Source organism: Algoriphagus yeomjeoni (assembly GCF_049821175.1).
Classification (GTDB): domain Bacteria; phylum Bacteroidota; class Bacteroidia; order Cytophagales; family Cyclobacteriaceae; genus Algoriphagus; species Algoriphagus yeomjeoni_A.
On sequence record NZ_CP187512.1, the window covers coordinates 4,335,879 to 4,393,549 of the forward strand.

General features: G+C 40.1%; 42 protein-coding genes and 4 tRNA genes (2 of these 46 cut by a window edge). 37 read left to right on the top strand and 9 right to left on the bottom strand.

Annotated elements, in window-relative coordinates; all coding sequences use genetic code 11:
• On the bottom strand, positions 1–377 hold the beginning of the coding sequence (locus ACPUEN_RS17805; protein ID WP_425637313.1) for an ATP-dependent helicase. 1,894 nt of this gene lie to the left of the window's left edge; only the first 377 of its 2,271 coding nucleotides appear in the window; it begins with the start codon at positions 375–377; its stop codon lies beyond the left edge, outside the window.
• A 149-nt stretch (positions 378–526) separates the two neighbouring features.
• On the bottom strand, positions 527–1,366 hold the full coding sequence (locus tag ACPUEN_RS17810) for a lysophospholipid acyltransferase family protein (RefSeq protein WP_425637314.1): 840 nt from the start codon (positions 1,364–1,366) through the stop codon (positions 527–529).
• 278 nt (positions 1,367–1,644) lie between these two features.
• On the opposite strand from ACPUEN_RS17810, the gene ACPUEN_RS17815 reads away from it, so the two are divergent.
• The 8 genes from ACPUEN_RS17815 to ACPUEN_RS17850 all read left to right on the top strand — a co-directional run bounded on the left by ACPUEN_RS17815 (position 1,645) and on the right by ACPUEN_RS17850 (position 8,949).
• Complete coding sequence (locus tag ACPUEN_RS17815) at positions 1,645–2,238, top strand: sigma-70 family RNA polymerase sigma factor (RefSeq protein ID WP_111611419.1); 594 nt, start codon at positions 1,645–1,647, stop codon at positions 2,236–2,238.
• Between the two features lie 12 nt (positions 2,239–2,250).
• Positions 2,251–2,523: a mycothiol system anti-sigma-R factor gene (locus ACPUEN_RS17820; protein ID WP_111611420.1), complete on the top strand. Its 273-nt coding sequence runs from the start codon at positions 2,251–2,253 to the stop codon at positions 2,521–2,523.
• Between the two features lie 2 nt (positions 2,524–2,525).
• On the top strand, positions 2,526–3,098 hold the full coding sequence (gene gmk, locus ACPUEN_RS17825; RefSeq protein WP_111611421.1) for a guanylate kinase: 573 nt from the start codon (positions 2,526–2,528) through the stop codon (positions 3,096–3,098).
• Between the two features lie 3 nt (positions 3,099–3,101).
• Complete coding sequence (gene nadD / locus ACPUEN_RS17830) at positions 3,102–3,668, top strand: nicotinate (nicotinamide) nucleotide adenylyltransferase (protein WP_425637315.1); 567 nt, start codon at positions 3,102–3,104, stop codon at positions 3,666–3,668.
• 457 nt (positions 3,669–4,125) lie between these two features.
• A complete protein-coding gene (locus ACPUEN_RS17835; protein ID WP_425637316.1) occupies positions 4,126–5,256 on the top strand; it encodes a 6-bladed beta-propeller in 1,131 nt (376 codons plus the stop codon).
• Between the two features lie 197 nt (positions 5,257–5,453).
• Positions 5,454–5,717: a hypothetical protein gene (locus ACPUEN_RS17840; protein ID WP_425637317.1), complete on the top strand. Its 264-nt coding sequence runs from the start codon at positions 5,454–5,456 to the stop codon at positions 5,715–5,717.
• Between the two features lie 109 nt (positions 5,718–5,826).
• Positions 5,827–7,608, top strand: coding sequence for a glycoside hydrolase family 15 protein (locus ACPUEN_RS17845; protein ID WP_425637318.1), 1,782 nt, complete (start codon positions 5,827–5,829; stop codon positions 7,606–7,608).
• Between the two features lie 447 nt (positions 7,609–8,055).
• Positions 8,056–8,949 (top strand): N-acetylmuramoyl-L-alanine amidase, encoded by an 894-nt coding sequence (locus ACPUEN_RS17850; protein WP_425637319.1) that lies wholly within the window; start codon positions 8,056–8,058, stop codon positions 8,947–8,949.
• Positions 8,950–9,066: 117 nt separating this feature from the next.
• Here the strand turns inward: ACPUEN_RS17850 and ACPUEN_RS17855 are convergent, their stop codons facing one another.
• The 4 genes from ACPUEN_RS17855 to ACPUEN_RS17870 form a co-directional block, all read right to left on the bottom strand.
• Positions 9,067–11,241 carry a bifunctional alpha,alpha-trehalose-phosphate synthase (UDP-forming)/trehalose-phosphatase gene (locus ACPUEN_RS17855; protein ID WP_425637320.1) on the bottom strand — a complete coding sequence of 725 codons (2,175 nt, stop codon included), beginning with the start codon at positions 11,239–11,241 and terminating at the stop codon, positions 9,067–9,069.
• A 174-nt stretch (positions 11,242–11,415) separates the two neighbouring features.
• Entirely contained in the window at positions 11,416–12,756 is a 1,341-nt protein-coding gene (locus ACPUEN_RS17860) for a vanadium-dependent haloperoxidase (RefSeq protein WP_425637321.1), read from the bottom strand.
• Positions 12,757–12,935: 179 nt separating this feature from the next.
• Entirely contained in the window at positions 12,936–16,238 is a 3,303-nt protein-coding gene (locus ACPUEN_RS17865; protein WP_425637322.1) for a VCBS repeat-containing protein, read from the bottom strand.
• Positions 16,239–16,628: 390 nt separating this feature from the next.
• Complete coding sequence (locus ACPUEN_RS17870) at positions 16,629–19,919, bottom strand: VCBS repeat-containing protein (RefSeq protein WP_425637323.1); 3,291 nt, start codon at positions 19,917–19,919, stop codon at positions 16,629–16,631.
• Positions 19,920–20,944: 1,025 nt separating this feature from the next.
• Between ACPUEN_RS17870 and ACPUEN_RS17875 the strand changes: the two genes are divergently transcribed.
• The 5 genes from ACPUEN_RS17875 (at position 20,945) to ACPUEN_RS17895 (ending at position 32,923) form a co-directional block, all read left to right on the top strand.
• Positions 20,945–23,911 (top strand): SusC/RagA family TonB-linked outer membrane protein, encoded by a 2,967-nt coding sequence (locus ACPUEN_RS17875; protein WP_425637324.1) that lies wholly within the window; start codon positions 20,945–20,947, stop codon positions 23,909–23,911.
• An 18-nt stretch (positions 23,912–23,929) separates the two neighbouring features.
• A complete protein-coding gene (locus tag ACPUEN_RS17880) occupies positions 23,930–25,564 on the top strand; it encodes a RagB/SusD family nutrient uptake outer membrane protein (RefSeq protein ID WP_425637325.1) in 1,635 nt (544 codons plus the stop codon).
• Positions 25,565–25,860: 296 nt separating this feature from the next.
• Positions 25,861–26,349, top strand: a complete 489-nt coding sequence (locus ACPUEN_RS17885) for a hypothetical protein (RefSeq protein WP_425637326.1) — start codon at positions 25,861–25,863, stop codon at positions 26,347–26,349.
• Between the two features lie 103 nt (positions 26,350–26,452).
• Positions 26,453–29,803 (top strand): FG-GAP-like repeat-containing protein, encoded by a 3,351-nt coding sequence (locus ACPUEN_RS17890; protein WP_425637327.1) that lies wholly within the window; start codon positions 26,453–26,455, stop codon positions 29,801–29,803.
• Positions 29,804–30,271: 468 nt separating this feature from the next.
• On the top strand, positions 30,272–32,923 hold the full coding sequence (locus tag ACPUEN_RS17895; RefSeq protein ID WP_425637328.1) for a DUF5686 and carboxypeptidase regulatory-like domain-containing protein: 2,652 nt from the start codon (positions 30,272–30,274) through the stop codon (positions 32,921–32,923).
• Between the two features lie 65 nt (positions 32,924–32,988).
• Here the strand turns inward: ACPUEN_RS17895 and frr are convergent, their stop codons facing one another.
• The 3 genes from frr to ACPUEN_RS17910 all read right to left on the bottom strand — a co-directional run bounded on the left by frr (position 32,989) and on the right by ACPUEN_RS17910 (position 35,044).
• Positions 32,989–33,549 (bottom strand): ribosome recycling factor, encoded by a 561-nt coding sequence (frr, locus tag ACPUEN_RS17900; protein WP_425637329.1) that lies wholly within the window; start codon positions 33,547–33,549, stop codon positions 32,989–32,991.
• Positions 33,550–33,559: 10 nt separating this feature from the next.
• Positions 33,560–34,270, bottom strand: coding sequence for a UMP kinase (gene pyrH, locus ACPUEN_RS17905; protein ID WP_111611438.1), 711 nt, complete (start codon positions 34,268–34,270; stop codon positions 33,560–33,562).
• A gap of 279 nt (positions 34,271–34,549) precedes the next feature.
• Positions 34,550–35,044: an acetyl-CoA carboxylase biotin carboxyl carrier protein subunit gene (locus ACPUEN_RS17910; protein WP_425637330.1), complete on the bottom strand. Its 495-nt coding sequence runs from the start codon at positions 35,042–35,044 to the stop codon at positions 34,550–34,552.
• A gap of 66 nt (positions 35,045–35,110) precedes the next feature.
• Between ACPUEN_RS17910 and ACPUEN_RS17915 the strand changes: the two genes are divergently transcribed.
• The 24 genes from ACPUEN_RS17915 to rpsS form a co-directional block, all read left to right on the top strand.
• The gene (locus ACPUEN_RS17915; protein WP_425637331.1) at positions 35,111–37,723 is read left to right on the top strand and encodes a M1 family aminopeptidase; all 2,613 of its coding nucleotides are present in this window, start codon (positions 35,111–35,113) and stop codon (positions 37,721–37,723) included.
• A gap of 149 nt (positions 37,724–37,872) precedes the next feature.
• A tRNA-Tyr gene (locus ACPUEN_RS17920) sits at positions 37,873–37,955 on the top strand.
• A 158-nt stretch (positions 37,956–38,113) separates the two neighbouring features.
• A tRNA-Gly gene (locus ACPUEN_RS17925) sits at positions 38,114–38,186 on the top strand.
• A gap of 32 nt (positions 38,187–38,218) precedes the next feature.
• A tRNA-Thr gene (locus ACPUEN_RS17930) sits at positions 38,219–38,290 on the top strand.
• Positions 38,291–38,353: 63 nt separating this feature from the next.
• Positions 38,354–39,541: an elongation factor Tu gene (gene tuf, locus ACPUEN_RS17935; RefSeq protein ID WP_425637332.1), complete on the top strand. Its 1,188-nt coding sequence runs from the start codon at positions 38,354–38,356 to the stop codon at positions 39,539–39,541.
• Between the two features lie 119 nt (positions 39,542–39,660).
• Positions 39,661–39,734: transfer RNA gene (locus tag ACPUEN_RS17940), tRNA-Trp, on the top strand.
• A gap of 16 nt (positions 39,735–39,750) precedes the next feature.
• On the top strand, positions 39,751–39,939 hold the full coding sequence (secE, locus tag ACPUEN_RS17945; protein ID WP_086500235.1) for a preprotein translocase subunit SecE: 189 nt from the start codon (positions 39,751–39,753) through the stop codon (positions 39,937–39,939).
• 18 nt (positions 39,940–39,957) lie between these two features.
• The gene (gene nusG, locus ACPUEN_RS17950; RefSeq protein WP_111611442.1) at positions 39,958–40,515 is read left to right on the top strand and encodes a transcription termination/antitermination protein NusG; all 558 of its coding nucleotides are present in this window, start codon (positions 39,958–39,960) and stop codon (positions 40,513–40,515) included.
• Between the two features lie 3 nt (positions 40,516–40,518).
• Positions 40,519–40,962, top strand: coding sequence for a 50S ribosomal protein L11 (gene rplK / locus ACPUEN_RS17955; RefSeq protein ID WP_425637333.1), 444 nt, complete (start codon positions 40,519–40,521; stop codon positions 40,960–40,962).
• 10 nt (positions 40,963–40,972) lie between these two features.
• The gene (rplA, locus tag ACPUEN_RS17960; RefSeq protein WP_233753882.1) at positions 40,973–41,671 is read left to right on the top strand and encodes a 50S ribosomal protein L1; all 699 of its coding nucleotides are present in this window, start codon (positions 40,973–40,975) and stop codon (positions 41,669–41,671) included.
• A gap of 2 nt (positions 41,672–41,673) precedes the next feature.
• On the top strand, positions 41,674–42,216 hold the full coding sequence (rplJ, locus tag ACPUEN_RS17965) for a 50S ribosomal protein L10 (RefSeq protein WP_425637334.1): 543 nt from the start codon (positions 41,674–41,676) through the stop codon (positions 42,214–42,216).
• Between the two features lie 42 nt (positions 42,217–42,258).
• Positions 42,259–42,639 (top strand): 50S ribosomal protein L7/L12, encoded by a 381-nt coding sequence (gene rplL / locus ACPUEN_RS17970; RefSeq protein ID WP_092894643.1) that lies wholly within the window; start codon positions 42,259–42,261, stop codon positions 42,637–42,639.
• Positions 42,640–42,795: 156 nt separating this feature from the next.
• Positions 42,796–46,671, top strand: a complete 3,876-nt coding sequence (rpoB, locus tag ACPUEN_RS17975; protein ID WP_425637335.1) for a DNA-directed RNA polymerase subunit beta — start codon at positions 42,796–42,798, stop codon at positions 46,669–46,671.
• Positions 46,672–46,719: 48 nt separating this feature from the next.
• Positions 46,720–51,033, top strand: a complete 4,314-nt coding sequence (gene rpoC, locus ACPUEN_RS17980; protein WP_425637336.1) for a DNA-directed RNA polymerase subunit beta' — start codon at positions 46,720–46,722, stop codon at positions 51,031–51,033.
• Between the two features lie 64 nt (positions 51,034–51,097).
• Positions 51,098–51,421, top strand: coding sequence for a DUF3467 domain-containing protein (locus ACPUEN_RS17985; protein WP_111611446.1), 324 nt, complete (start codon positions 51,098–51,100; stop codon positions 51,419–51,421).
• A gap of 98 nt (positions 51,422–51,519) precedes the next feature.
• The gene (gene rpsL, locus ACPUEN_RS17990) at positions 51,520–51,927 is read left to right on the top strand and encodes a 30S ribosomal protein S12 (RefSeq protein WP_092894640.1); all 408 of its coding nucleotides are present in this window, start codon (positions 51,520–51,522) and stop codon (positions 51,925–51,927) included.
• 18 nt (positions 51,928–51,945) lie between these two features.
• The gene (gene rpsG, locus ACPUEN_RS17995; RefSeq protein ID WP_111611448.1) at positions 51,946–52,413 is read left to right on the top strand and encodes a 30S ribosomal protein S7; all 468 of its coding nucleotides are present in this window, start codon (positions 51,946–51,948) and stop codon (positions 52,411–52,413) included.
• Positions 52,414–52,418: 5 nt separating this feature from the next.
• The gene (gene fusA / locus ACPUEN_RS18000; protein ID WP_425637337.1) at positions 52,419–54,542 is read left to right on the top strand and encodes an elongation factor G; all 2,124 of its coding nucleotides are present in this window, start codon (positions 52,419–52,421) and stop codon (positions 54,540–54,542) included.
• A 12-nt stretch (positions 54,543–54,554) separates the two neighbouring features.
• Positions 54,555–54,860, top strand: coding sequence for a 30S ribosomal protein S10 (gene rpsJ / locus ACPUEN_RS18005; RefSeq protein WP_008203035.1), 306 nt, complete (start codon positions 54,555–54,557; stop codon positions 54,858–54,860).
• Positions 54,861–55,098: 238 nt separating this feature from the next.
• Positions 55,099–55,731, top strand: coding sequence for a 50S ribosomal protein L3 (gene rplC, locus ACPUEN_RS18010; RefSeq protein WP_091692120.1), 633 nt, complete (start codon positions 55,099–55,101; stop codon positions 55,729–55,731).
• A gap of 3 nt (positions 55,732–55,734) precedes the next feature.
• Positions 55,735–56,364 carry a 50S ribosomal protein L4 gene (gene rplD / locus ACPUEN_RS18015; RefSeq protein WP_425637338.1) on the top strand — a complete coding sequence of 210 codons (630 nt, stop codon included), beginning with the start codon at positions 55,735–55,737 and terminating at the stop codon, positions 56,362–56,364.
• A gap of 4 nt (positions 56,365–56,368) precedes the next feature.
• The gene (gene rplW, locus ACPUEN_RS18020; RefSeq protein WP_086500264.1) at positions 56,369–56,656 is read left to right on the top strand and encodes a 50S ribosomal protein L23; all 288 of its coding nucleotides are present in this window, start codon (positions 56,369–56,371) and stop codon (positions 56,654–56,656) included.
• Between the two features lie 13 nt (positions 56,657–56,669).
• A complete protein-coding gene (gene rplB, locus ACPUEN_RS18025) occupies positions 56,670–57,494 on the top strand; it encodes a 50S ribosomal protein L2 (RefSeq protein WP_111611452.1) in 825 nt (274 codons plus the stop codon).
• A gap of 2 nt (positions 57,495–57,496) precedes the next feature.
• Positions 57,497–57,671, top strand: the 5' portion of a protein-coding gene (gene rpsS, locus ACPUEN_RS18030) for a 30S ribosomal protein S19 (RefSeq protein WP_057939455.1). 104 nt of this gene lie beyond the right edge of the window; 175 of the gene's 279 nt are visible here — the first part of the coding sequence; it begins with the start codon at positions 57,497–57,499; its stop codon lies beyond the right edge, outside the window.

Below are 57,671 nucleotides of genomic sequence, written 5' to 3' on the forward strand. Positions count from 1 at the left end.
TCCTTGACGATCGAACGAATGAGTGATTTGGAATCGTCAGAATCGTAAATGGTGAAATTGGAAGGGTAACCAATTTTTGGGGCTTCTACTCTAAGTATTTTTGCAAAGACGGAGTGAAAGGTCCCCATCCAAGTATTTCTAGCTTCTAAACCAGCCAAGGTTTCTATTCTGTGGCGCATTTCCGCTGCCGCCTTATTCGTAAAAGTCAGCGATAAAATATTAAATGCATCAACTCCCTTTTCATAAATCAGATGAGCGATTCGGTAGGTAAGCACACGGGTTTTGCCAGATCCGGCACCAGCGATGATCATAACGGGACCATCCGTATGCTCTACAGCCATTCGCTGCTCTGGGTTTAAACTATCGAGGTAATCCATTTTTTAGTAGCTAGATTCTAGAAACAAGAGTCAAGAATAGGTATCAAGTAACTAGTATCAAGATTTGAGGTTTAAAGTGGGATTTGGAAATTTTCAATCTTCCAATTTTCCAATTTTTCCATCCGCCATGGCGGACAAGTTCATTCAATTTAAATTTTCCATCGCTTGTGGCTCCAGAGATAAAGATCCGGCTGAAGTCTGATGTTGTCTTCGAGCATTTCGCAAAACTGATCCGTGATGCTGTGCTCGTAATGTCCGACAAATGGAGGCTCAGCTAATTTGATCATTTCGTAGCGGTAATGGCCTCTTTTTGTTTTGGTCATTTTGCCGTAGATGACGTGGAGGTTCATTTTCTTTGAAAGAAACTCTGCTCCCTCAAAGAAGACCGCTGGTCTATTTAAGAAGTCCCTTTTGTATCTTTTCTCCGCACTAGGAGGGCGCTGATCTGAACCTAGTAATACTACTCTGGGAGATTTTGCTAAGGTAAGCATGGTCCTCCGAAAAGCCTTTTTTTCTGTAACTTTTCCGCCAAAATGTGTCCTAACAGTATTCATCAAGCTATCGAAGAAAGGGTTGTTGACTTTCAAATAGACCGTTTCTACAGGAGCCTGGATCGCTTGATTGATACCGATTACCCCCATTTCCCAGTTGAATAAGTGGCCTGAAACCATTAAAGCCGAAGTGCCGGAATTGACCACTTCGTCCAGGTAATGTGAATTAACTATCTCAAATCTTCGTTCAAACTCTATCTGAGAAATAGTCAGGAGCTTGATCGTTTCGGCAAACGAATCAGTGAAATTCCTATAAAAGCTATTTCTGATTCTTTTGCGTTCCTTCTCTGACTTCTCCGGGAAAGCAAATTTCAAATTCTCATCAATAACTTTTTTTCTGTAGCCAAGAATAAATCTAGCTACCAAATAAAGTATATCGGAGATCAGATAAAGTATTGGAAGTGGAAGGTAAGAGATTAGCTTAATTACAAAGCTCATGAGTTATTAGGCATATCACGGAGATCATATTAACTACTCACAAAGAAAAGGAAATCACACGAATTCTTTTGGTATGAATATCCAATATCTACAGCGAAGAGCTCCTTTGCTATTGGTAGTTTATTTAGTTTTCAATTTTCAACCCAAGCAGAAATAGAGACGGAAAAAAGATTTTATATCAAAGTTTTCAAGGTGTACGAACGATATTCAAATCTTATGCGTTCGAATTTTTCTCATTTTCTAGTAATAAATTGACCCAATCATTACTTTTGAGGCATATGTCGGAAGTCCAGCGCAGAAAATATTCTCAGGAAGAGAAAAATGCCATCTTCGATGGGGAGTTTATGCCACACATAGACTCAATGTACAATTTTGGCTACAGGCTCACCTTCGATGAAGATGATGCCAAAGATCTTGTGCAGGATACTTACCTAAAAGCCTATCGGTTTATCAACTCTTTTGAGCAGGGAACTAATGCCAAAGCTTGGCTATTTAGAATCCTGAAGAACAGTTTTATCAACGAATACCGGAAGAAAAGTAAGCAGCCTGCAAAGGTAGATTATCAGGAAGTTGAAACTTATTACAACTCCGATGATGTTCACTACCAAACTACTAGCGATCTCAGAGCTGAGTCTGTGAAGGATATGCTAGGTGACGAGATCTCTAATGCATTGAATAGCTTGGCAGTTGATTTTCGAACAGTGATTATCTTGTGCGACTTGGAAGGGTTCACTTACGAGGAGATGGCCAAGATTCTGGATATCCCAATTGGGACAGTAAGATCCAGATTGCACCGCGCAAGAAATCTATTGAAAGAGAAACTTCAAGGTTACGCCCACAATATGGGATACAATACGGACGAGGAGGATTAAAAAAAATTACCCATGGAAATGAATGACAACCCATCTGGAGAGCGAAAGAAGCAATGCAGCGACGAGAGCAAGTGCTTTGAGCTGTTAGAAAGTATTTTGGACGGTGAACTTCAAGATTCAGGCAAGGAAGTATTGAAGGAAAAGCTGGCCAAATGCCAACCATGCTTTGAACATTACCACCTGGAGCAGGCTATCCGAGATGTATTGAAAACAAAATGCACCAAACACGCTGTTCCCACTGAACTAGCCGATCGTATTCGCGAAAAGATTCAGGATATTATATAGTCATGACCCAAGGAAAGGCCATTATTTTTTCAGCGCCATCGGGTTCAGGCAAGACTTCCTTAGTGAAGCACCTGATTCAAACTATCCCAAATCTGGGATTTTCTATTTCTGCCTGTACCCGTGACAAACGCGGGAGACATGAAGTGCATGGAAAAGACTATTACTTTTTAAGCCAAGAGCAATTCAAGCAACATATCGATAACGACGATTTTATAGAGTGGGAGGAAGTCTATGCGGGCAACTTCTACGGCACGCTCAAGGAAGAAATCCAACGCATCTGGGATTCTGGGAAAGCTGTGATTTTCGATGTGGACGTTAAAGGTGGATTAGCCCTAAAGAAATACTTTGGAGATCAGGCATTGGCGATTTTTGTGAAAGTACCTAGTTTGAAAGTGCTGGCAGAACGACTAAATGATCGAGGAACAGAGTCAGAAGAATCACTTTCCCGTCGAATATTCAAGGCAGAGTTTGAATCCAAGTTTGAGCCACAGTTTGATGTGACGGTAGTCAATGACGAGTTTTCAAAGTCAAGCGCAGAAGCTGAGTATTTAGTCAGCGAATTTTTAGCCAGATAAGTTTTGAAGATCGGTCTATACTTCGGTTCCTTCAATCCCATCCATATTGGTCATCTGATCATAGCAGACACACTTCATGACCGCACCGATCTAGATCAGGTATGGTTTGTGGTCAGTCCGCAGAATCCACTCAAAAAAAGACAGTCTTTGATTCACGAGTTTGATCGATTGCGAATGGTGGAGCTCGCAATCGAGGACAATTATCAATTCAAGGCTTCAGATGTGGAGTTCTCCATGCCTAAGCCAAGCTATACCATAGACACCCTCGCTTACCTGACTGACCAATATCCACAGCACCAGTTTTGCTTATTTTTAGGTTCGGATAACCTGACTCAGCTGAAGCGCTGGAAAAACTACCAGACTATTCTGGACAATTATGAGATCTTTGTCTATCCACGACCAGGAGAAGCAAATTCTTTTGAGCATCCGAATATTACCCAGATCGACGCGCCGCTTTTGGATATCTCAGCCACCTTTATCCGCAAATCTATTCTTGCCGGCAAGTCTGTCAAATACCTACTTCCAGATGGCGTGTCGGATTATATTCAGGATAAGAAGCTTTATCAGTAGGCAGTATCAGTGATCAGTCACAGAGTGCAGCTGCATAGCAGGAGAAGCAGTTATGAATTTGAAAATGAATGTGATATGCATTTATTTGTTTTGTAAATAATTTCCTAGTTATGTTAAAACTAATCCTTGCGATTAAAAAAAAATAGTAAACTTATACCGAAGTCTTAAGTGAGACCTTATTCCGGCCGGGATTTTTTAACAACCTAATTGAAAGTCTTATGAAAAAATTACTATTTGGGATGGTCCTTTTTGGGGCATTCGCTATTACTAATTCATCTTTAGCAGATGATAGAGGGTCAGAAAAAAGGTACTATGGAGAGGTCGAATGTCCAGATGGATCTATAATACCAGTTACAGGTAAATGCTGTGAACCGGGAGGCGTTTTTATGTGTAACTATGTATCATGTTCAAATTATACCCCACTTACTCTAACATGTCCATCAATAGGAGGTTGAATATGAGGTTTTTACTGATTTTCGGATTTCTAATAATTCTAATTTCCTGTCAAAATCAACAAAAAACTCTAGGGGAAATTGAAGTTCCCCTAGATCATGAAAAAATACTTGCATCAACCATATTTGAAAAACCTTCTATACTAAGGCTCAAGTTTAATGATCGGATATATCCTTCTAAAATTGATCAAATTAATTTTTTGGATGACCATATTTATGTTTTGGATAAAAATTTTGGTATTATTTTTAAATTTTCAAAAGAAGGTGATCTACTAACAACTCTAGAAAAACGAGGAGAAGGACCTGAAGAATATCAGTATTTACATAGGTTTAGAGTTGATACTGAAAATAAAACTATAGAAGTTTATGATAAGGTTGGTCAAAAAATCATTATCTATGATTCAAATTTTAAATTTAAAGAATCGATAAAGATCGGTTTGTTTTTTGAGAACTTTGAAAAAATAAGTGATAAAAAGTATCTAATATATTTGGCTCAAGAAAATATTTTTAATAATGAGAATGTATTCAATAATTTGATTATTTGGGATAATGGTCAAATTACATTCTCTGATATTTTGCAAAGACCTACTGATATAAAATTTCAAGATAATTCTATTTATTTCAATAAGATAAATGAAAGTATCTACTTTACACAAGCGTTTAATGATACTATTTACAAATTTGATGTGAATAAAAATAGAATTGTTGAAAAAAGAATAGTGAACTTCCCTAATAAGTTGTTTGGAAGTTTTTCTTCTATTGATGAAATTGACAGGGTTTTTAATGATAAGACTTATTCTACTAATATAGATTACTTAGTGTTAAATGATAAAGTAACATCATTTATTTATATCAAATCAGATAATGGGAAATTATCATATATGAGATATTTTTATTTTCCACGGTCAAATTTTGTTTCTCAAGGGTCTAGTTTGTATGATGATTTTGATGGGATTTTTTTATTTAGACATATTTATTTTAGTGATAATATATTCACATATGTTGTTACGCCAGAGTCTTTGTCCAATTTGGATTTGGAAAAAGTAAGTGAAGATCTGAGGGATTCGATTGATGAATCAATTTCTTTTGAAGGTCAATTTTTGCTATTGTCATTTAAAATTAAAGAAAATTTATAAATTAAAAATAGGCTTTTAAAAATGGGGGATTTCTGTGGTTAAATTGAATCAATTCTAAATAGGTTTTACCATGAATTTAATTGAGGAATGGCCAAATTAAGCTGATCAACAGTAAAGATCTCTAATAGAATGACTACAAACCAAGTCTTAATTGAATTTATTGAGATTGAATTCTAAGTCCATATGAACTAGGATCTATGTTTTCCATTATCTTAAGGGTAGAACTGATTGTTTTTGTGGGTAAGAATTCATTTTTTGTCTTATTCTTTGGGAAAACGTATGGCGAAATATCAGATATGAGTAATCTTAATCGTTTATTTGAAATCGATTTTGATGGAAATATTTTGAATCAATATCAAGTCAATTATCCATTGAACGGTTTTTCTATAGATGAGGAAAACAGAGCAATCTATGGAGTGACAGTGGATCGGGAGCCGAATCTGGTCAGGTTTGATTATTAAGTGTGATCTGAATTTTCATTAGAAGACCAGATTTTTGCATGCTATCCCCTTTTTTGCTTTCTTGATAGTTGACCCAGAAGCCTAACTTTTAAAATCAAACCTGACCTTAATGAAAAAACATACCTACGGAAGTGGGGTGATCGGCAATTGCGCCTATATCGCCCATGTGGAACTGGACACGAATATCAGCTGGATGTGTCTGCCAAGATTTGATTCTGATTTTATTTTTGGCGGAATGCTCGACCGGGAAAAGGGTGGGGAATTCACCATTCATCCGGAGTCAGGAGACTTTAAGTCTTCTCAGGAGTATCTGGAAAACACCAATGTCCTGACGACAACGGTCAAATCAGAAGAGGGTAGTTATGCCGTCACTGATTTTGCTCCACGGTTCAAAAACTTTGATCGCTACTATAAGCCGCTGATGCTGATCCGTAAGATAGAAGCCATATCAGGATCCCCAAAAATCCTGATCAAATGTCAGCCTTCTTCTGAGCACGGCGCCAGACTGCTGAAGGCTAGCATGGGGTCTAATCATATTCGGTTTATGGATACTGATCAGGAGCTAAGACTATCCACTAATGCTCCATTGAGCTACATAATGGATGGAAAGGCTTTTGCCTTGAATAAGCCTGTTTATTTGGTGCTTACTTATGGTAGACCTTTGGAAGCTCCAATTGAAACTACTTCGGAGCGGTTTTTACATGCCACTAATGCCTATTGGCAGGAATGGGTGAAGTCCACCAGTATTTCCAATTTTCATCAAAAATTGGTGCTTCGCTCGGCTTTGATACTCAAGATCCACCAGTACGAAGATACAGGAGCCATCATTGCAGCATCAACGACCAGTTTGCCTGAGTCGCCAGGATCTACCAGAAACTGGGATTACCGCTATTGCTGGATTCGGGATAGCTATTACACATTGACTTGCTTCAATAGCTTGGGGCACTTCGAGGAGTTGGAGAAGTACTTCGAGTTTATTCATAATCTGCGTCCCGGAGACGATGGCCGCTATCAGCCACTTTATTCGATCACAGGCGATTCACTTTTGACGGAGGAGATTTCTGATCTGGATGGTTATTTGGGTGAGAAGCCCGTTCGCTTTGGTAACCAAGCTTACACCCACATTCAGAATGATCTCTATGGTCAGGTGCTGGTTTCCTTGCTTCCGTTGTATTCCGATCAGCGTTTTACAGAAGAGGAGAGAAGTAGCTCCAAGCCGATGATCATGAACCTGCTGAATAAGATCGAAGCAACAATGAATGAGAAAGATGCGGGGCTTTGGGAGTTTAGAAATCTAGCTCAGGAGCACTGCTATACCTTCTTGTTTCACTGGGCTGGAGCCTGTGCTGCGGCAAAAATCGGTATTCGCCTGAAAGACGATAGCATGTACCAAAAAGCTATTCAGCTTCGGGATGTTGCTATTAAAAAAATTGAATCCTGCTATCTGCCTGAGAAGAAAGCCTATGGGCAAGCGCTAGGCTCTACTTATATGGATGCTTCCACATTGCAGTTGATAACCATGGGGTATTTCGGAGAAGATCTGGAGCGTGCAAATGATCACCTGAAAGCCTTGGAAGATGAGCTGTTGGCAAAGGATTTCCTCTTCTACCGCTACAAGCACATGGATGATTTCGGTGTGCCGGAGACTACCTTCTTGATCTGTGCCTTCTGGTATATAGAGGCGCTGGCTTGCGTTGGAAGATTGGATGAAGCAGTGGAAGGTTTTGAGACGCTTGTGAAGTATTGTAACCACTTGCACCTATTCTCTGAGGATGTGGATCAAAAGACAGGAAGTCAATGGGGGAATTTTCCACAGGCTTATTCTCATGTGGGCTTGATGAATGCTGCTTTCCGGATAGGAAGGAAGCTGGATAGACCTAATTTCCTGTAATTAATTTCCCGCAGATAGCCGCAGATAACTAGCGCAGATTTACGGGGATTTAAAATGTCCAAATGTTGTCCTGCTTCTCCAGAAGTGGGACTTTTTTATGATCTTTTTTTAACCGCGAAGGACACTGAGTATGACAAGGCGCAACTTAGTGTTTTCCTGCTTCATCGGAAGCAGGCCTTTTTTTGTCCCAAAGGGACAATTGGTTGGTAGGTTGGATATTGTTTCGTTTTTTATCGTTCCGTAGGAACGTATGGTGCCTGATTTCCTACCAGACGTTCCTACGGAACGACCTGAAATAAATTCATTTTTTTCTACCAACCACACGTTACTATGGAACGAAACGTGTTGATATTCTTCATTTTGATAACTTATAGCATTTTTATAGGCTTGGTTTTCAGGCTTAGTACAATACTTGTAGCTTCGATTTCAGATTAACCAGTATTGACCATGAGTTTCAATAGAATTTTCTCGACGCTTCTTTTTGTGAGTATTTCACTCGCCTTTGTTTCCTGCTCCAAGGACGTTTACAGTAAGAATAATAAAGCTCACGAAAAGGCAGTGAAAAATGCCACTGCTTCTATTCAAGAAATACCAAAAACAAAAGCTGAGCTTGATTACGATACACTGAGCATCACAGATGAATGGGTAGGAACGACCAACTTTAGTATCAGGAAGCCCAACTACGTAATCATCCATCATACAGCTCAGGATTCTTTGGAGCAGACAATAACCACCTTTACGCTGAGTAGAACCCAGGTGAGTTCGCACTATGTAGTAGGTCGGGATGGGGAGATCGTTCAGATGTTAAATGATTATTTGCGATCATGGCATGCAGGCAGAGGTCGCTGGGGAAATGATACCGATTTGAATTCTGCCTCAATAGGGATCGAACTTGATAATAATGGAAGTGAGCCATTCACTACTGCCCAAATCGAAAGTTTATTGGTTTTGCTGAAGCGATTGAAATGGAAGTATTCTATTCCTACTGCCAATTTTATCGGGCACTCTGATATAGCTCCTTCGCGTAAAGTTGATCCTAGTACTTATTTTCCTTGGAAAAAATTAGCTGATGAGGGATATGGATTGTGGTACGATGAAGACGTGGTTTTTCCCGTTATATCTTCTCAGCCTTCGACTTCAATTCCCATGGAAAATTCCGATTCCATACCAGAGACAAGGCTTGATCCAGTTCTCGCTCTGAGAATCATCGGGTATGATGTTAGTGATTCAAAAGCAGCCATTCGTTCCTTCAAGCTACATTTCGTGCAGCATGATATAGAATCTGAATTAACTGAATCGGATAAAAGGATTCTGGAGAACCTGTATAAAAAGTATTTGTGATTTTTAACAGCGAAGGTCACGGGGTGACGCTGAGAACTCACTGGTTCAAGTCATGAACCTAAAAAAGGGGCGAAAAATCTTTCGCCCCGACGTATTAATGAAAAACCATTATTCAAATCAAGAAGTCAATTTCTGAAGCAATTGCCTCACTTGCTTGACTGATTTGATATTGAAATTCGCTTGGGTAAATGCATAGCCTACACGAATTGAGTAAGCATTTTTTGGCATCGCTTTGAAAGTGTCTTCATCCGTCCAGTCATCACCAATTGCCAAGATGAAATCATATTCTCCACCTTTCATCATGGCTGTTGCAGCTCGGCCTTTATTGATATCCGGACGCTTGATTTCCAAGACCATATTTCCTTCCAAAACCTGCAAATTGTGTCCTCTTGCCATATATTTCAGATGACTGAAGAGCTCCCGCATCCTGAGATCTCCCAGACCGCTTTCTACTTTTCTATAATGCCAAACAAGTGAGTGATGCTTCTCTTCGATGAATGCACCTGGAGTTCTCAGAACATAATATTCCATGATCTGCCTGATGTCATCTTTCCACCCGTCTTCCACTTCTGCGTACAGTTCCCAATCACCCTTGTTCTCTTTCTTTTTAACCCATACACCGTGTTCGGCTATCATATCTATATCTTGACCTTCAAACCATCGTCCAAGGGTATCTTTATCTCTTCCCGAGATGACCACTACTTGGGCCAGTTTGCTAAGGTCTTTCACAATTCCTTTCAACTCTGCATCTGGTATTGCCTTTTGAGGATCCGAATGAAATCCGGTAAGTGTACCATCATAATCTAGAAACAAAACAGCATTCTTGGCCTTTTTGAAACTTGTCTGAATCTCGTTCATCACTTTAGCATCTACATCTTTGGACGTAAGCTCTTCCTGCTTTTTCTTCACATGATCCAGGCGATCCATGAATACTTTCACCCACTGGAATACATCGTATTTTTTCAGGCTTTCCTGCATGCTGCTGATTCTAGCTTTTTGCTCTGCCAGAGGCATCGAAAGCGCATTGTAAATCGCATCGACTACGCCTTGTCTGTCATTTGGATTGACCAAAATAGCATCCTGCAATTCTTTGGATGCACCCGCCATTTCAGACAATATTAATACGCCCGTCTGATCAGTTTTGCTAGCTACAAATTCCTTACAAACCAGGTTCATACCGTCACGCAGAGGAGTTACCAACGCGATGTCCGACATGTTGTAAAATGCACTGAGTTCTTCGAAAGGGAAACTCCTGTAGAAGTAATGCACGGGAACCCAATTCAAGGTAGAGTACTCGCTATTTATTCGCCCTACCAAAAGGTCAATTTCCTCTTTCAGTTCTTTATAAGATTGAACCTTGTCTCGACTCGGCACCACGATCATGATCATGGATACTTTGCCATGCAATTCTTTGTGCTGCTCTAGTAATTGATTAAAAGCCTGAATACGCTGAGGAATTCCTTTGGAATAGTCGAGTCGATCGATGGTTAGTAACAGCTTTTGGTCTTCCACTTGCTTGCCAAATTCTCCGACAAAGCGTTGTGTTCTCTTACTTTTGGCTTGCTTGGCAAATTTGTCGTAATCAATCCCCATCGGAAAGGAATCCACATTGATGATCCTGTTTTCCGCTTGGATGTAGCCGCTTTCACTGGATAAACCCGTGATTCTCCCTACCGCACTTAGGAAGTGACGCATGTCATCATAGGTATGGAAACCAATCAAATCTGCCCCACATACTCCTTCAAGCAATTCCTTTCTCCAAGGTATCATCCGTATGATCTCATAGGAAGGAAAAGGGATATGCTGGAAAAATGCGATAGTAGCATTTGGCAATACTTCACGAAGCATCTGCGGGAGTAAAAGCAGCTGATAATCATGAATCCAGATTGTATCGTCTGGTCCTGCTTTTTTCAATATCGCATCACAGAATTTCTGGTTTACACGAACATAAGCATCCCAATGCTCTGGGTTGTATACCATGTATTGGGTGAAATAGTGAAATGCTGGCCAAAGTGTTTCATTACTGAATCCCTCGTAAAACTCTTCTACATCCTCTTTGGAGAGGAAAACCGGGGCCATTTTTAGATCGTGAAGTTCAAGGATGATTTCTGCTCTTTGTTCGGGATCGTCAACAGTATTTCCAGGCCACCCGATCCAAATATTTTCCCCTTCTTTATAGATTGACCCAAGACCAGTGGCTAATCCTCCAGCACTAGGTTTAAATTCAAATCTGCCATTGCGATGACGAAGACTGATAGGAAGGCGATTGGAAACGATAATGGTTTTTGACATAAAATAGTAGGTTTAAAAACAAGAAAAGGAAAAGTCCAATTCAAAAAGGTGATGAGTTAAGATAAAGAATATCCGCCAAAATATAAACAAGAAGAGACCTAATGAGTTTAATCAATCTCTGTATTTCATGATTTGATAACAAAAAAGCACCCGGTTGTTCGGGTGCTTTCAAGTTTATTTGCTGGCAACATTTTTTGGTTTTGTGTCCACTTTTGTCCAGATGAATTTAGCCAAATCCCTTCCTTCCGTGATGCCATATTCAATGGCTGGACGGTAATGGATTCCTCCATAGAATCTACTTAGTGCGGCTTCTTCAGCGGCTTGGGAGAAGGAGTCAAACTCTCTTATCGGCAAGCCATAGGCTACTTCAGAGCTATCGACAATATGAAATTCATCACCGAACAAATGTGCCAAGGTGTAGGCTGAAGCTGCCGAAGCCACACTATGTCCGCTGGTATGCTCTGGGAATGGTGGCGTCTGTAAAAGTGGCACCCACTGCTCATCTATATGTTGGTTGATGTATGTTTCTGGTCTGATGACGTTGCTGCGGTATTTTTCATCCCAGCAGGAAATAAATGCTTCGTTCAGAGAGATACTTGTCATTGCCAAAGCCTCGGCAGTTCCTTTCCAGTCTTTTTCCGCTGCTTTGGATGCAATAGCCGCTATACTCATCCAGTGTCCACCTGGGGTGATTTTCTTTTCCGCAAACATCACATGGCCTTTTACATTCATTTTGTAAGGATTACAATCCCAGAAAAGCGCAATTTCTTTTTGCTCCTCAGTAGCTGCCTTGTCCACATCATAGACTTCCTTAGCTACTTTGAAGAATTCACTATCCGGATCTGTAGAAAATGCAGGAGGTGGTAGTGGTTTGAATTGGGAAGCTGAGTCGAGAACAAAGGTTCTGATTTTATTCCAGTGCGGTTCAATTGCCTCCATGTAAGCAGGAGGAGTTGGTTGCCATGTTCCTTCTTCCTCAGTTATAGTGAATTTTGGAAATGATCGGCTTTGATGGTAATTATCTTTGGATGAATAGGCTTTGATTACATCTCCTACTTCTTTGCCGAAGGCTATAGAAGCTTCAAACACATCATCAGGAATACCTTTTTCTTTTAAAGCTTCATAAGCTGCATCTCTGTGCTCGTTCATCAATTCCTCAGAAAAGATCAATCCCGTTCCAACGTAGTAGTAGGCTGCCAGAGAAGCCAAGGGTGGGTACACTTTTTCGGATGGGGAAAAAGCCACTTTCTCCGAACCATTTAATTGTCCCATGAGAGAGACGTAATTCGGATCTACAGAAGCCGCCACTTCATAAGCTGCAAGAGAAGCATAGCTGTAGATTCTCGCCGCTACGGGAGGGGAGAAAATATCGTGGATGATCACTTCTGTGATTTTATTCTGGGCTTCACTGAGATAATGCCCATCTGTGATGGCTTGGGAATAATCGACTTGTTTTACGCAGGATATTGCTGTGAATAGCAAACATATGCCAAATATGGATTTTAGTAAACGCATTTTAATATCTGATTGAATCAATTGGGCTATAAATTTAAGGTAATCAGGCGCCAAGCTCAAGCTTTTTAAGAAATGATAACCTAGTGTGGGTTGGCAAAAGTATTGGAAATTAGGCTTTAAGCAAATGATTTTGCTCACCTTTTCAGCCTATAAATCAATCATTGTGCATTTTTCGAATCTCACTTGTATTCCCAGATTTCAGCTTCGGCACTGTTTTTTACCACCAGAATTTTTCTGTTTTCCAGAAGTCCAAATGCCCGGATATCCCCATCTATTTTGAGACCATGGGCTGCATTTTTCCAATAATCAAATGTTCCATCTCCTTTACCTAATAATACCTCACCATAGCTGGCGTCGTATTTTCCGGCTTCCGGTTTTGCCTGGGCTAAGTTTCCTCCCAGAATCAAATCCAAATTTCCATCACTATTCAAATCTAAAACTGCAATTGCAAAAACGTAGGAGCGCTGAGCTAGGATAGGAAGTGGTTTCCAGGAAAATTTCCCGTTTCCTTCATTTATGAGCACTCCGGATTCAAGATTATTTACTTCGTTGATGATGGATTGATCAATAATTTCAGATGGGAAAATATCTGTCAAAGATTTATTATTGTAATTACTGTAGCGTATGTATTTCTTTTTGACAGATGGTATTTGACGCTCAAGTTCATGTTTTAATGTATAGGGAATTTGGACTCCTCCAACTTCTTGTGCGAAAATATGCTCGATAGATCCATTTTGATCAAAATCATTCAAGTACATTTTTACAGGGGAGTCAGCGGATATTTTGAATCGTGAGTTCAGCCCATTGTTCCCCAAAATCAAATCTGGAAGCCCATCGTTATTTAAATCTGCTACATTCACTGCCCGGTACCAGCCTTTCAATGTTTCAAGTTCTGGCATTTCAATTCTTTCGAATTGGCCATTTTTATTTTTCAGAAAGATTGGAGCGGTCCATTCACCTACTAAAACCAAATCATCGCTTCCGTCCTGATCCCAATCAAGTACGGCGGCATCTGTTATCATTCCGAGATTTTTCAAGCTTGGAGCCAGTGTAGACGACTTTTCAGTGAAGTTACCCTTGCCATCATTTACCCAAAGTTGACTGTTAGCTGCGGCTCCATAGGTGAAAGGAACCAGCCTTCCTCCTACAAACAAATCAAATGCTCCGTCTTTGTTGATGTCGATCAGCTTTACGGAACTGCTGCTGCCGAAAACTGTGGTGAATCCGGCGGATGGATTCTTGGTGAAATTTCCGTCACCGTCATTTAGATACAATCGATCCGCCAGGTCTATCGACCCGAAACCGGATTCATTGCCTCCTGATGTCACAAACAAATCCAGGTCTCCATCACCATCTGCATCGAAAAATATCGCATCGGTATCCTCTGATGCATTGTCTTGAATAAATGCTTCTTGTGGACTTTCATAGTATTTTCCGGATGGGGAAGCGAGAAAGAGTTTTGCCGTGAAGGTTTTGGCTCCGCCAAAAAAGAGGTCCTCTAGCCCATCACCGTTTACATCAGCTTTAGCAAACGCCGGTCCCTCAGTGGAATACATGATATAGGTCAGTCGGTCTCGATCAAAATCCACAAATGGATTTTCCTCATGAAGGAAACTCAAACCCGAGTTTTCAACCTTGCTAAATTGTTGGCTGTTAGGTTTTTCAAAAAAGGATGTTCCAGCAGGGAGTTCGCCAGCATCTTCCCAATTCAATACCAGTAGCTGATCGGCAACTTGATTTTTTAATTCCGTGTATTTTCCATCAGGCCAAAGAACTTCAATAGATTCAATCACTTTCAAATCCCCTAAACCGATTGTGATTTTCGGGTCTACTGATGACTGAAAACCGCGATTGGGCATTTGCTCGGTATAGAATATTTGGCTTCCTGATTTTAAACGGATCTGTGTTCCTACAGCTTGTGTGTTTTTTCCTTTTCCCTTCAGTTGCAACTGAACAAAGTGATGAGTCGGATTAATAGATTTTCCCTGATTTTTAAAAATCTGAGCAGGTTGATTGACATTATTTACCACCAGATCGAGTGTGCCGTCGTTGTTTAAGTCCCCGTATGCAGCTCCGTTCGAATGGATCGCTTTACCAAGCCCCCAATCGTCTACGAAATTTTCAAATTTTAAATTACCCAGATTACGAAAAGCATAATTTGAGATGGGATTAATAGGAATTGGGTCGACAAGGGCTTTAAAATTGACACCTTCCTGCGAGATGATTTGACTTTTGGTTTTATCGTCGTCGATAAAATTCAAGTAATCCAGGTCAGTGATGTCCTGATAGATGCCATTCGCTACAAAAATATCTCTTAACCCATCATTGTCCATGTCAAACATCAGCGCTCCCCAACTCCAATCTGTGGCTTCTACATTGCTGAGTCTGCCTATTTCACTGAAGGTCCCGTCTCCATTGTTGAGATGGAGCATATTGCGGGAAAGCTGATAGTGGTACCCGTAAGTCTTGTTGAATTGGTATTTGTCCCAATTTTCAAAAGTCGTAACCTGCTTCAGCCTGACTTGTGATTCAGGAAGCATATCAGTTACAAAAATATCCAAAAGGCCGTCGCCATTGATATCTGCGATGTCAGCACCCATAGATGCTGCGCTGATAGAGCGCATAGACTTTTCCAAGGATTCTGAGAAAGTACCATCTTGATTGTTGATGTAGAGGTAGTCCTTTTCGAAGAAATCATTGGAAATGAAAATGTCGGGCCAGGTGTCCTGATTGACATCCCCGATCGTAATTCCCAGACCAAAACCGATGACTGAGCCATATATGCCTGCTTCTTCGGATACATCTTTGAATGTCCCAGCATCATTTCTAAAAAGTTTGTCACCGCCTACATTGTCCCGTTTGATTCGTTCGTTTTGCATTTTATTAAACGAGCCGATTGCCTGATAGGAGTTATTCAATAAATAGACGTCTAGATCACCATCTTTGTCATAATCGAAAAAAACTGCATGGGTGGAAAATCCCTGGTCTGCCAGACCATAAGCCTCTGCCATTTCTAGAAAAGTCCCATCTCCCTGATTGATAAAAAGTTCATTTTGTTTGTTGTCACCGGAAATGTCCCCGGAATTGCAAACATAGATATCCAGAAATCCATCCCCATCTACATCAGCCATGGAGACGCCTGTGCTCCAAGCGCGCGTTCCGGCCACCCCTGCTTGCTCAGTTATATCTTCAAATTTGAACTCCCCTTTGTTAAGATAAAGTTTATTCGGACCTAGGTTGGCTGTAAGATATAGGTCCGCCAGCCCATCGTTGTTAATATCCCCAATGGCTACTCCGCCTCCATTATAATAGTTTCGGTAAGTAAAAATATTGAAATCTTCACTAAAGCTTAAGTCGTTTCGGAAATCTACCCCGGAACTCGCACCGTCAATTTCCTGAAAAAGGGTAGCTCGTTTTTCATTTTCTTCCTTGCAGGAAAAAAGTAAAACTACGATGATTAGGCTTGCAATTTGGTTCCTCATGAAATGCTCTTATTCTTTATTTTTTTCTCTGAAGACCGATCCGAAATTTCAAGACGCAGATCTGACAGGTACTTTTGGAAGGCTGTGATTTGCTGGTGTTTTTTCACTTTAAACTGGAGTTTTCCCTCACTTTTCAAATCGATAAATCCAGCATTAGTTGGAATCCTAGTTGGTCTTTTGGGTTGATTTTTAATCGAAAGATTGGTGGATTTAATAATTAAATTTTTCTGTATGTTCATTTCCGCGGAAGTTCCAAAGCTTGATTTTCTACCCCTTCCCTGCTCTTGTTCCATGGAATTTTGTTTGACTTGATCCCAAAAATAAAATTCTTTTCTATCTCTTCCTTTGTAGCGGGATTGGAGTGAGAAAAGAATAAGGGGCAAAGCAGAATTAATCGCGGAATTCAAAAACCAAGGGTTCATCATTATTTCGTAATACTACTAAATTTGGTTTGTTTTCAAGACTGATTTGAATAAAGTCCCGAATTTCACCGGGAACAAAGAGACCACTTTCTTCAGGCTTTAGAATTTTCCACTGATTTTCTCCATTAGGTTTCAGGACCCAGCCATAGCTTCCCATTTGACTCCCCAATTCTGGCTTGATCCGGCTTTGATTTCCTCCAAAAATCAAGAAGGACTCCCCAGTTTTTCCAGGAATGGAAGTGATGGAGTAGACTGGAGCAGATTGGATTTCAAGGGGTAAATCAGTGCGTAGAAAATTGCCGTTTCCATCGTTTATCCAAAGGCTGGTTTCTAGAATTCCAGCTGTTAAAGTTAAGGAATTTGCCCAAACAGCTTCTGGGAAAAGTTCCTCCAAAGATTTGTTTTGGTAGGATTCATAGGTTAGCAATTGCTTCCGTAAAGAAGGGATTTGACGGAGCAAGGCAGGTTTAAGCACCCATGGAATTGTTCTTTCATTTTCGTATTGCGAAAGAATCTGATCTAAGGTTCCATTTTGATCAAAGTCGTTTAGGATCATTCTAAGCTGAGAGCTGCTGTGGCTTCGAAGTCGTGAATTTAAGCCGTGATTTCCGGCAAGAATGTCGGGATATCCATCGTTATTCACATCTGAAACAAACAGGCAATTCCAAAGGCCACTGGTTTTTTCGAAACCAAAATCGTTCGTTTTTTCAATCAATTTATTTCCCTCAAAACTGAAAATCCTAATAGGCATCCACTCACCGGCGACAATGATTTCAAGTGTTCCATCTCCATCCAAATCTGCCAAATCAGCGGAGGTCAGCATCCCGATTTTTGAGAGTTCAGGGTTGAGACTTTGAGAAATTTGCTTAAAATTTCCCGTTCCATCATTTTCCCAGACTTGTAGCCCTGTCGGGATTCCATATGCAAATGGAATGACCCGGCTGCCGACGATCAAATCCAAATCTCCGTCCTTGTCAAAATCCATAGGAAGTAGAAAGGCAGTCGGGTTTGAAGAAAAGTATTGAGGGGACTTTTGAAAATTTCCAGTTCCATCATTGAGGTAAAGCCGGTCTGAATATGCCAGGGAATTATCCCCAAACTCGATTCCACCACTACCTACGAGCAAATCCGGTTTTCCATCTTGATTCGCATCAAAAAAAAGAGCCGTGACATCTTCAGAAATGGCATCCGAAGCGAAGAGTTCTGTTTGTTTGGAAATGAATTCGGCATTTGAGTTTTGGAATAACAAAACAGAGGCTTGTTCTTTCGCTCCCGGAATAAAAAGATCATCCAATCCATCACCATTCACATCTGCTTTGGCAGCTTTTGGTCCCTCATTGCTAATCATCCAAAATCGTAATCGATCTCGATCAAAATCTATAAAGTTACTCTCCTGATGCTGAAAAGGGATTTTTGAAGTTTTTTGAGCGAAGAGCTGAGCAGGAAATTCTTCTAAATCGGGTTTGATATTTTCATCTTTCTCGGGTGAAAGTTTCAATAATTGATTGGCCTGAACGTTTCTGATGATTTGGGTTTTGCCATCAGGCCAAATAATCTCCAGGGAATCGAGTTTTTCTACTGAACCCAAGCCAAAATGCAACCTAGGGTCCACCGAGGACATGTATCCTTTGACAGGCTGATACTCTTGAAAAAGCTTTTTATCTGCAGTGTAAGCGGTAATTTTTGTGCCAAATTCCTGACCTAGTTCTATACTGAGATAGTTGCCTATTTTTTTGTCCGAACTGGTATTCCTGTATACAAAAGCCTGGTCATTTAAATTATTGATCACCAAATCCAGATCTCCGTCATTATCCAAATCGCCATAGGCTGATCCAGTACTGAATGTATGCTGATCTAAACCCAGACTTTGGGCAAGGTTTTCAAATTTCCAATTTCCCTGATTTTTAAATAAAAAGTTTTGCTGAGGATTGGATGGAAATGCATCAATCATTTTAGTCAAAAGGATAGAGTCTTCCTGAAAACCTTTTACTTTCTTCTGATTGTTGACATAGAAATCCACAAAGTCAAAATCAGTCAAATCTTTCACAATTCCATTGGTGACTAAAATATCTTTCAGTCCATCATTGTCCATGTCGAAAATCAATGCCCCCCAACTCCAGTCTGTTGCCTCTACGCCTGCCATCCGACTCACTTCTGCAAAAATTGGGGTTTGAGTTCCAGGTCTGGATCCCAGATTTCTTTGAAGCGTGTTTCGGGTAAATTGCTGATGATATCCAGCTTTTACATTGGATTGAAATTTATCCCAATCTTCGAAAGGGGTCTTCGTTTTGACGCGTGATAGTTCTTTTGGAAGCATTTCGGTGACAAAAATATCTGGACGGGTATCATTGTCCAGATCAGCAATATCAGCCCCCATACTACCCAGACTTATTTCTGGGAGTAGTTCAGGAAGAACTTCAGTAAATGTCCCGTTTTGGTTGTTGAAATAGAGATAATCTCTTTCAAAAAAATCATTAGAAACGTATAAATCTGGCCAATTATCGTTATTCAAGTCAGCCACTGTGACACCTAGGCCATAGCCTATGTTACTTCCAAAAATTCCTGCTGATTCAGAAACATCCGTGAAGATTGTTCCATCGTTCCTAAATAGCTTATTTCCCCCTTCTGGATCTCGGATTTCACGCTGCCCAACCCTCAGATCATAAATTCCAACAGATCTTGTCGAATTACTGAGGAGGTACATGTCCAAATCTCCATCCTTGTCAAAATCAAAGAAAACAGCATGCTGACTCAGCCCTTTTTCAGCAATTCCATACTCGTTGGATTTTTCTGAAAATGTCAGATTCCCAGTATTGATAAAAAGTTCATTGTGGCGTTTTTCGCCACCTGGAGGGCCGGATTTGCAAACGTAAATATCCAGTAACCCATCTCCGTTCACGTCGGCCATACTTACTCCAGTAGTCCAATAGCCAGTTGAGTTTAGTCCAGCTTGGTCGGTAATGTCTTTAAATTTCAGATTTCCCAGGTTCAGGTAAAGTCTGTTTGAAGTTTGATTTCCGGCCAGGAAAATATCAGTTAGTCCATCGTTATTAATATCACCCAGCGCTACTCCAGCTCCGTTGTAAAAATTGCGAAAAGTGTAGGGGTTAACTTTTTCGGTATATTCAAGGTCATTTCTGAAGGATATGCCTGAATCTTCCTCTGAAAGTAGTTGGAACAGCATGTCATCACTTTTCTCTTTTCTATGGCAAGAGAGGCTGGAAAAAAACAGAAGAATAAGAAGGGTTTTTTGCTTCATTGACTATGTTCATAAAACAGGAAATGAACAAAAGTTCAACTCCTTTTTAATACATCTCAGATTCGAGAACTTAACTGGAATTTGAGTTTCGTTAGGGTTTCTATTGATTTATCACTAGAGAACTGGAAGTAAAACTGAAAAACATAGTAGCTCCAGTTTGAACTTAATTTTATTTCACCGAGCGAATCTAAACTTGGTTGGCCAACTACTTGAAACTTCAGCAAATTATCCATGGTCATAAATTAACCTAAATGACCCAGGTGTTGGCATAAATGCTTTTAAATTTTATGAATCTACCAGTTTGTTTGGTTTGACCAAAATCGAGATAAAGTTTTACTCAATCTGAAACAAGGTAAAAACAGGTGTAGTGGTTTTTTCTAACTGATCCACAAAACAAGGGAATTAGGTAAAGTTCATAAAAAATGAGAAAATGCTTTTGAGGTAGCCTATGCTCATATTGCCAATTCTATAAAAATCTTTGCCTAAGCTCGTAGCATTTTTATTAAGTCTGTGGTTTTGGTTGATTTAGGTATCCAAGCACCTGATTTGAACAGTTTTAGCACATTTGATTTATCAAATTCAAATTTCAAAGCTTGTTTTTCGATTCATGGGAAATCTGTTCATTTTTTTTCCAGAGGCAAAACAAACTATTTTAAACAAATTTGGAAACAAAATTGGAATTAGAAGGTTCTCAAAAGGGCATATTAGATAGCTGTTTTGTTATTCAAATAATTTTACAATTATCTTTGGTTTTATTTTAGAATGCAGAATTTTTATTTAAAATTGCCTTGAGATATTTTGAATCAAATGCTTTTATTGAGGTTTAGAATTTAAAATTATTATTTGAATTCATAAAACTGAGGAGAAGTTCCAACAGTCCTTTGGTCTGAAGGTATAATGCCTTAAATTAAGCATAGTTGTTTTGCCATTTATTTCAGAAAAGAGCTTCTGAAATTGTTGAGTAGCAAAAGAATAAAGATTTTCCAAAAGAGCTCATTAAACAATTAACCAAAACCCAAAATCACATGAAGAAACATTTAAAGTTGATTTTCATGTTATTCTTATGCTTCGCTTTTAGCCTATGTCAGTCGGCATTTGCACAGCAAGCTACGATAACAGGAAAAGTTACAGATGCAGAAACTGGGGAAGGAATCCCGGGAGTAAGTATTCTAATTAGTGGTACCACGCAAGGAGTGGTGACAGATTTGGATGGGGGCTATTCTATCGAGGCAAGCCCCAGTGATGTTTTACGATTTTCATTTATCGGTTATAACATCGTAGAAGAGGCGGTGGGAAACCGGACAGAAATCAATGTAGCCCTAGCCGAAAATATACAAGCTCTGACAGAAGTCGTAGTTGTGGGTTATGGTACGCAAGAAAAGAAGGAGATAACGAGTGCGGTAACCAGTATCAAATCAGAGAATTTTAATCAAGGTACCGTTAATAATCCGTCGCAACTGCTTCAAGGAAAAGTTGCGGGACTAAACATCGCAAGGCCAGGAGGAAATCCAAATGGTGGATTTAATGTGCGATTACGAGGTATCTCTTCCATCGGAGAAAATGCTTCGCCTCTAGTTGTTATTGATGGTGTTATTGGAGCTTCCTTAAGTACAGTAGATCCAAATGATATAGAATCCATGGACGTATTGAAGGATGGGTCTGCAGCTGCGATTTACGGAACAAGAGGATCAGCGGGTGTGATCTTGGTAACCACAAAAAAGGGCCGAAAGGGAAGAACTGTTGTTGAATTTAACAGTAGTGTAGCTATCGAAAATGTTGCTAGGACAATCAGTGTCATGAATGCTGAAGAATACAAGGCAATACCTAATTCCAGAGACCTTGGAGGTAGTACCAACTGGCTTGATGAGGTAACTAATACAGGAATTAGTCTTATAAACAATCTTTCGCTCGGTGGAGGAAATGAAAGCACCAGTTATAGAGTTTCGATCAATTCTAGAAATGTTGATGGCGTTGGTATTAATTCCGGATTCGACCAATTAAATGCCAGATTGAGTCTAACTCAAAAAGCACTAAAAGACAAAGCAACATTTACGGTAAATATTTCCAATACCTCAGTCGATAGAGAATTTGGCAACGAAAACGCCTTTAGATATGCTATTATAAGCAATCCAACGCTCCCTGTTTATGATCCAAACCCACAAAGTCCTGATTTTGGAGGCTATTCAGAGCGAGATATTTTTGACTGGTTCAATCCTGTATCCATTGCAGAACAAAACATCGCAGATGGTAGAGATAACAGCCTTCTGGCCAGTATTCGTGGAGAATACAATTTCACTAGTAAATTTAGCGGTGCATTGTTTTATTCCACTCAACGAGAAACTGAATGGAGAGGATCTTATTCTCCCAAAACAGCGAAATTCGGAGGTGGATTTGGTAGAAATGGTTTGGCCACTATTCAAAATAATGAAAGGCTAAATGATCTGTTTGAAGCTACGTTGAATTATTATGAAAACTTGGGTAAAGTTGGTGTGTCGATCCTGGGAGGATATTCTTATCAGGAATTTTTTAATCAGGGAAATTATACCCAAGCTGGTAATTTTCTGACAGATGCATTTACTTACAATAACATCGGTGCAGGACTTGACTTTGAAAATGGATTAGCGACAGTTTCAAGTTATGCGAACTCAAACAAATTAGTGGCCTTCTTTGGGCGGACTAATTTCAATTTAAATGATACCTACCTACTATCTCTCAGTGCTCGATATGAAGGTTCAACTAGATTTGGAGCTAACAATAAGTGGGGCTTGTTTCCTGCAATTAGTGCAGGTGTGAACATCGCAAATTTGGTAGACATGCCAGGCGTAAGTTCGATGAAATTCAGGGCAAGTTATGGTAGAACTGGTACGCAGCCAGGAGATTCCTATTTATCCTTTTTACGATTTGACGATCAGGGCAACTTCTTCTATGATGGCCAATTCATAAAATCCTATGGACCGGTATCCAATGCTAACCCAGATTTGTCATGGGAGACAAAGGATGAATATAATGTGGGCTTGGACTTTGTGATTTTAAATAACAAGCTAGATGGTGCTATAGACTATTATACAAGGGTGACTACAGGAATGATTTTACCAATCAACGTACCTGTGCCACCAAATTTATTTCCTACTACCCAATTGAACATAGGTGAAATGTCCAATTCTGGTCTGGAAGTGATGTTAAATTATAGAGCTGTTCAAACAGCTGATTTCAGATGGACTACGGGAGTCAATTTCTCAACATTAAAGACAAATCTTAGAAGCTTGTCAGCAGGAGATTTAAGTTTCGGAGAAGTTAATTATCGCTCTAATTTTGGATCACCAGGTCAAAACCTAACACAGTTGATCAGGATCCAGGAAAATGGACCTCTAGGACAAATTTGGGGGCCAATTCAAGTTGGTGTCAGCGATGATGGAAGCCCTATAATGCAAGTAATCAATGGTACAGCTGAAGATGAAAACGGAAATCCTGTTTATTGTAACTGTAATGATGATAGAACCCAATTAGGTACAGCTTATCCTACTTTGAATTTTGGTTTCAATAACTCCATAGCTTACAAGAATTGGGATTTGAATTTCTTCTTTAGAGGATCTTTTGGTCATTACCTAATCAACAGCTATAGAGGTTTCTATGAGAATACGGAGAGTACAACAGTTCAAAACTGGAATATTGTAAACACCAAATACTTTGATCCGAATATCACTAAAGCAGAATATAACAGCTCGCATGTTGAAAAAGCTGATTTTGTAGTTTTGGACAATGCTACTCTCGGCTATAATTTTAATATTGAGCCAGGCAAAGCAGTTGGAAGATTTAGGGCTTATATTTCAGTTCAAAATCCTTTCATGTTTACCGGATATACCGGTGTAGACCCTGAGGTGAGATATGGGGATTCAGAATCAAATAATGACCCTCTTGCTCCGGGAATTGAGCGAAGAGCAACTTATTTCACCACGACGATTACTACTCTAGGCCTTAATCTAAGTTTCTAAGCTAAAAAATAAGATATCATGAAAAAAATACTAAACATACGATACTTCTTGATTTGCCTAGGAATGAGTTATTTCGCCTCATCATGTGTCGATTTAGAAGAAGAGCTTTATAGTACTGTCACAGCAGATAACTTTTTCCAAACAGATGAAGAGTTTATTTCTGCACTTGGACAAGCATACACCTCATTAGGAGGACTAGGGAACCACTCTGGACTTTGGTCAATCAATGAAATCGCCTCTGACGAAATTGTTGTATCCCATAAAGGGGGAGACTGGTTTGACGGAGGAGTTCTTTTGCAATTGCACCAACACGAATTCAAAAGCGATAATCCTTTCTTTCAGAATTCCTGGAATTTCCTTTTTGGTGGAATCAATACCTGCAATAGATTGATCTTTTCTTTTGAAACACTGGACAACCCTAACTCTGAGGCGTTTATAGCTGAGCTAAGGGCGTTACGCGCGCTTTATTATTACTGGGCAATGGACGCTTTTGGAAATATTCCTATCGTAACAGATTTTACTGATGAGGAGGCTCCTGATACCAAACCTAGGAGGGAAGTTTATGATTTTATATTGAGTGAACTCAATGAAATCATTCCATTGCTACCGGTAGCCAAAGATGGTTCTACTTATGGGAGGATGACCAAATGGAGTGCTTTAATGATCCGAATGAAACTTTATCTCAATGCAGAAGTATACACAGGCTCACCTCAATGGGCTCTAGCTGCTGCAGATGCTTCAGAGATTATTAATAGCGGTATTTACAGCTTGATGCCATCTTACCGAAATAATTTTGCAATAAACAACAGTCAATCCACCGAAAATATCTTCGTCTATCCTTATGATAAGGTATTTGCTGGTGGCTTTAACTGGGTAATGATGACACTACATATAGTAAGCCAGTCTACCTTCAATCTTACCCAACAGCCATGGAATGGCTATCAGACAGTTGAAGAGTTTTATAACTCATACGTTGATCCGGCTCAAAATCCAGGTATTCAAGGTCCTGTCTGGAAGGGATTGGCTTTAGAACAATCCACTGGGACAATAGACGGAAGATTAAGCAATTTCTTGGTAGGACCTCAATTTAGAGCTGATGGTACAACATTGGAAGATCCGGGAGTTGAACCTACAGATCCAACTGGAAGAAACGGCGATCCAAATGGCCCACCTCTGACATTCATGCCTTACCTAAATGAGATCTCTCCAGGAGGGTTGCGTCAAGCCGGAGCCAGAATTGCTAAATACGAATTTGAAATGGGAGGCACTGATAACATGAGTAATGACTTTGTGATATTCAGGCTATCTGATGCCATTCTTTCACTTGCTGAAGCTAAGTTCAGAATGGGGGAAACCACTGAAGCATTAGCCTTGGTGAATCAAATTCGAGACAGAGCCGGCAACCTTGATCCATTCACTTCTCTGACCGAAGAAAACCTATTTGCGGAAAGAGGTAGGGAAATGTATGTCGAAATGACTAGAAGACAGGATTTAATCCGATTCAAAAAGTATGGCGATGCTTGGTGGCCTTTTCAAGGTATGAATAGGCCAAAGCAAGTTCACTCTCCTGGAAGCTATTTGGAATTATTCCCTATTCCTCAGCCTCAGCTACTTGCGAATCCAAAATTACAACAAAACCCTGGATACAATTAATCAGTATTCAATACAGACTAAGAAGCAGGCTGAAATTTCAGCTTGCTTTTTTTTTAAGAGCTTTATACTCCAAATTTGTTTTAAATAAGATTGAAAAATAGATTCAAATTCGTTTAATTCCTCCATCTCGCATATCAGATGCTTAGAGAGAATTTCCGTAGTTGTTTATGACCCATTTATCCATGCGAAGATATTTTACCAAATTATTTTCTTTAATAATTCTGAGCATTGGCCTTCAGAGTTGTGATTCTTCATTCTTTAATTCCTCTGAGGATTATCCTTTGGAATCAGATAACTTGTTTTTAGGTTTTTATTTAGGCATGCCCCAAAAAGACTTTTTTGATCATTGCACTGAATTGAACAAACAACAAAAAATTACTCAAGGTCCTGGCGGATCCACCAATGTAGAGTACAGAATTGTGGATGAATATGACAGTGAAGTTAGCATGCGATTTTTTCCGACATTCATAGACGAAAAAATTTATGAAATGCCTGTCCTCTATTCTTATGTGGCTTGGGCACCTTGGAACAAACATTATTGGGCTGAAAGTCTCCTCCCAAAAGTCCTAGAAAAATATAAATTGACTTACGGTGATGATTTTGAATTACTCAATCATCCTACCCAAGGTAAAGTATACTATAAAATTGATGGTAAAAGAAGAATCAACTTGTTTGTCAAAGATGAACAGTTTGTACAAGCTGTCTTCACGGATTTAAAGGTAGAGAAGAGGCTTAAAGAAGAATTTGAAAAAAGCCAGTCTCAAGAGCAAAACCCATCTAATTGAGCCAAAAATGATCCAAGTGGCGATTTATCCATCTGCACAATTACCTACTTCAGGAAAAGTTTAGTTTGGGCATTTCAAGTGGATGATGAAACAATTTATACCAATGAAAAATGCCAGTTTTCATTTTTTCATTTTTACGCTTTTCACTCTGACTTCATGTTTGCAAAAACCTGATTTACAGCAGCAGGGATCACTTTTTGCAAGTCTTCCTCCAGATAAAACAGGTGTTGAATTTATCAATGCGCTGATCGAGACAGAAGAGTTTAATATTGTTGAATACCTGTATTTTTATAATGGAGGTGGGGTTTCAGCTGGAGATATCAATAATGACGGACTGATTGATCTCTACTTTTCTTCTAATCAGGGGCCTAATAAACTTTATTTGAATAAGGGAGAGATGGTTTTTGAAGATATCACCACCCAAGCTGGGCTGTCATCTGAGGGGCCGTGGAAAACTGGAGTTTCTATGGCCGATATCAACGGAGATGGATTACTTGATATTTACGTTTGTCGGTTGGGGAATTGGAAAACAGTAGCTGGGAGAAATGAGCTATATATCAACAACGGTGACTTGACTTTTACGGAAAGTGCGGAAGAATATGGTTTGGATTTCCAAGGATTCAGCACGCAAGCTGCATTTTTTGATTTCGATAAAGATGGTGATTTGGACATGTATTTACTGAATCATGCTGTGCACACCGAAAGGAGTTATGGAGGTGCTGAGTCTAGGTATTATGATGATGGGTTTGCGGGGGACAGACTCTATCGAAACAACTTGGAAAGTGGGGAAAAGAAGTTTACCGGAATCACACGGGAAGCGGGTATTTTTTCCAGTAAAATCGGATATGGTTTGGGGATTGGTATTTCGGACATTAACAACGATGGATGGCCAGATATCTATGTTTCAAATGATTTCAATGAGAATGACTACCTCTATATCAATCAGAAAGATGGGACATTTAAAGAGCAAATATCCTCCGGTGTCAATTACAGTAGTAGGTTCTCGATGGGAAGTGATTTTTCAGATTTTAATAATGATGGATGGATTGACTTTATCACCATGGATATGTTGCCTAGGGATGAGATCATTCAAAAAATGTCAACAGGAGAAGATAGTGAAGAAGTTTACCAACTCAAGTTGGGGTTTGGTTTTGAAAGACAAGTATCTAGAAACAGCCTTCAACTGAATAATTCCAATGGAACGTTTTCGGAAATCGGGCAATACTCAGGTGTTTATGCGACAGATTGGAGTTGGGCAGCATTGTTTGGTGATTTTGATAATGATGGTTGGAAAGATTTATTTGTTTCCAATGGAATAGTTCGAAGGCCCAACGACCTGGATTATATGAATTTTGTGACCAATCCTGAAATAAAAGATGGATTGCAAAACAAACCTGACATGAGTGATCTTGCGCTAGCTGGAAAAATGCCTGCTGGAGAGGTCGATAATTTTATTTTTAAAAACAATAAAGATCTGACGTTTACAGATGTTTCCAAGGAATGGGGCGTTTTCGGTAAAGGTATTTCTAATGGAGCGATATATGGGGATTTGGATAATGACGGGGATCTAGATTTGGTTATTAACAATATCAACCAATCTGCTGGAATTTATGAAAACAGATTGGGGCAGTTTTCTGACAGTAGTAAAACCGTAAATTATCTAAAGTTGAGATTCAAGGGCTTGGGTTTAAACCAATTTGGTATTGGAGCCAGGGTAGAGTTGTATTACCAAGATCAGGTCCAAGTTCAGGAAAATTTTACCAGTCGAGGATTTCAATCCTCCATTGCCCCAGAAGTCCATTTTGGATTGGGAAATTTGCAGTACGTAGATTCTCTAAAAGTTACCTGGTCGAGCGGTAAATCAGAAACTCTGAAGAATATCAAAGCCAATGACACGCTTGTTTTGGATGAATCAAATGCGAGCTATACTTCCCAAACTTCTGAAAATTCAAAAGGTTCAGTGTTGAGGATGTTGGATAAAGAGTCTACCGGTCTTGATTTTCAACACATTGAAAATCAATTTAATGATTTTAACACTGAGCCTTTGCTGCCGCATAAATTATCGCAAGAGGGCCCTGCTTTAGCCGTAGGAGATTTGAATGGAGATGGTATGGAAGACGTTTTTGTTGGCGGGGCTTCTGGGCAGTCAGGGGCGGTGTTTCTTCAAAGCAAAGACGGTCGATTTTATCGATTGCATCAAGCCTTATTGGATGAAGACTCTAATTTGGAGGATGTAAGTGCGATTTTTTTTGATAGTAATGGAAATGGATTTTTGGATTTATTAGTAGGAAGGGGAGGTAATATCCAAATCGCTAATGATAAAGGAAAGTCTACCCGAATCTACCTCAATAACGGTAAGGGGGTTTTTAATCAAAAAGTACTAGTAGAATTGGAGCCTAATACCCAGGTTTCAGTTGTCGAAGCGGCGGACTTTAATGGAGACGGAATGGTGGATTTGATGATTGGAGGCAGAAACGTGGCTGGTAAATATGGATACAGCCCCAAGAGTTATTTATTCCAAAATCAAGGAGGAAATAACTATGTAAACCGAACGAAGGAAATTGCTCCAGATTTGGAATGGATAGGGATGGTAAAGGATGCGGTTTGGGAAGATTTAGACCTAGATGGAAATCTCGATTTGATAGTTGTAGGAGAATGGATGCCAATCAGCATTTTCATGAATCGAGGAGGGAAATTAATTAATGAGACCATTTCATTTGGACTGGAAAAATCAAAAGGTTGGTGGAATACAATTGCTGCAGAAGATCTAAATGGGGATGGTTTTCCAGATCTGGTGCTTGGAAATTTGGGCTTGAATAGTCGCTTGAAAGCCTCCAAAACGGAGCCTGTCAAAATGATTGTAAATGATTTTGACCAAAATGGAACTTCAGAGCAGATTATTTCTTATCCAGTGGAAGGAAAATATTATACGGTAGCTTCTAAAGATGAGCTTGTAAAGCAAATGCCAATCCTCAAAAAAGAGTTTTTACGCTACCGGGATTTTGCAGGAAAGAGTGTACAGGAATTGTTGTCTTATTTAAATGCAAAGGAGGCGAAATACCTCGAAGCCCATATGTTTGAATCTATCGTATTGGTAAATCAAGACGGTCTGGATTTCCGCATTCAAAATTTGCCTGCGGAGGCTCAATTTGCACCACTTGAGGCGATTGAGGTGGTAGATGTGAATCAGGACGGACATCTCGATTTGGTATTAGGGGGTAACAAAACTGGTGCATCACCTTATTATGGGGCTTATCAGGGGAGTTGGGGGCAGATTTTAGTAGGAGATTCTTTTGGGAATTTCAGGGCTGACCCTCAAAACCGACTCAAAATTCGAGGTGATGTGAGAGGGATCAAAAAGATATCAGTCAAGGATCTTACTTGGTTGATTTATGCAAAAAATAGTGATTCACTAGAGGTAATTCAGATCGATGAGGTGAAATTGCTTAAGTAGGTTTTTTTTGGAAAAGACAAGAGTCACTAAGACTACCGATTTAAGACAAAGGCCATTTTATTTAGTTAGTACTGTGAACTGAATACTAAAATGATAACCTAATAGATGTTTTTCATGTCAAGAGGGTCTAAACTTTAATAATTTAGCCTACGTTTCACCTTGGAAAGGCAAAGCCTAGATGGTGAATTTTTCTTTTGAATTTTCCTCTTTGCTTCTTAATTCCTCACGTTGGAGGTGGTAGTTTGATAAATTGATTTTTCAATTTTTCTCAATCTGGGATTATTGGAAACTCAAAATCCTTTCAAGTAAACAACGGGAGGTCGGGTAACGAAGGAAGACTAATAAAAAGTGAAAATTGTACTGTGTATATACTTGGATAACTGGTTAGCGTTTTTAATCCTTAAATCATATTAAGAAGTTATATTCAACCTTAGTTAATCAGTTATATTTAGTGCCATATTTTAATTTATGCGATTATTCTTTAAGATTTTTATACGATCTGTTTTTTTGTTACTAACATTCTTAGTTGCTGAGCGTTCTATTTTGGCACAAGGAATCAAAGGAACCGTGAGATCTGCAGATGGGCAACCCTTAGCCTATGCATCAGTTTATATTCGAAATTTAGGAGACGGAGTACCGACAAATGAAGAAGGGAGTTTTGAATACAAGCTTCCAAAAGGTGTTTATGACGTGCTGATCCAATACCTAGGATACAAATCTCAACTTGAAACCATTATCGTGACAGATGAATGGATTACAAAAGATTTTGTGATGGAGCCGCAAGAATATACACTGGCTGAAGTGGAAGTAAGGGCTGGAGCGGAAGATCCTGCTTTGACTATTATGCGAAAAGCGATCGCAAAAGCTAAATACCACCGACTTCAAATTCAGAAATATAGTATGACGGTTTATCTCAAAGGAACCGGCAAGCTTACCGATGCTCCTTTTTTCCTTAAAAAAACTATAGAAAAAGAGGGCTTCAAACTCAATGAGGCATATACCTCAGAGTCAGTTTCCAGAATCACCTTTACTCAGCCAAACAAAGTGGAAGAAAGGGTGATTTCTATTCGTACGAATGGAGATAATCAATCCACATCTCCTGCACCATATATTCAAACTACGTTCTATCAAGAGAAAATTAATGGGATTATTTCACCCCTTTCCCGTTCGGCATTTATCTATTATAAATTTAAATACGAAGGAAGCTTTTTTGACCAGGATGTGATGGTCAGCAAGATTAAAGTCACTCCAAGATCCAGAGGCGAGCAGGTTTTTGAAGGATTCATTTATATTATCGAAGACTTGTGGGCAATTCATAGTTTGAATTTGCAGACTTCTTTACTTGGCTTTCAGATTACAGCAAAGCAGCAATATGCTCCTGTAGCAGAAAACGTGTGGATGCCACTGACTCACACCTATGATTTTGGAGGTAAGATTTTTGGTTTTGAAGGCAACTTCAAGTATCTGGCGTCTACCAGAGAGTATGAAATTGAGCTGAATCCTGACTTGGAAGTGGTCCCTGAGATTATAGATGAAAAAGTGCAGGAAGTGCCAGATGAGATAGTTGGGTTTAACAAGTCTGTTTCTGCATTAGAGCAGCTAGCTAAAGAGGAACCCAAGACCCGGAAGGAATATCGTAAGCTCATGAATGAGTATGAGAAAGAATCGCTGAAAGAGCGGGATGAGCCAGAGGTGATAGAGGAAAGCTATTATGAGGTGGACTCTATGGCCAAGAAATATGGTCAAGCTTATTGGGATAGCATTCGCCCTGTACCTTTGACAGAGAGTGAAATTAATGGATATAATCGGGATGATAGTCTGGCGACAGTAGAAGTAGCAAAGATGAGTGATGTGGATTCTGTCGCTAAAAAAGCAAGGAGAAAATACAAACCTCTTGACTTTATGAATGGGGCCACTTACAGTTTAGGAAAGGGGACTTCAGTTGGATTTAAGCAAAATTGGACCAAGATTTCCTTTAATACTGTGGAAGGTGCAAAGCTAGGTCTGGGACTTTTTTATAGGAAAGAGTCTGTGACAAAATTGGCTGATAGCGTAAGCAGGCATCGCAAAAGCTTTAATATAGAGCCTGAGCTTCGGTACGGATTTTCGAGCAATCGCTTTTATGGAAAAATTGATTTTCGATGGTCCAGTACTTTGCCTATCTCGGGTACTACTTTTGGAATTAGGGGTGGAAGATATATCTATCAGTTTAATGGTGGAGAACCTATCAACGAGCAGGTAAACGCAGTCTACTCTCTGCTTTTTAGGCAGAATTATATGAAGTTATATGAGCAGGACTTTGCTCAGGCATACTGGGCTCACAGGGTAAATGGCGGGATTACGTATCGGGTGAACATGACCTATGCACATCGAGCCGAACTTTTCAACACCAATAATTACAGCTTTTACAAAAAGCCGGAAAGAGTTTATACTCCAAATCAGCCAGAAAATGTGGAGACAGGCGTCAATTCCTTTGATGATCATGATATACTAAAATTAAATGCAGAGCTGGAATGGCGACCGGGGGTGAAATATGGGATTCGAAATGGCCGAAAGTATCCTATAACGGGTCGCTCTCCCTTGATAAAGTTAGCTTACAACAAAGCATTTGGCGGAATAAGTAATGATGGAACGGCTGCCGATTTTGATCACTTGGAGCTTGGGGTTCAGCATGATTACACCTTTGGAGTAAGCGGAAAGCTTGATTTCAACCTTTCTGCTGGAGCCTTTTTATCGAACGACCAAGTCTACTTCCCGGATTTTCAGCACTTCGGAGGAAACCGTACCATTTTTTCCAATTTTGGTCCAGCCTCTAATTACCGCTTCATGGATTATTATAAATACAGTACTAATTCCAAGTACTTTTCAGGCATAGTTCACTACCAATTCAGGAAATTTATTTTCACCCAATTGCCAATGCTGAGGTTCTCTGGAGTGAGAGAAAATATCTTCTTCAATTACCTAAAAACAGACAATTCACCCAATTATTGGGAAGTCGGGTACTCGCTGGATAACCTGTTTCGGATATTCCGAGTAGAATTGGGAGCTGGCTTTGAAGATGCCAAATTCCTTCGTGGAGGAATTCGATTTGGGATTGCCACCTTTATCAATATCAACTAGCATAAAGTGGCTAGAAACAGAAAAAGCCCGGATTTCCGGGCTTTTTCTGTTTCAGTTTTGAAAGATTAGACTTTCATGATGTCCACTTCTTTTTTCGCAAGAAGCTCATCTATTTTCGTTGAATATTGATCTGTTAGTTTTTGAACAACATCCTCAGCTCTTTTTATTTCATCCTCTGAAGCTCCATCTTTTTGAAGTTTTTTCAGCTCATCATTGATGTCTTTTCGAACAGTTCTAAGAGAGATTTTTCCTCCTTCGCACTCATGTTTTGCCTGCTTCACCAGAGAAATACGTCTTTCCTCGGTAAGCGCTGGAATAGTCAAGATGATTACCTCTCCATTGTTTTGAGGAGCTAGTCCAAGGTCCGAGTTGATGATTGCTTTTTCTATTTCTGAAATCATCGACCGCTCAAAGGGCTTGATAGAAAGCGTTCGGGCATCAGGGGTGTTTACAGAAGATACTTGATTCAAAGGAGTGTTAGCTCCGTAATATTGAACCATAATACCATCCAAAAGATTTGGCATTGCTTTCCCTGCACGTATTTTCAGAAGTTCAGCAGAAGTGTGTTCTACTGCTTTCTGCATCAATTCTTTTGCTTCGTCTAAGTATAATTCGATTTCTTCCATGATAGTTAGCTTAAAGAGAAGTGATCAAAGTACCAATTTCTTCACCTTGTACCAATTTGCTTAGATTTCCTGTCACATTCATGTCAAAAACAATGATTGGCAGATTGTTTTCCTGGCAAAGGGTAAAGGCCGTCATGTCCATGACGTTGAGGTTCTTTTCGTACACTTCGTGAAATGAAATGGTTTTATATTTTGTGGCTGATGGGTCTTTCTCCGGATCTGCGGTGTATACACCATCTACTCGAGTACCTTTCAATACGATGTCGGCCTCTACTTCTATCGCTCTTAGACTGGCTGTAGAATCAGTTGTAAAGTATGGATTACCAATACCTGCTCCGAAAATAACAATACGCCCTTTTTCTAAATGACGGATAGCTCTTCTACGGATGAACGGCTCGCAAACGCTTTCTATTTTGATACCAGACATAAGCCGAGTGTACATTCCTCCTTGCTCAAGAGCACTTTGCAGCGCCATAGCGTTGATCAAGGTAGCAAGCATGCCCATGTAGTCACCCTGTACTCTGTCGATTCCGGACTTTTCGGCTTGTACTCCTCTGAAAATGTTTCCACCTCCGATTACAATAGCTACCTCCACACCCATGTCATGGACTTTTTTGATCTCCTGTGTATATTGCTGCAGCCTAACTGGATCAATGCCATAACTCTTATCACCCATTAGCGCTTCTCCACTGAGTTTGAGCAGTATTCTCTTGTATTTCATATGATTATAATTCGTCTTTTAAAGGCCATATGGAATCTCGCAGTATTTATTATAATCATCAGTGTGTGACTTTTTTGGTCATGCTCGATTTCATCGGTTTTTAATTGTTTTTCAGAGGTTGGTTATCGCTGTTTTAGCGATTATTTAAGCCAAATTTTTCCCAGCATAGAACTAAAATGAAATTAGCTGATTGACTGAAAAGGAATCGGAAGATGACCGATCTGGACAAAATAATCCGACAAATATAATTTCTTCAATTCATTATGCTAGGCTTAAAAGCTAAAATTGAATCAGGACTTGGTTTTTTTCTACACTTTGATTGAGAGAAACTTTGACTGCTTTCACGATTCCATCTCCCGGCGATTTCAGGATATTTTCCATTTTCATAGCCTCCAGGATTAACACCACCTCTCCTTTTTTGACCTCATCTCCTGGCTTTACTTTTAGATCTAAAATGAGTCCAGGCATAGGCGCTTTAATTTCCTTCAATGTTTGCGAAGCCATGTTGTTCATGCCCATTTGCTCTAAAAGTAGGTCAAATCTATCTTTGAGCTGAAGGCTAGAAATCTTATTTCCAAGTTTGATTTGGATTGATTTGGTGGCTTTATCAATATCAATCAATTCAGCTTCAATAGACTTTTTTTCAGAAATCAGGTGAATTTTTCGATCGGAAATCCACTTAAGATCCCATTCGATTGTTTTCCCATTTACTTGCAAGGCATCATCGATTTTTTCCACCGAATAGCTTTTATTTTGGATTGTAACTGTAAACATTCATGTTAATTTGAACTCGAATATACAATTTCCCATAAAACAGACTCTTTTTCGTAAGCATTAAATATGAATCAATCTAAAGAATTAAAACAAAGGCCAGTTTGGTGTTTATCTATCCTTTGTGTGATTTTTTCCCTTCTATTTATAATATCCTGTAAATCTGTCGCTGTTTCTGACCTTGAAAGCAATGATAATCAAGATGCAAAATCGGACAGTATGGGTTTGAAAAGGCTTATTGCAGAAAAAGAGCTAGCTATAGAATCCTATCAACCTTCGGCTACTAAGACCTTTGATATCTTACATACTGACTTGGACTTGTTATTTGATTATCAAAATCAAACTGTTTTAGGGAAAGCATTACTGACTATCAAACCTTATTCCTCTCCAGCTAAAGAGCTTTTGCTCGATGCCCAAGATTTTGAATTAAAGGAATTATTTTTCCTTGAGAGTGGAGAGCAGCAGTCATTAAACTATGAATATGATGAGGAGAAAATTCAAATTCACCTTCCAAGGGAATTAACTAAAACTGATACTTTTCAAATAGGAATAAATTACACAGGTTTTCCCGAGCGAAACGCTGGAGGTGGTAGTGAGGCAATTACAGACACCAAAGGGCTTTATTTTATTGATCCTCTGGATACAATTCCTAATAAGCCAACAATGATTTGGACTCAGGGGGAGACTGCACATAACTCTAAGTGGTTTCCTACGATCGATTCTCCTAATGATAAATTCACCCAGTTGATAAAATTAACCGTTGCAGATTCCTTGATTTCAATTGGTAATGGAGAATTGGTCAAACAGGAAGATTTAGGGAATGGGTTTAGAAAGGATCACTGGGAAATGAAGCTTCCTCACTCGGCTTACTTGGCTGCATTTGCTATAGGAGATTTTGGAAAAGTGGAGGCAAATTGGGAGGATATTCCATTGGGTTACTTTGTAGAAAAAGGATATGAAAAGGGAGCAGAAAAGGTTTTTCAAAATACCCCTGAGATGATTGGTTTCTTTTCGGAATTACTTGGTGTGAGGTATCCCTGGCCTAAGTATGATCAGGTAGTTGTCCGAGATTTTGTCTCCGGTGCGATGGAGAATACTACGGTGTCTGTTTTCATGGAGGAATTGCGCATGACAGAACGGGAGGCGATAGATTCTGAAATGGATTACATTATTGCACATGAGCTATTTCACCAATGGTTTGGTGATTACGTCACAATAGAATCATGGGCAAACCTAACGTTAAATGAAGGCTTTGCAAATTATAGTGAGTTCCTTTGGAATGAATACAAATTTGGGCCAGATGAGGCAAAGCTTAAGCTCATTGCGGAGACAGAAAATTACTTTTCGGAAGCAGAGACAAAGCAAGTCAATCTGATTCGCTTCGATTATGAAGATGCTGAAGATATGTTTGATTCACATAGCTATTCAAAAGGTGGTGCTATTCTGCACATGCTTCGCGAATACTTAGGTTCAGAAGTCTTTTATGAAGGACTGAACTACTACTTAACTGAACATGCTTTTGAGAATGTAGAAGTGAATGACCTTCGTATAGCCTTAGAGAAAGTTAGTGGAGAAGACTTGAATTGGTTTTTTGATCAATGGTTTTTAGCAAAAGGGCATCCTGATCTTCATGTTGAAGTGGATTATTCAGACCCAACAAACATTAATCTTTCCATTAAACAGCTGCAAGATTTGCGTGATACACCACTTTATCAACTTCCCTTGGAAATCAGCTGGTATGAAGAGGGAGTTAGGAAAAGCAAGAAATTCATGGTCACCAAAGCCTCTCAGCAATTTTCTCTGAATAATGAGTCGCCAATAGAGTTACTATTCATTGATGAAGGGAAAAACCTACTTGCTACTAAATCCATGGAGTTAAATGCAGATCAAATGCGAGCACAGTTCCAAACTTCCAAATTTGGAATAGCTCGCTATGAGGCGCTAGATAGTTTAGCTATCTGGGGAGCAGTAACAGAATTAGAATCTATAATTGCAGAAGCGCTGGAGGATGAGTTTTGGTCTGTGAGGGAATCTGCTTTGTCCATTCTTCAAGGATATCCTGAGTGGCTAAAGGATACCCCGGAATTAGCTAGAAAAGTACTTCAGGTTGCAAAAAATGATTCAAGAAATTCAGTAAGAGCAGGTGCATTAGATGCGCTTTCAGCATTTTCACCTGATGACTATTATGACACTTTTGTAGAACTCGCCAAGGATTCATCTTATCTGGTTGCTGGATCGGCCTTGATGGGCTTGGTAAGTGGTGATGTTGAAAAAATTGACCCATTGCTGATAGAAAATTACGCGAAGGAGACAAATTTCAGAATGGTGATTCCCTTAGCAGACTATTATATTATCAATGCGATAGAAGATAAGGGGGGCTGGTTTCTTGATCAGGCAAATACCATTTCGGGTGAAGGCTTGTACTACTTGTTAGGATATTTTAGTGAATACTTTACCCGTTTTCCAGCTGCAGGTGAAGACCAAGCTATAAATTTTTTATTAGACAAGATGAGGAATAATACTAGAGATTATATTCGTAAAGCGGCGTTTCTCGGGCTACTTGGATTTTCAGATAATCCCGAGGTTTTAAATAGAATCAGTGAGGTGGCAGCCCTGGAAGTCGATAGCGAGCTGGTATCCTATTACAACTATTTTCTAGAAAGCATAAAAGATGAAAATTAATGCATTGATTTATAAACGTTTGGAAATAAAACTGATAAAATCTCATCAATTTTGAAATGCATGTTTTGAATCTTTAATAAAAGCCTCTAATTTTGCCATCCGTTACGATAGAAAAGCCGAACAAAAAGGTTCGAAAAGTAACGTTAGTTGGGGGAATACCAAAGCGGCCAACTGGGACGGACTGTAAATCCGTTGACTTAAGTCTTCATAGGTTCGAATCCTATTTCCCCCACACCATTGCCTTAATGCAAAATTTTTTTCTAATTTTGCAGGGCGAAAAAATCTGGACAAGACCAGATTTATATGGAAGTAGCTCTCCAAGGTATCAATCGAAAGATCAAATACTTAGAGGTAGAGCGGCAGAGATGATATCATCTCGAAAGATTACAAGCGGGAGTAGCTCAGTTGGTAGAGCGGCAGCCTTCCAAGCTGCAGGTCGCGGGTTCGAGCCTCGTCTCCCGCTCTTTGCTTTCGCAAGAAAGCATAAGAGTCTAAGCCGACGTAGCTCAGGGGTAGAGTACTTCCTTGGTAAGGAAGGGGTCAGGGGTTCAAATCCCCTCGTTGGCTCATTTCGATTAATAAGAAAAAAAATTAAATATATCTTTAAACTTAAACTGAGGATTTTCACGCATGGCAAAAGCACAATTCGACCGTTCCAAGCCGCACGTTAATATCGGTACGATTGGTCACGTAGATCATGGAAAGACCACTTTGACTGCTGCCATCACTACCGTACTGGCTAGTAAGGGTCTATCTGAATTAAGAGACTTTTCTTCTATCGATAACGCACCGGAAGAAAAAGAAAGAGGTATCACCATTAACACCTCTCACGTAGAATATCAGACTGAAAACAGACACTACGCTCACGTAGATTGTCCAGGTCACGCTGATTACGTTAAGAACATGGTAACAGGTGCTGCCCAAATGGACGGCGCTATACTAGTAGTAGCAGCTACTGACGGACCAATGCCTCAAACAAGAGAGCATATCCTTCTAGCTCGTCAGGTAGGTGTGCCTCAACTAGTAGTATTTATGAATAAAGTAGATATGGTTGACGATCCTGAGCTTCTTGAGCTTGTGGAGATGGAAATCAGAGAACTACTTTCTTTCTATGATTTCGACGGAGACAACATCCCTGTAATCGCTGGATCTGCACTTGGTGCATTGAACGGTGAAGAAAAGTGGGTTGAAACTGTAATGGAATTGATGAATGCTGTCGATTCTTATATTCCTCTTCCTGAAAGAGCAATTGATAAGGACTTCTTGATGCCTGTAGAGGACGTATTCTCGATCACTGGTCGTGGTACTGTAGCTACTGGTAGAATCGAGAGAGGAGTTATCAACTCTGGTGAAGGAGTAGACATCATCGGTATGGGTGCTGAAGGCCTTAAGTCTACAGTAACTGGTGTTGAGATGTTCCGTAAGATTCTTGACAGAGGTGAAGCAGGTGATAACGTAGGTCTATTGCTAAGAGGTATTGAAAAATCACAAATCAAACGTGGTATGATTATCTGTAAGCCAGGATCTGTGAAGCCTCACGCTCACTTCAATGCTGAAGTTTACGTTCTTTCTAAAGAAGAAGGTGGACGTCACACTCCATTCTTCAACAAATACCGTCCACAGTTCTACCTTAGAACTACAGACGTAACTGGCGAGATCAAACTTCCAGAAAACGTTGAAATGGTAATGCCAGGTGATAACGTGACTATCGAGGTGACTTTGCTAAATGCGGTTGCCCTTGAGAAAGGTCTTCGTTTTGCGATCCGTGAGGGTGGTAGAACAGTAGGAGCTGGTCAGGTTACTGAAATTCTTGACTAATTCATCAATCACAGATTGACTATTTATACAATGCGATCTCAAATTATTTTGGGATCGCATTTGTTTCTTTAGTAATCAATACCTAATTTTGCGTTCCCATTAGCGGGGCGTTCATTTACACGGGCATAGTTCAACGGCAGAATAGCGGTCTCCAAAACCGTTGATGGGAGTTCGAATCTCTCTGCCCGTGCCAGTAAGTTAAGTACACTATGAATCTGAAAAACTTTGTTCTAGAATCTTATGATGAAATGGTGAATAAGGTCACATGGCCTAAATATTCATTTCTTCAAAATAGTGCAGTTTTGGTGTTAGTAGCATCTTTGATCTTTGCCCTTTTTATAGGGGTGGTTGATCTTGGATTCGAGAACATCATGAAATGGTTTTATGATTTATTCTAATTGAATTGACATTACAGAATGGCTGAACATAAATGGTACGTACTCAGAGTAGTAGCGGGACAGGAGAAAAAAACTAAAACCTATTTGGATAATGAAATTTCCAGACAGGATATTGGGGATTTTATTCCTGAAGTCTTAATACCTTCTGAGAAAGTATATGAGATGCGTAACGGCAAAAAGCGTGTCAGAGAGAGAAACTTCTTTCCTGGTTACGTTTTAGTTAATGCAGATCTCTCAAACGGTGAAGCCAATCACGTAATTACAAGTATTCCGGGAGTAATCGGTTTCTTAGGATCTAACTCAGGTGGGGCTTCCAAAACCCCTGAGCCACTTCGTCAGTCGGAAATCAACCGTATTTTAGGTAAGGTTGAAGAGATCGACGAGTTCGCAGAGAAACTGGATACACCATTTATAGTCGGAGAGACTGTCAAAGTAATGGACGGTCCTTTCAGTGGATTTACCGGAACAATAGAGGAGATATTTGAGGAGAAGAAAAAACTTAATGTTATGGTTAAGATCTTCGGCCGAAATACTCCTGTCGAATTAAACTTTATACAAGTAGAAAAACAAGACTAAGCAATGGCTAAGGAAATCACTGGTTATTTAAAACTACAAGTGAAAGGTGGCCAGGCAAACCCGTCGCCTCCAGTAGGTCCAGCTCTTGGTTCCAAGGGTCTGAACATAATGGAGTTTTGTAAGCAGTACAATGCACGTACCCAAGATAAAATGGGTCAAGTGCTTCCTGTATTGATTACAATCTACTCAGATAAGTCTTTTGACTTCGTTGTAAAAACTCCTCCTGCAGCGAATATGTTGCTAGAGGCTGCGAAAATTAAAAGCGGATCTGCTGAGCCTAACCGTAAGAAGGCAGGATCAGTAACCTGGGATCAGGTTAAGGAGATAGCGGAGGTAAAAATGCCTGACCTTAATGCTTTCAAAGTTGAGTCTGCTATGAAAATGGTAGCTGGTACAGCAAGAAGCATGGGAATCACAGTATCTGGAAAAGCCCCTTGGGAAGTATAAATAAAAAACAATGGCTAAGTTAACAAAAAAGCAAAAAGAAGCTCTTTCTAAGTACGACCCAAGCCAAGTGTACTCCCTGGAGGCAGCTTCTACTATCGTGAAGGATATTACTATGACGAAGTTTGATGCTTCCGTAGATCTTGACATCCGTTTGGGTGTGGATCCACGTAAAGCTGATCAAATGGTAAGAGGCGTTGTTGCGCTTCCTCATGGTACAGGCAAAGACATCAAAGTATTGGTGCTTTGTACTCCTGACAAAGTAGCAGAAGCAACCGAAGCAGGTGCAGATTACGCAGGCTTGGACGACTACATAGCTAAAATCGAAGGCGGATGGACTGACATTGATGTCATCATCACTATGCCTAACGTAATGGCGAAAGTAGGTAGATTGGGTAGAGTATTAGGACCAAGAGGTCTTATGCCAAATCCTAAATCAGGAACTGTTACTCTGGATGTAGCTAAGGCAGTAAAAGAAGTAAAAGCGGGTAAAATCGATTTCAAAGTAGATAAATTTGGAATTATTCACGCTGGTATCGGTAAGGCATCCTTCACTGCAGCGCAGATCGAAGAAAATGTAAAAGAACTTATCCTTACGATTTCTAAGCTAAAGCCTTCATCCTCTAAAGGAACATATTTCAAGAGTATTCATTTATCCAGTACAATGTCTCCTGGTATAGCAGTGGACAAGGGTAGCATTCAAGGAATTTAATCATGACTAGAGACGAAAAGAAAATAATAATCGACGGTCTTACTGAGAAATTTAAGGAAAACCCTTTCTTCTATATCACTGATGCTTCAGGTTTTTCTGTAGCTCAAGTGAATGCTTTCAGAAGAGCTTGTTTTGACAAAGGCGTGGAGTACAAAGTGTACAAAAACACCTTGGTCACTAAAGCACTGGAAAATTTAGATGCTGACTTTACTGAATTATCAGAAAAAGCATTGAAAGGATTCTCTGGAATTTTATTCTCAAAAGAGACGAGTAATTTACCAGCAAATGTATTGCTGGATTTTAGAAAAAAATTAGGTAAAAAAGCAACTAAGCCAGCATTCAAAGGCGCTTCTATCGATGCAGATATTTTCATCGGAGAAGAAAACCTAGAGATGTTATCTAAGTTGAAGTCAAAGGAAGAATTGCTAGGCGATCTAATCGGCTTGCTACAATCTCCAGCGATGAATCTTATCTCAGCATTGCAAAGTGGCCAGAACAATATTACTGGTGTGCTTAAAACGCTTGCTGATAGAGAAGAAAAATAAGTTAAAAAAAATAATTCAAACAAATATTAAATTTCAAATACAATGGCAGATCTTACGCAACTTGCAGATCAGTTGGTAAACTTGACTGTAAAAGAGGTTAAAGAATTGACAGATATCCTTAAGGATCAGTATGGCATCGAGCCAGCTGCTGCAGGCGCAGTAGTTGTAGCAGGTGGTGCTGGTGCTGGAGAAGCTGCAGCTGAAGAAGAGAAAACGACTTTTGACGTGATCTTGAAAGCTGCTGGTGGATCTAAACTGGCAGTTGTTAAGCTTGTAAAAGAATTGACAGGTCTTGGTCTTAAAGAGGCTAAAGAACTAGTTGACTCTGCTCCTAAAGCATTGAAAGAAGGTGTAGCTAAGGACGAAGCTGAAGGCTTGAAGAAGTCTTTGGAAGAAGCTGGTGCTGAAGTAGAGATCAAATAATTTGCTGAACCGCAACTATTAGGTTGGGGTTCACACCTAAGACCTGACTATTTTAGTCAGGTCTTTTCCTGTTTATGCACGGGTTTAAAATTGCATTATTCTAAGCGAAAATAGAATTATTTCGCTATTAACATTTCACCATAAACATACACTACCTTGGCTATCAAGAATCAAACCGAAAGGAAAAGTTTCTCCTCCATTAAGGTGGTCAAAAGCTATCCGGATTTTCTAGATATTCAGTTGCAGTCTTTCAAAGACTTTTTCCAATTGGATACTCCAGCAGAAAAGCGCCGGGCAGACGGTTTATTTAAAGTATTCGCAGAAAACTTCCCTATCAGTGATTCCAGAGAAAATTTTACTCTTGAATTCATTGATTACGCAGTAGACCCACCGAAATATTCTGTGAGCGAATGCATTGACCGTGGCTTGACCTACTCTGTACCGTTGAAAGCAAAGTTGAGATTACTTTGCCATGATGAGGATAATGAAGATTTCGAAACGATTGAGCAAGAAGTATTCTTAGGTAATCTTCCGTATATGACCGAGAAAGGGTCATTTGTAATTAATGGTGCTGAGCGAGTTATTGTTTCACAACTTCACCGTTCTCCAGGTGTATTCTTTGCGCAAAGCAAGCATACAAATGGCACGAAACTTTATTCTGCCAGAATTATCCCTTTCAAAGGATCTTGGATTGAATTTGCGACTGACATTAATAATGTCATGTATGCTTACATCGATCGTAAGAAGAAGTTTCCTGTAACTACTTTGCTAAGATCAATTGGCTATGGCTCTGATAAAGATATTCTTGATCTGTTTGGGCTATCTGAAGAAGTCAATGCTACGAAATCAGCAATGAAAAAAGTAGCCGGCCGTAAGCTAGCTGCAAGGGTTCTAAGAACTTGGGTAGAAGATTTCGTTGACGAAGATACTGGTGAAGTAGTTTCTATCGATAGAAATGAGGTATTGCTTGAGCGTGATACTGTACTTACAGACGAAGACATTGAAATGATCTTGGATTCAGGCTCGAAGAGCATCATTCTCCATAGAGAAGATGTGAACGTGGCTGATTACTCTATCATCTATAATACATTACAAAAAGATAGCTCTAACTCTGAAAAAGAGGCTGTGGAAGTTATCTACCGTCAGTTGAGAAATACTGAAGCTCCTGATGAGTCTACTGCTCGTGAGGTGATTCATAGCTTGTTCTTCTCTGATAAGCGTTATGATCTAGGTGAAGTTGGTCGTTATAGAATCAACAAGAAACTAGGTCTTGACATCGATTCAGATAAAATCGTTCTTACTAAGGAAGATATTATCAACATCGTAAAATACCTAATTGGACTTATCAACTCTAAGGCAGTAGTCGATGATATTGACCACTTGAGCAATAGACGAGTAAGAACTGTTGGCGAGCAGCTTTACAGCCAATTCGGTGTAGGTTTGGCCAGAATGGCAAGAACGATCCGGGAACGAATGAACGTTCGTGACAATGAAGACTTCAAACCAGTCGATTTGATCAACGCACGTACGCTTTCTTCCGTGATTAACTCCTTCTTTGGTACCAACCAACTTTCTCAGTTCATGGATCAAACCAATCCATTGGCAGAGTTGACTCACAAGAGAAGACTTTCAGCTTTGGGTCCAGGGGGTCTATCCAGAGAAAGAGCAGGATTCGAGGTTCGAGATGTTCACTATACGCACTACGGTCGTTTGTGTACTATTGAAACTCCAGAAGGTCCAAACATTGGTTTGATTTCTTCTCTTTGTGTTCACGCAAAAGTGAACTCAATGGGCTTCCTTGAAACGCCTTACCGTAAGGTGAAGGACGGCAAAGCAAGCTTGAAAGCTGAGGATGTATTGTTCCTAACTGCTGAAGAAGAAGATGATCACAACATTGCACAGGCAAACGCTCCTTTGGACGAGACTGGCAAGTTTATCAATGAAAAAGTAAAAGCGAGATTTGAAGGTGACTTCCCAGTATTGGAGCCATCTGAAATTAGCTATATGGACGTTGCTCCTAACCAAATTGTATCTGTTGCAGCATCTTTGATTCCATTCTTGGAGCATGATGATGCCAACCGTGCATTGATGGGGTCAAACATGCAGCGTCAGGCAGTTCCTTTATTGAAAGCTGAAGCGCCTATCGTAGGTACTGGTTTGGAAGCAAAAGCTGCTGTAGATTCTAGATCTCTCATCATTGCGGAAGCAAGTGGCGTAGTAGATTATGTGGACGCTAAGAAAATTGTCATCAAATACGATCTGACTGATGATGAGCTTTTGGTGAATTTCACAGACGAATATAAGTCTTATGACTTGATCAAATTCAGAAGAACTAACCAGGATACTACTATCAACCTTACTCCTTTGGTGCTGAAAGGCCAGAAAGTGAAAAAAGGTCAGGTATTGGTAGAAGGTTACTCTACTAATAACGGTGAGCTTGCTCTTGGTAAAAACTTGAAAGTGGCTTACATGCCATGGCAAGGTTACAACTTTGAGGATGCTATCGTAATCTCTGAGAGAGTAGTAAGAGAAGATATCTTTACTTCAATCCACGTAGAAGAATTCCAACTGGAAGTCCGTGATACGAAAAGAGGTGAAGAAGAATTGACTTCTGAAATCCCTAACGTTTCTGAAGAAGCAGTTAAAAATCTTGATGAGCATGGTATCATTGCGATTGGAGCTGAGGTAAAAGAAGGCGATATCATCATCGGTAAGATCACTCCAAAAGGAGAAACTGATCCGACTCCAGAAGAAAAATTGCTCAGAGCAATCTTCGGTGATAAAGCTGGTGACGTAAAAGATGCTTCCTTGAAAGCTTCACCTTCCTTGAACGGTGTTGTGATTGAGACTAAGCTTTTCGCTAGACCTAAGAAAGATAAGGATGTCAGAGCTAAAGCTAAAGCTGAAGTTGAAAAACTGAAAGCTAGATACTCCAAAGATCTTTTGGCTATTAGAGCCCGAATGATCAATAAAATGGTGACTATCCTTGATGGTAAAACTTCACAAGGCGTTAAGCATAAATTTGGTGATGAAATCATCACGAAAGGCCAGAAGTTTAATGCTAAAAACATTGAAAATAATCTTTTCCCTGCTAAGAATCCTTATAGAGATGAGAGCAATTACAATGTTCCGGAAGAGGCTAACCTAATCTCTGATATCGTTCTTGATGACTGGACAAATGATGCTCATGTGAATGAGTTGATCGTCCACTTGGTGAAAAACTTCATCAATTCAAGAAATGAGATTGCTGGTACTTTCAAGAGAGAAAGATTTACTCTAGAAGTAGGTGATGAACTTCCAGCTGGTATCGTTCAACTTGCGAAAGTTTACATCGCTAAGAAGCGTAAGCTGAAAGTGGGTGATAAGATGGCAGGTCGTCACGGTAACAAAGGTATCGTAGCAAGAATCGTAAGAGACGAGGATATGCCATTCCTAGAGGATGGAACGCCAATGGATATCGTATTGAATCCACTAGGTGTACCTTCTCGTATGAACATCGGACAGATCTTTGAAACTGTATTGGCATGGGCCGGACAGAAACTGGATAAGAAATATGCTACGCCAATCTTTGATGGTGCTTCGATGGAAGAAGTTTCTCACGAATTGGAATTGGCAGGTCTACCAGCATATGGTCGTACTTACCTTTACGATGGTCTTTCAGGTGTGAAATTCGATCAGCCAATTACCGTAGGTATTGCATACATGCTGAAATTGGGTCACTTGGTAGATGATAAAATGCACGCCCGTTCAATCGGACCATACTCATTGATTACGCAGCAGCCTTTGGGTGGTAAAGCTCAGTTTGGTGGCCAGCGTTTCGGAGAGATGGAAGTTTGGGCACTTGAGGCATTCGGTGCATCACACGTACTTCAGGAGATCCTGACAGTGAAGTCTGATGACGTAATTGGTAGAGCAAAAGCTTACGAAGCAATTGTAAAAGGTGAAAACCTTCCTAAGCCGAATATTCCTGAATCATTCAACGTATTGGTTCATGAGTTAAGAGGCTTGGCTCTTGAAATTACCCTAGATTAATAAAGCGAATGGGCTCGCAAGAGCCCTTTACATATCTTTCAAAAAACTATGGCGTTCAGAAAAAATAAAAAACTTAACAATGATTTTTCCAGAGTCACCATCAGTTTGGCTTCCCCAGAATCTATTCTGGATAGCTCAAACGGTGAGGTGACCCAGCCAGAGACCATCAATTATAGAACTTACAAGCCTGAAATGGGTGGTTTGTTCTGTGAGAGAATCTTTGGTCCTGTAAAGGATTGGGAGTGTCATTGTGGCAAGTACAAGCGCATCAGGTATAAAGGTATTATCTGTGATCGCTGCGGTGTAGAGGTTACAGAGAAGAAAGTAAGAAGAGAGCGAATGGGGCACATCGAACTGGTAGTACCGGTTGCTCATATTTGGTATTTCAAATCTCTTCCTAATAAAATCGGTTATCTTCTTGGTCTTCCTACTAAGAAGCTTGATCAGATCGTTTATTACGAGCGTTATGCTGTTGTTCAGGCAGGTATCAAAGCAGAAGAGGGAGTTCAGTACTTGGACTTCTTGACTGAAGATGAATACTTGGATATCATGGACAAGCTTCCTAAGGAAAACCACATGCTTGACGATGAGGATCCTAACAAATTCATCGCCAAAATGGGTGCTGAAGCGTTGGAGATGCTATTGGCAAGAATTGATCTTGATGATCTTTCATACTCACTTCGTCATCAGGCTGCAACTGATACTTCTCAGCAGAGAAAAGCAGAAGCACTTAAGAGACTTAAAGTAGTTGAAGCATTCCGTGATGCTAGAACTAGAATCGAAAACCGCCCTGAGTGGATGGTCGTTCGTATGGTTCCGGTTATCCCACCTGAATTGCGTCCTTTGGTTCCTTTGGATGGTGGTCGTTTTGCGACTTCCGATCTAAACGACCTTTATAGAAGAGTTATTATCAGAAACAACCGTCTGAAGAGATTGATAGATATCAAAGCTCCAGAGGTGATTTTGAGAAACGAAAAAAGAATGCTTCAGGAAGCTGTAGATTCTCTATTCGATAACTCTAGAAAAGTAAATGCGGTAAGATCCGATGGAAACCGTGCCTTGAAGTCTCTTTCTGATATGTTGAAAGGTAAGCAAGGTCGATTCCGTCAAAACTTGCTTGGTAAGCGTGTGGATTACTCCGGTCGTTCTGTGATCGTGGTAGGGCCAGAGTTGAAGCTTCACGAGTGTGGTCTTCCTAAAAATATGGCTGCTGAGCTTTTCAAGCCTTTCATCATCAGAAAACTGATCGAAAGAGGTATTGTGAAGACTGTAAAATCTGCCAAGAAAATCGTGGATCGTAAAGATCCAGTGGTTTGGGATATTTTGGAAAATGTACTGAAAGGGCATCCTGTGCTTCTTAACCGTGCTCCTACACTTCACAGACTAGGTATCCAAGCTTTCCAACCAAAACTAATAGAAGGAAAAGCTATTCAGCTTCACCCATTGGTATGTACTGCATTCAACGCCGATTTTGACGGTGATCAGATGGCGGTTCACGTACCTCTTGGACACGAGGCTATTTTGGAAGCTTCTACTTTGATGCTTTCATCGCACAATATACTTAACCCAGCGAATGGAGCTCCAATTACTGTACCGTCTCAGGATATGGTGTTGGGCCTTTACTACGTGACTAAGGGTAAGAAATCTACTCCTGATGAGGTTGTGGCTGGTGAAGGAATGACTTTCTACAGTGTTGAGGAAGTGATTATCGCCATGAATGAAGAGCAAATCTCCAAACATGCGAACATCAAATGTAAAGTACAACTAAGAACCGAAGATGGAGGTTATAAGGATGAAATCGTTGAGACCGTAGCTGGTCGATTGATTTTCAACCAGTTTGTGCCAAAAGAAGTAGGTTATGTAAATGAGCTTTTGACCAAGAAAAAACTTCAGCAGATTATTGCCAAAGTGGTTAAAGTATGTGGAATGGCACGTACAGCTCAGTTCTTGGATGATATCAAAAACCTTGGATTCCAGATGGCCTACAAAGGTGGTCTTTCGATGGGTCTGAATGATGTAATTATCCCAGAAGAAAAAGAGCCGATGATTACCAAGGCCAAAGAAGAAGTTGACCAAGTATGGAACAACTACCTAATGGGTCTAATCACGGACAACGAACGATACAATCAAGTAATTGATATCTGGACTCGTACCAACTCTCATTTGACTAATAATCTGATGAAGCAGATGGAAGAGGATAAGCAAGGATTCAATGCGATCTACATGATGATGCACTCCGGAGCCCGTGGTTCCAGAGAACAAATTCGTCAGTTGGGTGGTATGAGAGGCTTGATGGCTAAGCCACAGAAGAACCTTCAAGGCTCTGTCGGTGAAATCATCGAAAACCCGATCCTTTCCAATTTCAAAGAAGGTCTGGATGTATTGGAGTACTTTATCTCTACACACGGTGCACGTAAAGGTCTTGCCGATACTGCATTGAAAACAGCTGATGCTGGTTACTTAACTAGACGTCTGGTAGATGTAGCTCAGGATATGATTGTCACAGAAGACGATTGTGGTAGCTTGAGAGGGTTGATGGTACAGCCATTGAGAGATAACGATGATATCGTAGAGCCTCTTTCTGAGCGTGTTGTAGGCAGAGTTTCTGTACATGATATATTCCATCCTGTTTCAGACGAGTTAATTGTGGAATCAGGTGTTATGATCTCTGATGAGGTTGCTCAATTGATCGACGAATCTGGTATCGACGAAGTTGAAATCAGATCTGTATTGACCTGTGAGACTCGTAGAGGGGTTTGTGGTAAATGTTACGGAAGAAACCTAACCTCTTCTGGGCATATGGTACAGACAGGTGAATCAGTAGGTGTTATTGCAGCACAGTCTATTGGTGAGCCAGGTACGCAGCTTACATTGAGAACTTTCCACGTAGGAGGTACAGCATCCAACATGGCAGTAGAAGCCAGTGTAATCGCGAAGTTCGACGGTGTAGTGGAATTTGACGAGGAGTTGAGATTAATTGAGACTACAAATAAAGATGGCGAGCCGGTGACGGTGGTCATGGGTAGATCCGGTGAAATCAAGATCAATGATTCTAAGACAGGTAAGACTATAGTGTCTAATCATGCTCCTTATGGCGCTATTGTAAATGTGAAAGATGGCGAAAAAGTTACGAAGGGCCAGACTCTATGTAAGTGGGATCCATACAACGCAGTTATCCTTTCTGAATTTGACGGTAAAATTGAATTTGAAGCAATTGTGGAAGGAGTTACTTACAAGGAAGTGTCCGATGATCAGACAGGTTTCCGTGAAAAAGTAATTATCGATACTAAGGATAGAACTAAGAACCCTGCGATCATTGTAAACTATGGTGAAGAGTCTAAAGGATATAATATTCCAGTAGGAGCTCACTTGGCAATTGAAGCAGGAGATAAAGTAAGATCAGGTCAGATTTTGGTAAAAATCCCAAGATCTGTAGGTAAGACAAGAGATATTACTGGAGGTCTTCCAAGAGTAACTGAACTATTTGAAGCAAGGAACCCATCCAATCCGGCTGTAGTTTCTGAAATCGATGGTGTAGTATCTTACGGTGGTATCAAGAGAGGTAATAGAGAAATCATCATTGAGTCCAAAGATGGAGTAATTAAGAAATACATGGTATCTCTTTCTAAGCACATATTGGTTCAGGAGAATGATTTTATCAGAGCTGGTGAGCCACTTTCTGATGGAGCAATCACTCCTAACGACATCTTGTCTATCAAAGGCCCAACTGCTGTTCAAGAGTATTTGGTAAATGAGATCCAGGAAGTGTATCGTCTTCAAGGTGTAAAAATCAACGATAAGCACATCGAGGTGATCGTATCTCAAATGATGCAGAAAGTTGAAATTCTTGATGCTGGTGATACCGGATTCCTTCAGAACCAGGTAGTTGATAAGTGGGCATTCAGAGAAGAGAATGATAATATTCTTGACCGTAAGGTGGTCATGGATGCAGGGGATTCTTCTACGTTGAAGCCAGGTATGATTATCTCTGCAAGAAGATTGAGAGATGAGAACTCTAGCTTGAAGCGTAAGGATCTTAAGTTGGTACAAGTACGTGATGCGGAGACTGCGGTTTCTAAGCCTACACTTCAGGGTATCACAGCGGCATCTTTGGGTACTGAATCATTTATCTCTGCAGCTTCCTTCCAGGAGACTACTAAGGTGCTTTCCGAGGCAGCGATTAGAGGTAAGAGAGATGAATTGAAAGGTCTGAAAGAAAACGTAATTGTTGGTCACTTGATTCCTGCCGGTACTGGTCAGCGAAGATTGCAGCCGATGATTGTGGGTTCTCAGGAAGAATATGATAAGCTTTCAGAAAACATGGAGCGTACAGCTAAAAGATCTAGCGAAGCAATCCTGTAATTTTCTAATAAGTTAATTCAAAAGGCCTGTTTCACGACAGGCCTTTTTTTAATCTATATAAAATATGCAAGACGACAACGGACAAAAAAAAGGAGATCAGCAGATTAATGTTGAGCTTTCAGAAGAAGTAGCTGAGGGAGTTTACTCTAATTTGGCGATGATTGCACATTCCAATTCTGAATTTGTGATTGATTTCATTCGCTTGATGCCAGGGGTTCCAAAGGCGAAAGTAAAATCACGGATTATCGTAACCCCAGACCATGCGAAGCGATTGCTTTCAGCGCTGAAGGATAATATTGAGAAGTATGAAGCAGCCTTTGGGAAGATAAATCAATCGGGTGGAGCGCCACAATTTCCAATTAGCTTTGGAAGCCCTGGAGAAGCATAGCAAAAATATAACTGCTTAGCTTTGTTACTCTTATTACTTTGTTTACCTTTGCAGTCCAAAATTTAACAGTTTACGGGAAAACTAAATTTTATCAGTTAATGCCTACTATTCAACAGTTAGTACGAAAAGGTAGAACTACACTGGAGACCAAATCAAAATCTAGAGCATTGGACGCATGTCCACAGCGAAGAGGAGTTTGTACCAGAGTATACACTACAACCCCTAAGAAGCCAAACTCTGCAATGAGAAAAGTGGCGAGGGTGAGATTGACCAACGGAAAAGAAGTGAATGCTTACATTCCTGGAGAAGGTCATAATCTACAAGAACACTCGATCGTCTTGATCAGAGGTGGTCGTGTGAAAGATCTTCCAGGTGTGAGATATCACATCATCCGAGGTGCACTAGATACCGCAGGAGTTAAAGACCGTAAGCAAGGTCGCTCTAAGTATGGTGCTAAAAGACCGAAGGCAGGCAAAGGTGCTGCAGCTCCGGCAAAGAAAAAATAATAAAAACATTTAGAAAAAATGAGAAAAGCGAAACCAAAGAAGAGATATATTCTTCCTGATCCAAAGTTCAATGACACCCTAGTAACTAGGTTTGTGAACAATCTTATGGTCGATGGGAAGAAGAGTATTGCTTACAGAATTTTCTACGATGCAGTAGAAAAGGTAGAATCCAAAGTAGGTGAGAATGGTCTTGAAGTTTGGAAAAAAGCGCTAAACAATATTTCTCCATCCGTTGAGGTGAAGAGTCGTAGAGTTGGTGGTGCTACATTCCAGGTTCCAATGGAAGTCCGTCCTGACAGAAAGGTTGCATTGGGAATGAAATGGATGATCAGCTACGCCAGAAGAAGAGGTGAGAAAACAATGATGGACAGACTTGCTGGCGAAATTATCGCTGCTTCCAAAGGCGAAGGTGCCGGTGTGAAGAAGAAAGATGATACGCACAGAATGGCTGAAGCCAACAAAGCATTCTCCCACTTTAGATTCTAATCAATATGGCTAAAAGAGATTTAACACTTACCAGAAACATTGGTATTGCCGCGCATATTGATGCGGGTAAAACGACAACTACAGAACGAATACTTTTTTATTCGGGCGTATCTCACAAAATAGGTGAGGTTCACGACGGTGCAGCCACCATGGACTGGATGGCTCAGGAGCAGGAAAGAGGTATTACCATTACTTCAGCTGCGACTACCGTTTTTTGGAATTACAGAGAGAAAAAATACCAGATCAACATCATCGATACTCCCGGTCACGTTGATTTTACTGTTGAAGTAAACAGATCACTTCGTGTTCTCGATGGATTGGTATTCCTTTTCAGTGCTGTAGATGGCGTAGAGCCACAGTCCGAGACTAACTGGAGACTTGCGGATAATTATAAAGTTGCCCGTATTGGATTCGTAAACAAAATGGACCGTGCCGGTGCAAACTTCCTTGAGGTTTGTAAGCAGGTAAAGGAAATGCTTGGCAGCTACGCTGTTCCTTTGCAGCTTCCAATCGGTGCAGAAGATAGATTCCGCGGGGTAGTTGATTTGATCAACAACCGGGCTATCGTATGGAATGAGGAAGATTTCGGAATGACTTTCGAAGAAGTTCCGATTCCTGAAGATATGCTAGAGGAAGTTGCTGAATACAGAGAATATCTTTTAGAAGCAGTTGCTGATTACGATGAGTCTTTAATGGAGAAATTCTTCGAAGATTCTGAATCAATCACTGAGGAAGAAATCCTTACTGCTTTGAGAAAAGCAGTTATTGATATGAAGATTGTGCCAATGGTATGTGGTTCTTCTTTCAAAAATAAAGGTGTTCAGACTATGCTTGATCTTGTAATGGAACTGCTTCCTTCTCCAATGGACAAGGATGATATTATTGCACATGATCTAGATGATGAGGATAAAGATGTCAGAATCTCTCCAGATGAAACTGAGCCATTTGCAGGACTTGCGTTCAAAATCGCTACAGATCCATTCGTAGGTCGTCTATGTTTTGTAAGAGCATATTCTGGGATTTTGAATTCCGGTTCTTATGTATTCAATAGCCGTTCTGGAAATAAAGAGCGTATCTCAAGAGTTTTCCAAATGCATGCTAACAAGCAAAACCAAATCGATGCCCTAAGAGCAGGTGATATTGGTGCAGTGGTAGGCTTTAAAGATATCAAAACAGGAGATACACTTTGCGACGAAAAGCGTAAAGTAGTTCTTGAATCAATGGTGTTCCCTGAGCCAGTTATCGGATATGCAATTGAGCCTAAGACTCAAGCGGATGTTGATAAATTGGGTATGGCTATCGCCAAATTGGTAGAAGAAGATCCTACACTTCAAGTAAATACTGATCACGAGACTGGTCAGACTATCTTAAGAGGTATGGGTGAGCTTCACCTAGATATCATTATTGACCGTCTGAAAAGAGAATTCAAGGTTGAAATCAATCAAGGTGCTCCTCAGGTTGCTTACAAGGAAGCTTTGTTTGGTTCTGTTGAACACAAAGAAGTTTACAAGAAGCAGACAGGTGGTAAAGGTAAATTTGCGGATATCTCCTTTGAGCTTAGTCCAAGAGATCCAGATCCAGAAACTGGAGAGATCAAACCAGGACTTGACTTTGTAAACGCGATCGTAGGTGGTGTGATTCCTAAGGAATTTATTCCTTCTATACAGAAAGGTTTTGCTGAGTCCATGAAAAATGGTCCATTGGCAGGATACCCTATCGAGTCTATGAAAGTGAGATTGTTCCACGGATCATTCCACGATGTCGATTCAGATGCTCTTTCTTTCGAATTAGCAGCAAGACTTGGCTTCAAAGATGCAGCTAAAAGATGTAAGCCTCAATTACTTGAGCCAATCATGGCAGTAGATGTAGTTTCTCCTGATGAGTACACTGGTCCAATCACTGGTGACTTGAACAGAAGAAGAGGTTTGATGAAAGGAATGGATACCAAAGGTACTTCGTCCGTAATCAAAGCATCTGTACCATTGTCTGAGTTGTTCGGTTACATTACTGATCTAAGAACTATCACATCTGGTAGAGCTACAGCTTCATTGACATTCTCTCACTACGAGTCAGTGCCTAACAACATTGCCGAAGGTGTAATTGCTACAGTAAAAGGTCAGAAGGACTAAATAATATTTGCGATGAATCAGAAAATCAGAATAAAACTAAAATCATACGATCACAGCCTGGTGGATAAGTCATCAGAGAAGATTGTAAAGGCAGTGAAAGCCACTGGCGCAGTAGTAGTAGGTCCAATTCCATTGCCTACTAAAAAGGAGAAATTCACAGTTTTGAAATCTCCACACGTGTCTAAAAAAGCTAGAGATCAATACCAACTTTGTACTTACAAGAGATTGGTAGATATCTACTCTAACTCTTCAAAAACTGTGGATGCTTTGATGAAAATCGAGCTTCCAAGTGGAGTAGATGTAGAGATCAAAGTTTGATCGGACTGGGTTAATATACTAAAGACCTGCTTTTCGGAGCAGGTCTTTTTTGCTTCAGGAGGTTCTAGTTGTTATGCGGACGCTATAAATGCCTGAGTCACAATTGAAAAATTTCATATTCATAGTAAAATATAGGATTTCGGATTTGTTACAGAATTTTATTTCAGTAACTTTGCAGTCCTTTAAAAGGAGCCCCGGCAGACAAATGCCTGTGGGTTATTATATTATCTTATAAAAGATGTCTGGTATAATAGGTAGAAAAGTAGGAATGACTAGCATTTTCAGTGCCGATGGACGTAACGTCGCATGCACGCTAATAGAAGCTGGTCCTTGTGTAGTGACGCAAGTAAAAAACGTTGAAACAGACGGGTACAACGCAGTGCAGTTGGCTTATGGTGAGCGTAAGGAGAAAAATACGCCAAAACCATTAATCGGTCATTTTAAAAAGGCTGGTACAACACCAAAGCACAAAGTTGTTGAGTTCAGAGAATTCCGGGTCGAGTTTGAAGGCCAGGTAAATCTAGGAGCTACTGTGAAGGCTGGTGAAGTATTTATCGAAGGTGACTTCGTAGATGCTATCGGAACTTCAAAAGGTAAAGGATTCCAGGGTGTAGTAAAACGTCATGGTTTTGCTGGTGTGGGTGGACAAACTCACGGTCAGCACAACAGAGGCAGACACCCAGGTTCAATTGGTGCATGTTCTTGGCCATCCAGAGTATTCAAAGGAATGAGAATGGCTGGTAGAACGGGCGGAGACAGAGTAAAGGTAGTCAACCTTAGAGTGTTGAAAATCTACGCTGACAAAAACCTACTATTGGTTTCTGGTTCTGTACCTGGTCCTAAAAATTCTTTCGTTATTCTAGAGAAGTAAGCCATGGAATTAGCAGTAATTAATCAAAAAGGAGAAGACACAGGTAGAAAAATCAGCTTGTCTGATGAGATCTTCGCAATCGAACCTAACGATCACGCGATCTACCTTGATGTAAAGCAGTACTTGGCTAACCAAAGACAAGGTACGCACAAGTCTAAAGAGAGAAATGAGATAGCTGGCTCTACTCGTAAGATCAAAAAGCAAAAGGGCACTGGTAGTGCGCGTGCTGGATCTATCAAGTCGCCACTATTCCGAGGAGGAGGAAGAGTATTTGGCCCACAGCCAAGAGACTATTCTTTCAAATTGAATAAAAAGGTAAAACAACTAGCCAGAAAATCTGCACTTACTTATAAAGTGAAAGATAACAGCTTGTCAGTATTGGAAAGCATTTCATTTGACTCTCCAAAAACTAAGAGCTACATGGCATTGCTTAACGGTTTGTCTCTAGGAGATAAGAAGACGTTATTAGTACTTCCTGAGGAAAATACTAACGTGTTCCTTTCCAGCCGAAACTTGCCAAAGGCAAAAGTTGTGACTGTAAATGATGTAAATACTTACCAAGTCCTTAATGCTGATCACTTAGTGATCTGTGAAGGTTCTATCAGTAAGTTGGAAACCATTTTATCGAAATAAGACAATGGATATTCTAAAGCAGCCTTTAATTACAGAAAAGATTTCTGCCATGAACGAAAGAGGCGTTTATGGATTCATCGTGGAAAAAACTGCGAAGAAACCGGAAATCAAACATGCTGTAGAAAAAACGTTTGGTGTGAAAGTGGTTTCTATCAGAACCATCAGATATGCTGCAAAGCATAAATCTAGATACACTAAAGCTAAAGTGGTTTCAGGCTTTACCAATGCTTTCAAGAAAGCAATCGTGCAAGTAGCCGATGGTGAAGTGATTGATTTTTACGGAGAAATTTAATTGAATCTATATCATGGCAATTAAAAAGTTGAAGCCTGTAACTCCAGGGACAAGATTCAGAGTAGCTCCAGCATTTGACGAGATTACAAAGTCAAAGCCGGAAAAATCTCTTCTTGCTCCTATCAAGAAGTCAGGTGGACGAAATAATGAAGGCAAAATGACTGTCCGCAATATCGGTGGAGGTCATAAGAGAAGACTACGTATTGTAGACTTCAAAAGAAACAAGTTCGGTGTACCAGCAGTAGTGAAAGCTATCGAGTATGATCCAAACAGAACGGCACGTCTCGCCCTACTATATTATGCAGATGGTGCTAAGGCCTACATTATCGCCCCGGAAGGTTTGTCAGTGGGACAAACAGTGATTTCCGGTGAGCAAGTTGCTCCAGAAGTGGGCAACGCGATGCCAGTGGTGAATATTCCAATGGGTACAATTGTACACTGTGTGGAATTGAAACCAGGAAAAGGTGCCGCAATGGTAAGAAGTGCTGGAGGTTATGCACAGATCGTAGCCCGTGATGGGAAATACGTGACGGTGAAACTTCCATCTGGTGAGATGAGACTTGTACTAAATACGTGTATGGCAACTATTGGAACCGTTTCCAATGGTGATCACATGAACGTAGTACTGGGTAAAGCCGGTCGTAAGAGATGGCTCGGAGCTCGCCCTCGTGTAAGAGGTGTAGCAATGAACCCAGTAGATCACCCAATGGGTGGTGGTGAAGGTCGTTCTTCTGGAGGACACCCTAGATCTAGAAAAGGTCTATTGTCTAAAGGAAAGAAAACAAGATCTCCTAAGAAGTATTCAAACAAGTTCATCGTAAGCAAAAGATCTAAATAATTATGGCACGTTCATTAAAAAAAGGTCCTTATATCGAGCACCATCTTGTAAAGAAAGTGGATGCTCAGAACGAATCAGGCAAGAAATCGGTAATCAAGACTTGGTCAAGAAAATCAATGATTTCTCCGGATTTCGTAGGACATACCTTCGCTGTGCATAATGGGAATAAGTTCATTC

What these genes read in the sequence shown, in the direction of transcription:
- ACPUEN_RS17810 (WP_425637314.1), bottom strand. Translation starts at nt 1,366, where the DNA reads ATGAGCTTTGTAATTAAGCTAATCTCTTACCTTCCACTTCCAATACTT.
- ACPUEN_RS17815 (WP_111611419.1), top strand. Translation starts at nt 1,645, where the DNA reads ATGTCGGAAGTCCAGCGCAGAAAATATTCTCAGGAAGAGAAAAATGCC.
- ACPUEN_RS17820 (WP_111611420.1), top strand. Translation starts at nt 2,251, where the DNA reads ATGGAAATGAATGACAACCCATCTGGAGAGCGAAAGAAGCAATGCAGC.
- gmk (WP_111611421.1), top strand. Translation starts at nt 2,526, where the DNA reads ATGACCCAAGGAAAGGCCATTATTTTTTCAGCGCCATCGGGTTCAGGC.
- ACPUEN_RS17835 (WP_425637316.1), top strand. Translation starts at nt 4,126, where the DNA reads ATGAGGTTTTTACTGATTTTCGGATTTCTAATAATTCTAATTTCCTGT.
- ACPUEN_RS17840 (WP_425637317.1), top strand. Translation starts at nt 5,454, where the DNA reads ATGTTTTCCATTATCTTAAGGGTAGAACTGATTGTTTTTGTGGGTAAG.
- ACPUEN_RS17845 (WP_425637318.1), top strand. Translation starts at nt 5,827, where the DNA reads ATGAAAAAACATACCTACGGAAGTGGGGTGATCGGCAATTGCGCCTAT.
- ACPUEN_RS17850 (WP_425637319.1), top strand. Translation starts at nt 8,056, where the DNA reads ATGAGTTTCAATAGAATTTTCTCGACGCTTCTTTTTGTGAGTATTTCA.
- ACPUEN_RS17855 (WP_425637320.1), bottom strand. Translation starts at nt 11,241, where the DNA reads ATGTCAAAAACCATTATCGTTTCCAATCGCCTTCCTATCAGTCTTCGT.
- ACPUEN_RS17860 (WP_425637321.1), bottom strand. Translation starts at nt 12,756, where the DNA reads ATGCGTTTACTAAAATCCATATTTGGCATATGTTTGCTATTCACAGCA.
- ACPUEN_RS17865 (WP_425637322.1), bottom strand. Translation starts at nt 16,238, where the DNA reads ATGAGGAACCAAATTGCAAGCCTAATCATCGTAGTTTTACTTTTTTCC.
- ACPUEN_RS17870 (WP_425637323.1), bottom strand. Translation starts at nt 19,919, where the DNA reads ATGAAGCAAAAAACCCTTCTTATTCTTCTGTTTTTTTCCAGCCTCTCT.
- ACPUEN_RS17875 (WP_425637324.1), top strand. Translation starts at nt 20,945, where the DNA reads ATGAAGAAACATTTAAAGTTGATTTTCATGTTATTCTTATGCTTCGCT.
- ACPUEN_RS17880 (WP_425637325.1), top strand. Translation starts at nt 23,930, where the DNA reads ATGAAAAAAATACTAAACATACGATACTTCTTGATTTGCCTAGGAATG.
- ACPUEN_RS17890 (WP_425637327.1), top strand. Translation starts at nt 26,453, where the DNA reads ATGAAAAATGCCAGTTTTCATTTTTTCATTTTTACGCTTTTCACTCTG.
- ACPUEN_RS17895 (WP_425637328.1), top strand. Translation starts at nt 30,272, where the DNA reads ATGCGATTATTCTTTAAGATTTTTATACGATCTGTTTTTTTGTTACTA.
- frr (WP_425637329.1), bottom strand. Translation starts at nt 33,549, where the DNA reads ATGGAAGAAATCGAATTATACTTAGACGAAGCAAAAGAATTGATGCAG.
- pyrH (WP_111611438.1), bottom strand. Translation starts at nt 34,270, where the DNA reads ATGAAATACAAGAGAATACTGCTCAAACTCAGTGGAGAAGCGCTAATG.
- ACPUEN_RS17910 (WP_425637330.1), bottom strand. Translation starts at nt 35,044, where the DNA reads ATGTTTACAGTTACAATCCAAAATAAAAGCTATTCGGTGGAAAAAATC.
- ACPUEN_RS17915 (WP_425637331.1), top strand. Translation starts at nt 35,111, where the DNA reads ATGAATCAATCTAAAGAATTAAAACAAAGGCCAGTTTGGTGTTTATCT.
- tuf (WP_425637332.1), top strand. Translation starts at nt 38,354, where the DNA reads ATGGCAAAAGCACAATTCGACCGTTCCAAGCCGCACGTTAATATCGGT.
- secE (WP_086500235.1), top strand. Translation starts at nt 39,751, where the DNA reads ATGAATCTGAAAAACTTTGTTCTAGAATCTTATGATGAAATGGTGAAT.
- nusG (WP_111611442.1), top strand. Translation starts at nt 39,958, where the DNA reads ATGGCTGAACATAAATGGTACGTACTCAGAGTAGTAGCGGGACAGGAG.
- rplK (WP_425637333.1), top strand. Translation starts at nt 40,519, where the DNA reads ATGGCTAAGGAAATCACTGGTTATTTAAAACTACAAGTGAAAGGTGGC.
- rplA (WP_233753882.1), top strand. Translation starts at nt 40,973, where the DNA reads ATGGCTAAGTTAACAAAAAAGCAAAAAGAAGCTCTTTCTAAGTACGAC.
- rplJ (WP_425637334.1), top strand. Translation starts at nt 41,674, where the DNA reads ATGACTAGAGACGAAAAGAAAATAATAATCGACGGTCTTACTGAGAAA.
- rplL (WP_092894643.1), top strand. Translation starts at nt 42,259, where the DNA reads ATGGCAGATCTTACGCAACTTGCAGATCAGTTGGTAAACTTGACTGTA.
- rpoC (WP_425637336.1), top strand. Translation starts at nt 46,720, where the DNA reads ATGGCGTTCAGAAAAAATAAAAAACTTAACAATGATTTTTCCAGAGTC.
- ACPUEN_RS17985 (WP_111611446.1), top strand. Translation starts at nt 51,098, where the DNA reads ATGCAAGACGACAACGGACAAAAAAAAGGAGATCAGCAGATTAATGTT.
- rpsL (WP_092894640.1), top strand. Translation starts at nt 51,520, where the DNA reads ATGCCTACTATTCAACAGTTAGTACGAAAAGGTAGAACTACACTGGAG.
- rpsG (WP_111611448.1), top strand. Translation starts at nt 51,946, where the DNA reads ATGAGAAAAGCGAAACCAAAGAAGAGATATATTCTTCCTGATCCAAAG.
- fusA (WP_425637337.1), top strand. Translation starts at nt 52,419, where the DNA reads ATGGCTAAAAGAGATTTAACACTTACCAGAAACATTGGTATTGCCGCG.
- rpsJ (WP_008203035.1), top strand. Translation starts at nt 54,555, where the DNA reads ATGAATCAGAAAATCAGAATAAAACTAAAATCATACGATCACAGCCTG.
- rplC (WP_091692120.1), top strand. Translation starts at nt 55,099, where the DNA reads ATGTCTGGTATAATAGGTAGAAAAGTAGGAATGACTAGCATTTTCAGT.
- rplD (WP_425637338.1), top strand. Translation starts at nt 55,735, where the DNA reads ATGGAATTAGCAGTAATTAATCAAAAAGGAGAAGACACAGGTAGAAAA.
- rplW (WP_086500264.1), top strand. Translation starts at nt 56,369, where the DNA reads ATGGATATTCTAAAGCAGCCTTTAATTACAGAAAAGATTTCTGCCATG.
- rplB (WP_111611452.1), top strand. Translation starts at nt 56,670, where the DNA reads ATGGCAATTAAAAAGTTGAAGCCTGTAACTCCAGGGACAAGATTCAGA.